49 protein-coding genes and 1 pseudogene (1 of these 50 running past the window's edge) are annotated in these 57671 nt (G+C 49.0%); 29 read left to right on the top strand and 21 right to left on the bottom strand.

Annotated features, from left to right (window positions below; translation table 11 throughout):
- From LSE01S_RS10790 to LSE01S_RS06360, 4 genes and pseudogenes are all read right to left on the bottom strand, one after another.
- Window positions 1–67: the 5' end (the start) of a hypothetical protein gene (locus LSE01S_RS10790; RefSeq protein WP_235808312.1), read on the bottom strand. The gene continues 326 nt to the left of window position 1, outside the view; 67 of the gene's 393 nt are visible here — the first part of the coding sequence; its start codon is at window positions 65–67; its stop codon lies beyond the left edge, outside the window.
- Window positions 68–145: 78 nt separating this feature from the next.
- Window positions 146–208, bottom strand: a pseudogene (locus LSE01S_RS11130) (helix-turn-helix domain-containing protein); the annotation flags it as partial.
- A 222-nt stretch (window positions 209–430) separates the two neighbouring features.
- Window positions 431–1873 (bottom strand): NADP-dependent phosphogluconate dehydrogenase, encoded by a 1443-nt coding sequence (gene gnd, locus LSE01S_RS06365; protein ID WP_061776795.1) that lies wholly within the window; start codon window positions 1871–1873, stop codon window positions 431–433.
- Window positions 1874–2034: 161 nt separating this feature from the next.
- Complete coding sequence (locus LSE01S_RS06360) at window positions 2035–2457, bottom strand: MarR family winged helix-turn-helix transcriptional regulator (RefSeq protein ID WP_061776794.1); 423 nt, start codon at window positions 2455–2457, stop codon at window positions 2035–2037.
- 80 nt (window positions 2458–2537) lie between these two features.
- Between LSE01S_RS06360 and LSE01S_RS06355 the strand changes: the two genes are divergently transcribed.
- Window positions 2538–2987, top strand: coding sequence for a GNAT family N-acetyltransferase (locus tag LSE01S_RS06355; RefSeq protein ID WP_235808310.1), 450 nt, complete (start codon window positions 2538–2540; stop codon window positions 2985–2987).
- A gap of 124 nt (window positions 2988–3111) precedes the next feature.
- On the opposite strand, the gene zwf is transcribed toward LSE01S_RS06355, so the two are convergent.
- On the bottom strand, window positions 3112–4599 hold the full coding sequence (gene zwf, locus LSE01S_RS06350; protein WP_061776793.1) for a glucose-6-phosphate dehydrogenase: 1488 nt from the start codon (window positions 4597–4599) through the stop codon (window positions 3112–3114).
- A gap of 588 nt (window positions 4600–5187) precedes the next feature.
- Here zwf and LSE01S_RS06345 point away from each other — a divergent pair.
- Entirely contained in the window at window positions 5188–5991 is an 804-nt protein-coding gene (locus LSE01S_RS06345; RefSeq protein WP_061776792.1) for an Ig-like domain-containing protein, read from the top strand.
- A gap of 130 nt (window positions 5992–6121) precedes the next feature.
- Here the strand turns inward: LSE01S_RS06345 and LSE01S_RS06340 are convergent, their stop codons facing one another.
- Window positions 6122–8023, bottom strand: coding sequence for a heavy metal translocating P-type ATPase (locus LSE01S_RS06340; protein ID WP_061776791.1), 1902 nt, complete (start codon window positions 8021–8023; stop codon window positions 6122–6124).
- A gap of 483 nt (window positions 8024–8506) precedes the next feature.
- On the opposite strand from LSE01S_RS06340, the gene LSE01S_RS06335 reads away from it, so the two are divergent.
- Both LSE01S_RS06335 and LSE01S_RS06330 read left to right on the top strand, forming a co-directional pair.
- Window positions 8507–10264 (top strand): glycoside hydrolase family 2 protein, encoded by a 1758-nt coding sequence (locus LSE01S_RS06335; RefSeq protein ID WP_061776802.1) that lies wholly within the window; start codon window positions 8507–8509, stop codon window positions 10262–10264.
- Between the two features lie 15 nt (window positions 10265–10279).
- Window positions 10280–11683: an MFS transporter gene (locus LSE01S_RS06330; protein WP_061776790.1), complete on the top strand. Its 1404-nt coding sequence runs from the start codon at window positions 10280–10282 to the stop codon at window positions 11681–11683.
- 75 nt (window positions 11684–11758) lie between these two features.
- Here LSE01S_RS06330 and LSE01S_RS06325 read toward each other — a convergent pair whose 3' ends face one another.
- The gene (locus LSE01S_RS06325; protein ID WP_061776789.1) at window positions 11759–12322 is read right to left on the bottom strand and encodes a Dps family protein; all 564 of its coding nucleotides are present in this window, start codon (window positions 12320–12322) and stop codon (window positions 11759–11761) included.
- Between the two features lie 28 nt (window positions 12323–12350).
- Window positions 12351–12578, bottom strand: coding sequence for a heavy-metal-associated domain-containing protein (locus LSE01S_RS06320; protein WP_061776788.1), 228 nt, complete (start codon window positions 12576–12578; stop codon window positions 12351–12353).
- Window positions 12579–12816: 238 nt separating this feature from the next.
- Here LSE01S_RS06320 and LSE01S_RS06315 point away from each other — a divergent pair, with 238 nt between their 5' ends.
- Complete coding sequence (locus LSE01S_RS06315; RefSeq protein ID WP_061776787.1) at window positions 12817–13983, top strand: MDR family MFS transporter; 1167 nt, start codon at window positions 12817–12819, stop codon at window positions 13981–13983.
- A gap of 114 nt (window positions 13984–14097) precedes the next feature.
- Here the strand turns inward: LSE01S_RS06315 and LSE01S_RS06310 are convergent, their stop codons facing one another.
- The gene (locus tag LSE01S_RS06310; RefSeq protein ID WP_061776786.1) at window positions 14098–14847 is read right to left on the bottom strand and encodes a nitroreductase family protein; all 750 of its coding nucleotides are present in this window, start codon (window positions 14845–14847) and stop codon (window positions 14098–14100) included.
- Window positions 14840–15313 (bottom strand): class Ib ribonucleoside-diphosphate reductase assembly flavoprotein NrdI, encoded by a 474-nt coding sequence (nrdI, locus tag LSE01S_RS06305; protein ID WP_061776785.1) that lies wholly within the window; start codon window positions 15311–15313, stop codon window positions 14840–14842. The genes LSE01S_RS06310 and nrdI overlap by 8 nt, the downstream gene beginning before the upstream one ends.
- 384 nt (window positions 15314–15697) lie before the next feature.
- Between nrdI and LSE01S_RS06300 the strand changes: the two genes are divergently transcribed.
- Window positions 15698–17212, top strand: a complete 1515-nt coding sequence (locus tag LSE01S_RS06300; RefSeq protein ID WP_061776784.1) for an ABC-F family ATP-binding cassette domain-containing protein — start codon at window positions 15698–15700, stop codon at window positions 17210–17212.
- Window positions 17213–17319: 107 nt separating this feature from the next.
- Window positions 17320–18753: a DHA2 family efflux MFS transporter permease subunit gene (locus LSE01S_RS06295; protein WP_061776783.1), complete on the top strand. Its 1434-nt coding sequence runs from the start codon at window positions 17320–17322 to the stop codon at window positions 18751–18753.
- A gap of 488 nt (window positions 18754–19241) precedes the next feature.
- Here the strand turns inward: LSE01S_RS06295 and LSE01S_RS06290 are convergent, their stop codons facing one another.
- Window positions 19242–20603, bottom strand: a complete 1362-nt coding sequence (locus LSE01S_RS06290) for a hemolysin family protein (protein WP_061776782.1) — start codon at window positions 20601–20603, stop codon at window positions 19242–19244.
- A gap of 210 nt (window positions 20604–20813) precedes the next feature.
- On the opposite strand from LSE01S_RS06290, the gene LSE01S_RS06285 reads away from it, so the two are divergent.
- Both LSE01S_RS06285 and LSE01S_RS06280 read left to right on the top strand, forming a co-directional pair.
- Window positions 20814–21176: a hypothetical protein gene (locus LSE01S_RS06285; RefSeq protein WP_061776781.1), complete on the top strand. Its 363-nt coding sequence runs from the start codon at window positions 20814–20816 to the stop codon at window positions 21174–21176.
- Between the two features lie 265 nt (window positions 21177–21441).
- Entirely contained in the window at window positions 21442–21867 is a 426-nt protein-coding gene (locus tag LSE01S_RS06280) for an Hsp20/alpha crystallin family protein (RefSeq protein WP_061776780.1), read from the top strand.
- Window positions 21868–21943: 76 nt separating this feature from the next.
- Here the strand turns inward: LSE01S_RS06280 and LSE01S_RS06275 are convergent, their stop codons facing one another.
- Entirely contained in the window at window positions 21944–22792 is an 849-nt protein-coding gene (locus LSE01S_RS06275) for an aldo/keto reductase (protein ID WP_061776779.1), read from the bottom strand.
- Window positions 22793–22865: 73 nt separating this feature from the next.
- A complete protein-coding gene (locus LSE01S_RS11055; RefSeq protein WP_169790366.1) occupies window positions 22866–23027 on the bottom strand; it encodes a hypothetical protein in 162 nt (53 codons plus the stop codon).
- A gap of 171 nt (window positions 23028–23198) precedes the next feature.
- Here LSE01S_RS11055 and LSE01S_RS06270 point away from each other — a divergent pair, with 171 nt between their 5' ends.
- Both LSE01S_RS06270 and LSE01S_RS06265 read left to right on the top strand, forming a co-directional pair.
- Window positions 23199–25544, top strand: a complete 2346-nt coding sequence (locus LSE01S_RS06270) for a cation-translocating P-type ATPase (protein ID WP_061776778.1) — start codon at window positions 23199–23201, stop codon at window positions 25542–25544.
- Between the two features lie 87 nt (window positions 25545–25631).
- Complete coding sequence (locus LSE01S_RS06265) at window positions 25632–26156, top strand: DUF1836 domain-containing protein (protein ID WP_061776777.1); 525 nt, start codon at window positions 25632–25634, stop codon at window positions 26154–26156.
- Window positions 26157–26276: 120 nt separating this feature from the next.
- Here LSE01S_RS06265 and LSE01S_RS06260 read toward each other — a convergent pair whose 3' ends face one another.
- Window positions 26277–28070 (bottom strand): glycerophosphoryl diester phosphodiesterase membrane domain-containing protein, encoded by a 1794-nt coding sequence (locus LSE01S_RS06260; protein WP_061776776.1) that lies wholly within the window; start codon window positions 28068–28070, stop codon window positions 26277–26279.
- A gap of 362 nt (window positions 28071–28432) precedes the next feature.
- Between LSE01S_RS06260 and adhE the strand changes: the two genes are divergently transcribed.
- From adhE to LSE01S_RS06235, 5 genes are all read left to right on the top strand, one after another.
- Window positions 28433–31051, top strand: a complete 2619-nt coding sequence (gene adhE, locus LSE01S_RS06255; RefSeq protein ID WP_061776775.1) for a bifunctional acetaldehyde-CoA/alcohol dehydrogenase — start codon at window positions 28433–28435, stop codon at window positions 31049–31051.
- A 226-nt stretch (window positions 31052–31277) separates the two neighbouring features.
- Window positions 31278–31508, top strand: coding sequence for a hypothetical protein (locus LSE01S_RS06250; RefSeq protein WP_061776774.1), 231 nt, complete (start codon window positions 31278–31280; stop codon window positions 31506–31508).
- 406 nt (window positions 31509–31914) lie between these two features.
- Window positions 31915–32487: an aggregation-promoting factor gene (apf, locus tag LSE01S_RS06245; protein ID WP_061776773.1), complete on the top strand. Its 573-nt coding sequence runs from the start codon at window positions 31915–31917 to the stop codon at window positions 32485–32487.
- Window positions 32488–33398: 911 nt separating this feature from the next.
- Complete coding sequence (apf, locus tag LSE01S_RS06240; RefSeq protein WP_061776772.1) at window positions 33399–34010, top strand: aggregation-promoting factor; 612 nt, start codon at window positions 33399–33401, stop codon at window positions 34008–34010.
- 272 nt (window positions 34011–34282) lie between these two features.
- Window positions 34283–34594 (top strand): aggregation-promoting factor C-terminal-like domain-containing protein, encoded by a 312-nt coding sequence (locus LSE01S_RS06235; RefSeq protein WP_420843295.1) that lies wholly within the window; start codon window positions 34283–34285, stop codon window positions 34592–34594.
- Window positions 34595–34673: 79 nt separating this feature from the next.
- Here LSE01S_RS06235 and LSE01S_RS06230 read toward each other — a convergent pair whose 3' ends face one another.
- Window positions 34674–36077 carry a YhgE/Pip family protein gene (locus tag LSE01S_RS06230; protein WP_061776770.1) on the bottom strand — a complete coding sequence of 468 codons (1404 nt, stop codon included), beginning with the start codon at window positions 36075–36077 and terminating at the stop codon, window positions 34674–34676.
- Window positions 36078–36334: 257 nt separating this feature from the next.
- Between LSE01S_RS06230 and LSE01S_RS06225 the strand changes: the two genes are divergently transcribed.
- Window positions 36335–36919, top strand: coding sequence for a TetR/AcrR family transcriptional regulator (locus LSE01S_RS06225; protein ID WP_061776769.1), 585 nt, complete (start codon window positions 36335–36337; stop codon window positions 36917–36919).
- Window positions 36920–37138: 219 nt separating this feature from the next.
- A complete protein-coding gene (locus LSE01S_RS06220) occupies window positions 37139–37594 on the top strand; it encodes a hypothetical protein (protein WP_061776768.1) in 456 nt (151 codons plus the stop codon).
- 238 nt (window positions 37595–37832) lie between these two features.
- Here the strand turns inward: LSE01S_RS06220 and LSE01S_RS06215 are convergent, their stop codons facing one another.
- Together LSE01S_RS06215 and LSE01S_RS06210 are read right to left on the bottom strand one after the other, a co-directional pair.
- Window positions 37833–39455 carry an ABC transporter permease gene (locus LSE01S_RS06215; protein WP_061776767.1) on the bottom strand — a complete coding sequence of 541 codons (1623 nt, stop codon included), beginning with the start codon at window positions 39453–39455 and terminating at the stop codon, window positions 37833–37835.
- 5 nt (window positions 39456–39460) lie between these two features.
- Window positions 39461–40357, bottom strand: a complete 897-nt coding sequence (locus LSE01S_RS06210; RefSeq protein WP_061776766.1) for an ABC transporter ATP-binding protein — start codon at window positions 40355–40357, stop codon at window positions 39461–39463.
- Between the two features lie 163 nt (window positions 40358–40520).
- Between LSE01S_RS06210 and LSE01S_RS06205 the strand changes: the two genes are divergently transcribed.
- The 4 genes from LSE01S_RS06205 (at window position 40521) to LSE01S_RS06190 (ending at window position 44282) form a co-directional block, all read left to right on the top strand.
- Window positions 40521–41150 (top strand): TetR/AcrR family transcriptional regulator, encoded by a 630-nt coding sequence (locus LSE01S_RS06205; protein ID WP_061776765.1) that lies wholly within the window; start codon window positions 40521–40523, stop codon window positions 41148–41150.
- A complete protein-coding gene (locus LSE01S_RS06200) occupies window positions 41147–41806 on the top strand; it encodes an HD domain-containing protein (RefSeq protein WP_061776764.1) in 660 nt (219 codons plus the stop codon). Before LSE01S_RS06205 ends, LSE01S_RS06200 begins: the two co-directional genes overlap by 4 nt.
- 187 nt (window positions 41807–41993) lie before the next feature.
- Window positions 41994–43328 (top strand): MFS transporter, encoded by a 1335-nt coding sequence (locus LSE01S_RS06195; RefSeq protein WP_082622358.1) that lies wholly within the window; start codon window positions 41994–41996, stop codon window positions 43326–43328.
- A 144-nt stretch (window positions 43329–43472) separates the two neighbouring features.
- On the top strand, window positions 43473–44282 hold the full coding sequence (locus LSE01S_RS06190; RefSeq protein WP_061776762.1) for a chitosanase: 810 nt from the start codon (window positions 43473–43475) through the stop codon (window positions 44280–44282).
- 190 nt (window positions 44283–44472) lie between these two features.
- Here LSE01S_RS06190 and LSE01S_RS06185 read toward each other — a convergent pair whose 3' ends face one another.
- Both LSE01S_RS06185 and ybaK read right to left on the bottom strand, forming a co-directional pair.
- Window positions 44473–45276, bottom strand: coding sequence for a hypothetical protein (locus LSE01S_RS06185; protein WP_061776761.1), 804 nt, complete (start codon window positions 45274–45276; stop codon window positions 44473–44475).
- Between the two features lie 4 nt (window positions 45277–45280).
- Window positions 45281–45784, bottom strand: coding sequence for a Cys-tRNA(Pro) deacylase (gene ybaK, locus LSE01S_RS06180; protein ID WP_061776760.1), 504 nt, complete (start codon window positions 45782–45784; stop codon window positions 45281–45283).
- A gap of 210 nt (window positions 45785–45994) precedes the next feature.
- Here ybaK and LSE01S_RS06175 point away from each other — a divergent pair, with 210 nt between their 5' ends.
- On the top strand, window positions 45995–46720 hold the full coding sequence (locus LSE01S_RS06175; RefSeq protein ID WP_061776759.1) for a GntR family transcriptional regulator: 726 nt from the start codon (window positions 45995–45997) through the stop codon (window positions 46718–46720).
- A gap of 378 nt (window positions 46721–47098) precedes the next feature.
- On the top strand, window positions 47099–49480 hold the full coding sequence (locus tag LSE01S_RS06170; protein ID WP_061776758.1) for a phosphoketolase family protein: 2382 nt from the start codon (window positions 47099–47101) through the stop codon (window positions 49478–49480).
- 430 nt (window positions 49481–49910) lie between these two features.
- On the opposite strand, the gene LSE01S_RS06165 is transcribed toward LSE01S_RS06170, so the two are convergent.
- Complete coding sequence (locus LSE01S_RS06165; RefSeq protein WP_082622357.1) at window positions 49911–51317, bottom strand: MDR family MFS transporter; 1407 nt, start codon at window positions 51315–51317, stop codon at window positions 49911–49913.
- A gap of 95 nt (window positions 51318–51412) precedes the next feature.
- Here LSE01S_RS06165 and LSE01S_RS06160 point away from each other — a divergent pair, with 95 nt between their 5' ends.
- On the top strand, window positions 51413–52000 hold the full coding sequence (locus LSE01S_RS06160; RefSeq protein WP_061776757.1) for a TetR/AcrR family transcriptional regulator: 588 nt from the start codon (window positions 51413–51415) through the stop codon (window positions 51998–52000).
- Between the two features lie 78 nt (window positions 52001–52078).
- Here LSE01S_RS06160 and greA read toward each other — a convergent pair whose 3' ends face one another.
- Window positions 52079–52567 carry a transcription elongation factor GreA gene (gene greA / locus LSE01S_RS06155; RefSeq protein WP_061776756.1) on the bottom strand — a complete coding sequence of 163 codons (489 nt, stop codon included), beginning with the start codon at window positions 52565–52567 and terminating at the stop codon, window positions 52079–52081.
- A gap of 74 nt (window positions 52568–52641) precedes the next feature.
- On the opposite strand from greA, the gene LSE01S_RS06150 reads away from it, so the two are divergent.
- The 4 genes from LSE01S_RS06150 to LSE01S_RS06135 all read left to right on the top strand — a co-directional run bounded on the left by LSE01S_RS06150 (window position 52642) and on the right by LSE01S_RS06135 (window position 56923).
- A complete protein-coding gene (locus LSE01S_RS06150; protein WP_061776755.1) occupies window positions 52642–53043 on the top strand; it encodes a hypothetical protein in 402 nt (133 codons plus the stop codon).
- Between the two features lie 465 nt (window positions 53044–53508).
- On the top strand, window positions 53509–54264 hold the full coding sequence (locus tag LSE01S_RS06145) for a response regulator transcription factor (protein ID WP_061776754.1): 756 nt from the start codon (window positions 53509–53511) through the stop codon (window positions 54262–54264).
- A gap of 9 nt (window positions 54265–54273) precedes the next feature.
- Window positions 54274–55590, top strand: coding sequence for a GHKL domain-containing protein (locus tag LSE01S_RS06140; RefSeq protein ID WP_061776800.1), 1317 nt, complete (start codon window positions 54274–54276; stop codon window positions 55588–55590).
- 4 nt (window positions 55591–55594) lie between these two features.
- Complete coding sequence (locus LSE01S_RS06135; RefSeq protein WP_061776753.1) at window positions 55595–56923, top strand: hypothetical protein; 1329 nt, start codon at window positions 55595–55597, stop codon at window positions 56921–56923.
- The last annotated feature ends 748 nt before the right edge of the window (window positions 56924–57671 follow it).

The following is a 57671-nucleotide window of genomic DNA, read 5'->3' as shown; positions in this document are numbered from 1 at the left end:
TGGTTAGGTTACGAATGGTCGGGTGTAGGGCATGCAGAACCGCGGGTTTCCGCAACGTGTCTGTCATGCTGCGGTCTTCTTTCAACAGGATGTCTAAGGACAAAGTGTATAGGTTACTGAGCTTAATGAGACTGTCGATGTCGGGGTAGCTATGCCCGGTTTCCCAACTGGAAATGGTTTGGCGCGAGACGTGTAAGGCGTCCGCCACCTGACTCTGAGTTAATTTTTTTGCTGACGGGTTTGTTGTAAAAGGCCCCCAAATTTCATGATGATTCCCCCTTAATGACTAACTTCACCATACCAAATATCGCCAAAATTGCCTAGCTAAGTTTCTAAGCATGCCTGTCATATCAAGGGATTCGGCATGCTAGGCCTAAAATTAAGCAGATAAAAAAGACGCCATAACGGCGTCTTTAATTTAAAATCGGTTTTATTGTTCTTCGTACCAAGTATAGTGGAAGTTCCCTTCGCGGTCGTTCCGTTCGTACGTGTGAGCACCGAAGTAGTCCCGTTGCGCTTGCAACAAGTTAGCAGGTAAAACTTCTGCCCGGAAACTATCATAGTAAGTGATAGCGGCGGATAAACTCGGAACGGGGATGCCGGCTTGAACAGCCATGGCAACCACGTCACGGATTGATTGTTGATACTTGCCAGCGATATCCTTGAAGTAGCTATCGAACAGTAGGTTAGACAACTTAGGATCTTTGTCGAAGGCTTCGGTAATGTTTTGGAGGAATTGGGCCCGGATGATGCAGCCACCCCGCCAGATTTGTGCTAATTCACCGAACTTCAAGTCCCAGTCGTTAGCTTCGGAAGCGAACCGGAGTTGTTCGAAGCCTTGAGCATAGCTCATCAGCTTACCAAAGAAGAGGGCTTGGCGAACTTCCTCGACGAACTTGTCCTTGTCAGGGATGTCAACGTTGCCTTGCTTTTCAGCAGCTGGCAATTCCTTCGAAGCCTTAACCCGTTCGTCCTTCAACATGGAAATGTAACGAGCGTAAACGGCTTCGGTAATTACTGATTGAGGAACTTGAACGTCCAGAGCATCTTCGGAACTCCACTTACCAGTCCCTTTGTTGTTCCCGCGGTCCTTGATGGCGTCGACGATTGGTAAGTTCTTGTCGTCGCCCAAGTCATCCTTACGAGTCAAGATGTCGGCAGTGATTTCAACTAAGTAACTGTCCAATTCACCCTTGTTCCAGTCTTTGAAGATGTCGGCCATCTCGTCAACTGAAATACCGGCAACGTTACGCATGATATTGTAGCTTTCGTCGATCAGCTCTTCATCACCATATTCGATCCCGTTGTGGACCATCTTAACGTAATGGCCAGCACCGTTAGGGCCGATGTAGGTTACACAAGGCTTGCCATCTTGGGGAGCCTTGGCAGCAATCTTGGTTAAGATTGGTTCAACCAAGTCGTAGGCTTCTTTTTGGCCACCGGGCATCAGTGAAGGCCCTTGTAAGGCCCCTAATTCACCACCGGAAACACCCATACCAATGAAGTTGATCCCGGACTTATCGAGTTCGGCGTTACGAGCCATCGTATCGTGGAAGTTCGTGTTCCCACCATCGATGAGGACGTCACCCTTGTCCAAGAGTGGTAATAGTTCGTGAATAACGGCATCGGTTGGCTTACCCGCCTTCACCATCATGAGAATCCGCCGAGGCGTTTCCAAAGACTTCACGAAGTCCTCAACGTTGTAACTTGGGACCAGCTTCTTTTCACTGTGGTCTTTCATAACTTGTTCGGTCTTGCTTGCGGAACGGTTGTAGATACCAACCGTGTAGCCGCGGCTTTCAATGTTCAGGGCTAAGTTCTTGCCCATGACCGCCATACCAACAACACCAATATTTGCTTTTTGATCTGCCATTAGTAACCTTCCTTTACGTTTGAAATTAAGAACGGTTTGTCCAACAGTTAGTGTAGCATTGAACAATTTAAAAGGAAAATGTTTTGTCTGATTTTTACTGAAAGATTGGGAAAGCTTTCACTGGTTATTAGAATAATGATAGCGAACGAGAATTTCCGTTTTTAAAGCTGGATGTGCTTGATATTGTTAGCTACTTTGCCCAATAATTCGCTCAGGAGGGCCTTTTCACCGGTTGACAGGCCTGCTGTACCCGCAGCAATGATCTGCCGCTCATAGCGTTCGAGGTCGGGATACACGGCTTGGCCTTTTTCCGTCGCCATGAGGGGCCGGCGCTTTTTATCCTGTTCATCCACGGTGCGGACCACGTACTCGCTGGTAATCAGCTTGCGGACGGTTCGTAGACAGGTGGAGGGGTCGACGTGAAGTTGAGCGGCGAGTTCTGTTTGGGTGATGCCGGGATTCTCGACGATCTGCATCAGATAGATGAATTGGTTGTGGTGCAGTTGATCGGGCTGGAAGCGTTGGTTACCAATGACGGCAGTTGCCCGGGCGATCAGACCGATACTGCGAAATGAATTAGGCATGTTTTCCTCCAGTAGTTGCATTTGCAATTAAACAGTGAGATACTCGTTAACAACATTATAACACAGGGAGAAGCGGTACTATGATTAACTGGCAGATTGAGTCCTTCGACGAATTGACAACTATTGATTTATATAAGATTGCATATGAACGTATCCGGACGTTTGTTATTGCCCAGCACCGGCCCTATCAGGAGATTGATCAGACGGATTTGATTGCGCGGCATATCGTCGGTTATCAGGATGGCCAGCTCGTGGCCTATGCCCGCGTCTTTACCGACGAGGCGAGCGTCACGTTCGGTCGAGTGCTGACGATCCCTGAGCGACGAGGTCAAGGGTTGGGCCGCCAATTGATGGAACAAATCGAGGGTGAGATTGCGCGTCACTTTGCCTATCGACCAATCTTTATTGAGGCACAGATTGACAAGCAACATTTTTATGAGAAGTTTGGGTACGTAGCCGAGGGCGCAGTCTTTGACTTTAATGGCTCACCGCATATTCGGATGACCAAGCCGGCTTTGGTTCAAGCTTAGATTAACTAAAAAGGCGCTGCAATCATTGATGACTGCAACGCCTTTATCTGTAGAAAACCAAGTTATGCCTTGGTCCTCACTAATCAATTTTAATTTCTCTAGCTGTCGACCAATGCCAGGACGACTAGTTGTTTAAACGGTAGACCCATTCGCGATGATCGCGTTGGATCAGTTCTTCAGCGGCTGCAGGCCCCATTGAATGTGGCGTGTAGTTAGGGAATTGTGGTTCTTGTAAGTCCCAAACCCGTCGAATTTGGTCCACGAACTTCCAAGCGTAGGAGACTTCTGGCCAGCTTGAGAAGTTGGTCCCGTCGCCCTTCAAAACGTCATGCAACAGACGTTCGTAAGGTTCTGGCGTTTCCTTAGACTTTTCAGCATCAACCAGGTAGTCCAACTTGATTGGTTCCGTTTGGAACAGAGCATCGTTGGTCTTTGCATTCAATTGTAAGGAGAACCCAGCGTGTGGCTCAACGAAGATCGTCAAGACGTTGGCGGCCAGAGGGGCGTTCGGTGCTTGTGGGAAGGCAAAGATATCAACCAATGGCTTCTTGAAGACGACATCCACTCGGGTAAATTTGTCGGCTAACATCTTCCCGGTTCGGATGTAGAATGGGGTGCCAGACCAACGGTAGTTATCGAACAAGAGCTTGCCGGCAACGAAGGTTTCCGTCGTTGAATCGTGAGGAACGTTGTCTTCATGACGATAGTCGGCTTGGTCGTTGATCGACCCATATTGGCCGCGGACGAAGTTGGTTGCAGCGTCAGCAACATTGTAGACCCGCAAGCTCCGTAAGGCTTTCACTTTTTCAGCTCGAATATCGGTATCCGTGAAGGCAACGGGTTGTTCCATGGCTAACAGGGAAACAATTTGCATGATGTGGTTTTGAACCATATCTCGCAGAGCCCCACTGTTATCATAGTAGGAAGCCCGTTCTTCAACCCCAAGCTTTTCGGACAGCGTGACCTGGATGTTATCGATGTAACGGTTGTTCCAAAGGGATTCAACCAGGGTGTTACCGAAGCGTAGGGCTTCGATGTTTTGAATCATTTCCTTACCCAGGTAGTGGTCAATTCGGAAGATTTGTTCTTCATCGAAGGACTTGCTGAGGGCATCGTTTAATTGTTTTGCAGAGTCAAAGTCGCGACCGAATGGCTTTTCGATTACCAAGCGGTTGAAGGCCTCTTCGGTATCAGACATTAAGCCTTGGGACCGCAAATCTTGAGCAATCGTGCCGAAGAATTGTGGGGCCATGGACAGGTAGAAGATCCGGTTACCTTGTAACTTGTACTTCTTGTCCAATTTGTCAGCCAATTCCTTTAAAACGGAATAGTGGGCTGTGTCCGTGACGTCATGTGCTTGATAGTAGAAATGGGAGATAAAGTCGCTGGCTTCTTTGGAGTCGGCGCGTTCGCCACTATCTGCCAATGATTTCTTGATGGCAGCGCGGAACTTTTCATCGTCTAACGTTTGCCGGGAAGTCCCGATAACAGCGAAATGGGACCGTAAGTTACCTTTGTGATATAAGTTAAACAGACTTGGGTAGAGCTTCCGGTAAGCTAAGTCACCAGTGCCTCCAAAGAACATGAATAATGCGGTACGTTCAGTTGCCACGGATTCGTCACTCCTTAAGTGTGAGTTTAATGAGGTTATTTAACAGGACTGAACCCACCCAGCCGAATGGGCCAAGCAGGTGTGGCCGACGAGTGTCTAGACCACTTCGAAGGTTCATTATACGCTACTTTCAAATGAAACGCGACAATTTTAAAGCAAGAAATTAAAATTAGGACAACCGGTTGCATTGGCTTAAAATCAACGCTTTCAGCCAAGTGCTGGTTTCATGAAAGCAAAACAGTTTTTGCCGTGGGGATATGAAAACGACTTGCTTCCGGTCACTGGTCGATCGACTAATCTGACGTTAGTCTAGCAAATCAGGTGGAAAAAGACACGTGATTGGTGTTGGACAATTGCAACAACCAACTTGGCCGACAAGGGGCTGTTGTGGCAGTCTTTGACAATGTGGGATGTAAACCATTCTCTTCTAAACTAAGTGGATGCTAAGCTAATTTTAAGCCTTATTAAAAAAGACTAAAAACCGCATGAAACCGGGTTCAATTAAGGTTGAAAGCTGTTATACTATGAGGCGGTTAGAAAATAAAGTGCCGGCACCGAACTGTCGGCCGATTAAGGGGTCAGGATATAATGAAGAAGTTTATGATTGCTTTGACCGGGTTGGTAACGTTGGCCACGGTAGGTGCAGTGGTACCAGCAACGGCCGTAACGTCAGCCACGACTGCTCACGCGGCAACTCACGTGGGGCCAAGCTTGAACGTTAAGACGATTCGTACGTCAACCACCAAAGTTTCGGGGACGGCAACGAAGGGCTCAAAGATTACGGTTAAAGCCACGAAGAAGGCTAAGAAGAACTTGGCTAGTGGTACTGCTTCTAAGAAGACGGGGAAGTTCTCGGTTAAGTTGTCCAAGAAGCTGAAGAAGAACGCTAACGTTTACGTTTATGCAACGAACCCTAAGACGAAGACGTCCTTCTACCGGATCATCCGCGTCGAAGCTGCCGCTGCTAAGAAGGCCGCAACCACGACCAAGAAGGCTACGAAAAAGACGACTAAGAAATCCACTAAGAAGGCCACGACTAAGAAGAGCACCGCTAAGTTCACGGTCAAAACGCCTACTGGGACTTGGAAGTCTAACAAGGCTAACAAGTACTCGCAAAAGTGGGTCTTCAGTCAAAAGTCTGGTCTGAACGAATATCTTTACAAGAACGGTAAAAAGGTTAAGACCTTAGTTTCTTACGCTAAGTACAGTGTTAGTGCTAAGACACCAACGTTCTGGAAGATTACGTATACCCCTAAGGGTTCTAAGGCTAAGAAGACCGTTTACCTGCGTTTCACTTCTGCTAAGAAGTTCAAGGTCGTTAACAGCAAGAACAAGGTCGTTGCCGTCAAGGCCGGTGTTGCCCCAGCTGCTAAGTGGACTTTTACGAAGTAGGCTCATTAATAAAATAGATTATTGTTAGTGGTATCCCCAATAGCGGGTGCCACTTTTTTTGTAATAGTCGTTCACGTAAAACGGCCCCCACCAAGTTTAGTGAGGGCCGTTTTTGATTTGCTAGGCTGAGTTAGTTTGTGACAAGTTGTTGAGTAACGGGCTTAGGTGCCTTGGCAACCCGTGGCCGGTAGCGGATGAGCCGCATAGCGTTGAAGATAACCACTAGGATGGAAGCTTCGTGGACAAACATCCCACTAGCCATGTAGATGTAGCCGTAAACCAAACCGATTAACAGGAAGGCCACGGTCAGAATGGCAATGGTGATATTTTCTTTAGTGTTAGCGGAAGTTTTTTTGGCTAGGCCAACGGCATGGTTCAGGGCCGTAAAGCTGGATTGCATCAGGACCACGTCGGCTGTTTCAATGGCGACGTCGGTCCCGCCCCCCATGGCGATACCAATGTTGGCGGTGGCTAAGGAAGGACTGTCGTTAATCCCATCACCAACGAAGGCGACGTGACGACCCATGTCTTGAAACTTCTTAACGAAGGTGACCTTATCGGATGGCAAGAGGTCGGCATGGACCTCGTCAATCCCTAGTGACTTGGCCACGGCTTGGGCGGTCGCTTGGTTGTCACCCGTTAACATAACCAAGTGCTTGATACCTTGGCGCTTTAGAGCGGCTAGGGCAGCGGGCACCTCATCACGAACCGTGTCAGCGACGCCTAAGATAAAGGCTAATTTGCCTTGGTAACCCACTAATACCGTGGATTGACCGTCGTCTTGCATGTCATGGAGGTCACTGAGTTGGTCGGCCGATAATGTGATGTCATGATCCTTGAGTAAGGCGGCATTCCCGACGTACAGGTCGTGGTCATGCCATTGGCCAATCATCCCACGGCCTTTAACGGTCTCGGTCTCAATGGTTTTAGCATCGGTGGCGACGTGATTGGCCAGATGAGCGGTGATGGCTTGCGCCAGGGGATGGTCGGAGGTTTGTTCAACTTGGGCCACGCCGGCTAATAATGATTGGTCATCGGTGTAGCTTTGAACACCAGCAACGGTCATCTTACCAGTGGTTAGGGTCCCGGTCTTGTCGAAGACTAAGGTATCGACCTTGGCCAGACTGTCAACGACGTCGCCCCCTTTGATTAGGATGCCGTTCTTAGCGCCGTTACCGATTCCGGCAACGTTGGAAACGGGGGCCCCGATAACTAGGGCGCCAGGGCAACCCAGAACCAGGACGGTGATCGCCAGCTTGAGGTCCCGTGAGAATACGAAGACCAAAATGGCAATGACCAGGACGGCTGGCGTGTAGTATTGGGCAAATTTATCAATAAACTTTTCGGCAGGTGACTTGGTATCTTGGGCTTCTTCGACCAGTTCAATAATCTTGGAGAAGGTGGTTTCGTCACCAACTTGGGTCGCCTTGACCTGAATTGTGCCACTTTCAACCATGGCGCCGGAGTAAACGCCGTCGCCGTTGCCCTTGTTAATAGGACGAGATTCACCGGTAATGGAGGCTTCGTTTACGTAGCCAGAACCATCGACGACCTGACCATCGACGGGGACTTGGCCCCCGGCTTTAACCAAGACAATGTTGCCTTCTTCCAGGTCATCCACGTCGACTTCTTCGGTCGTCCCATCGTTAGTGACCAGTTGGGCGGTTGTTGGGGCCATCTCCGTCAGTGATTGAATGGCGCCGCGGGTCTTGGCCAGCGTCTTTTGTTCTAGGTAGGAACCAAAGAGGAAGAGGAAGGTGACGATGGCGGATTCTTCAAATTCACCAATGGCAAAGGCCCCAATAACGGCGATACCGACCAAGAGTTCAATACTGAAGACCTTGGCCTTCAAGGCACTGATGGCTCGCAGGACGATCGGAGCTGCGGCAATGACGGAGGCAATGATCCAGGCCGTATCCGTGATATACGGGATTTTGGTGAACCAGGCGTTCAGGAAGCCGAAGATGATGAGGCCGGCCGACCAAAAGGTAATGGGATTAGTGTGGGAATAGATATAACGTTGAATAGCCATAAATAAACGATCCTTTCTGTGAAGTCGATTTTTTCAAGACTTGTTGTTCTTGTTGATGTTTCCATTATGCCGTGGATTCAAACAAATTAACTTGATGCGAATCAAGTCGGGACAAATAATTTGAGCTTTTTTGAAATAAATTGCCAATGAAAAGAGGTGCGGGCGAAAAATCGTTAATTGAATAATTGGTATACCGGAATTAAACGTTCGTTAAATTTACATTCTGATGGTGTGAAGGGCTGAGAATTATTGGGAAATCTGTTAGATTTTTAATAGATCACAAAGATAAAACGATTTAAAATGGCATTTTGACAACAAATAAGCCCGATCGTTACTGGTGGGGATGATTAACTCTGATGAACTGATTATGCCGAATGAAATAAAGGCGGGTGTGTTGGTTTGACAGGATGATCTAAAATTGGTACGCTTTTCTCTGGTGCTGAAACAGGTGGCACGTGCTGACAGTTAATGAGGTGATTAGTGTTGGATAGATTAGCATTTCCCAATCCCCAGCAGATCCGTCAAGAGTGGCTTGACCTGAACGGACAGTGGGATTGTTTATTGGTTGAAAATGAAAACGATTACATAATGCCGCCAACGGCGGATCAATTTGACCGGCAAATCCAAGTTCCTAGTAGTCCAACTTTTCCCGTTTCTGGGCTGGACCTCACGACATATTACCCGGTCATCTGGTATCGTCGGGAATTTGCGGCCGACTTACAGGATCAGCAGCGGGCGCTCTTAAACTTTGAAGCGGTCGATTACGAATGTGACATTTGGCTTAATGGCCAACATATCGGGCATCACCGGGGTGGTCATACGCCATTTACCCTCGACGTCACGAATTGGCTGATGGCTACGAATGAGTTGATCGTGAAGGTTGTTGACCATAATTTAACGACGCAGCCGATCGGCAAGCAGAGCTGGAAGGATCAAAACTTCTTGTGCTGGTACACGCGGACCATTGGCATTTGGCAAAATGTTTGGTTGGAATTTACCGGAGAACATTACGTGACGAGTTTTACCGCCTTGCCAGAAATTCACCGGGCATCCTTGAATCTGGACTTGGAGTTGGACGCGCCGGCGGCAGTCGAGGTTCGAGCGACGGCCCGCTATGCCGGTCAGCTGATCACGACGGCTACGGTTTCCGTCAAGAACGGTCGCGCCAAGTTTGCCTTGGATGTCAGCGATAACCAAGCGAACTTTCGACTTCATTATTGGACGCCAGAGACGCCGGACCTCTATGATCTATCATTGGAAGTCTTGGACCGTGGCCAAGTAACGGACCATATTGACAGTTACTTTGGGATGCGGGGAATTGAAACTCGCGGTCATGATATCTTGGTCAACGATCAGCGAATCTACCAGAAGTTAGTCTTGAATCAGGGGTACGACCGACACAATGGCCTCAGCGCCCCGGTTGCGGGTGATGCTGCCGACGTCGATAAGATTAAGGAAATGGGCTTTAACGGTCATCGACTGCATCAACACGTGGGTAGCCACCGGCTGCTCTATCTCTGTGACGCGAAAGGTCTATATACCTGGGCAGAAATGCCGAGTCCGTTTGAGTTTAGCCCAACGATGATGGCAAACTTTCAGGCAGAGTTGCCAGCCTTCATCGCCAAGCATATCAACCATCCAGCGGTGATCACCTATGTCTTAATGAATGAGTCCTGGGGGGTCAACGAAATCGCCCATCAACCGGCGGAACAGGCCTTTGTCGATGGCCTCGTCGACCTGACCAAGGCCTACGATCCAACGCGCCTGGTCATTGGTAACGATGGTTGGGAACAGGTAAAGACCGACGTCGCCACCGTTCATGATTACGACAACGATCCCGATCGCTTGACGGCCAGCTATCCAGACCTGAAAACGACCTATGAGGGGTCGCCATCACAAACCAGTGGTCGGCGGACCTTCTGCGATGGCTATCAGCAACAGGCGGTTCCCTTTATTCTCAGTGAGTATGGTGGGATTGCCTACGAAGAAAATGCGCAGGCCAACTCTTGGGGTTATGGTGACCGGATTCAGTCTAAAACGGACGTCGTTGCTAAGATCGAAGCGTTAACGCAGGCTGTGATGGCCATTCCTAATTGTGCCGGCTTCTGCTACACGCAGCTTTCCGATGTGGAACAGGAGGTTAATGGTTTATTGGACCATGACCATCGGTACAAGATTGATCCAGAACAAATTCACGCGATCTTTACGGCGGAGCACCAGACGGGCTTTGTCTTTGACTAGTGGGGGAATAAAACGATGAAGGAAAATGATTTAACGTTACCAAAGGACGATGACCAGAGCCAAACGGTCGCGCCGAGTGAGTATGCCGCCTACTTCTTATACGGCTTTGGCCAGTGTTTTAGTTTTGGGGTAGTCGGGAGCTTTATCCTGATTTTTTACACGGATATCGTGGGAATTTCATCCGTGATTGCCAGTGCGATCTTCATGATTGCCCGGCTGTGGGATGCGGTCTTCGATCCCGTTGTTTCCGGGTGGATTGATAAGCACAAGACGACCACGGGGAAGTTTCGGAAATACATGCGGATTGCCCCAATTTTTGTCGCCGTGTCGACGGTTACCTGTTTCATTAGCCCAGACATCAGTATGGGTGGAAAGATTATGTATGCCGGCGTGACCTACATCCTGTGGGGGACGCTGTACGCCTTTTCCGACATTCCTTTCTGGTCACTGTCAACCGTTATTTCTAAGAATGGTCAGGCTCGAACGAACCTGTTGACGACTGCCAACCTGGGTGTTTTCGGGGGTATCGGGATGGTTGGTTTGATCCTACCGATGATGCTGACCTATTTCAAACAGCATGGGTCACCAGCATCTAGCTACATGATTAGTGTGGCTATTCTGATGGTCGTTGGATTTGTGCTGATGGAGATTGGTTACAAGTTCACCAAAGAACGGGTTGTTAGCCCCAAGGCTGAGAAGCTCACAACCAAAGATATTGTGGATTCCGTGAAGGCGAACAAGTACATGCTCCGGATTCTCCTGTTGTTCTTCCTCAAGATCTTTATGGAAATGGTCAACAGTATTATCATTTACTTCTTTACCTACAACCTCCTAAATGCTAACTTGATGAGTGTCTTTGGGTTGATTGGGACGTTCAGTGCCCTCGGGTTCTTCCTGATTCCGCTGCTGACGAAACGCTTTAAGAAACTCCACATTCTTCGGGTGCTCTTGATTACCGACGTCATCGTGCGGGTGGCGTTCTTTGCCACTGGCTATCGGCATGTCGTGCCGGTCTTTATCTTTCTGGCGATTACGCAGACGCTTTATTCGGCAACTGGTCCGATTATTTCTGCCATGTTGGCCGAAACGGTGGAATACAGTGAAGTTAAAACCGGGAAGCGGTGTGAAGCCATCGTTTTTGGTGGTCAAACCTTTGCCAGCAAGGTGGCCATTGCTGCGGCTGGTGCCTTAACCGGGTTGCTATTGTCCGGGGTTGGTTATCAGGCCAACACCACACAATCCAGCACGACGCTCACGGGACTCTTCGTGATTATTTCGATTCTACCCGCGCTGGGGTCGTTACTTCGGCTCTGGGTACTTGCCAAGTATGATTACACGGAAGACGAGTTCCATGACTGCATGAAGATTATTGAAGAACGCCGGGTGAAAGCCGAAGCCGACGAATCATCACAAGCTTAATATTGAAGTGAACACTAAAGGCCCCGGTAACTCCTCACAGAGAGTTGCCGGGGCCTTTAACTTGGTTAGTAGCGGTTAGTCGTCATCATCGTCATCGTCTTCTTCATCGAGACCGTCGCGAGCATCTTTGCCCAGAAGGGCTTGGAGTTCTCGGATAATGTGGTTATTCGTGCCACGCAGGTCGGTTAGGAAACTTGCCAAAGCTGGGCGTTCTTCCTTCTCGGCGAGCTTGATGGCCCGGTCGATGAAGAGATTGTGGGTATCCGCGTCGTGGACCAGTTCGTCAATCTGGTCTTCAGCGGCGAAATATTTCTTGTCGCCGCCTTCCTGTAACATGTTGTAGTCGTGGAATTCCTTGGTTGTCGTGGAGACGATTTCGCCTTCATCTAAAAGCAATTCACCCAACGCATCGAATTGACGACGATAGGTTGCAATGTAGTCATTGAGCAGGGCCCGAACGCTGACGGCCAGGGGTCCCTTGACGGACCAACGAACTTGGTGGAATTTCACAATTGAAATGTGGAGGTTAGCTAAGATATGGTTGGTCATGGCCCCAGCGGTTGGGACGTGGTGGTCATGTTCGGTTTGTGCCTGTTCGGCAGCGTAACGGTCGGCAATCGTCATGGTGTTAGTAGTCATTGGATGAACTTCCTTTCAAATTTGGGTTTTAAAGAGCTTTAACTTTTGAACTTTGAACGGCATAGCCTAGGTCAGTTACGGTGGCTTCTAGGTCGTCGGCAGAGATAGCACTGTCATCGAATTCAGCCTTAACCTTGCTGGCGTTGAAGAGGACTTTCACGTTTTTCACGCCGTCTTTCTTACTAAGAGCGCCCTCGATTTTAGTCATGCAAGATGGGCAGGTCAGGTCGTCTAATTTCATGGTTACTTTACTCATATTGAAAACCTCCTTAGGTTTCGCTTGTCTTGATTACATAAATTAGTATACGGTCGACCGCGAGAAAAGAACTTGACTCAGATCAAGTTACCCAAAGTTTTTTGAAATTTACCGTAAAAATGAGCAACTTGCTCATAAAGCAGCGGTTTAATCGGGTTTATCGTGGGTAAGAGTTTCGGAATATTAGTAAATATGCGACAATATATAGCAGAAATAAAAAATAAGTGAGGGACGAACCATGTGGAAGAAGAAAAAAGAAGTGAGTATGGCGGGGGTTGTCACCGCAACATTACTCTTAAACGCTGCGGCCGCATGTATGTGGCCGTTGACGACCGTTTATATGCATAATCAACTCCATCAAACCCTGGCGTTGGCCGGGGTGGCGTTGCTGGGCATGTCACTATGCATGATTCTAGGAAACTGGCTGGGTGGCTGGTTATTCGATCACTGGTCGCCCTTTAAGAGTGGTGTGATCGGGACGCTGTGCTCGTTAATTCCCATGGTGGGGCTAATCTTCTTTCACGGCTGGCCGATTTTTGGTTTCATGCTTTTATTCATTGGGCTAGGCGATGGAATTGTGATGACAGTGGTGAACTCCTTTGCGGCGAACGTGAAGAGTGTGAATAGCCGGCGAGTCTTCAATTACCTCTATATCGGGATGAACCTAGGGGTCGTGCTGGGAACTTTGATGGTGGGTTATCTGATGGATCATGGGGTAACCCTGGTCTTCATCGTCGCTAGCTTCTGCTACGCGGCTCAGCTGATTATCTTCGTGTTGGACTTTCGAGTACCCATCGAGAAGAAGACCTACAGTCGTGACCAAAAGACCGTTAAACCAGTTCAAATAAAGCTGATCTGGCTGATTAGTTTCTTAGTCTTCTGTCTGTATTTGAGCTACTCCCTGTGGGAAAGTGTGATTTCGGTTCACATGACCAACTTGGGAATTTCCTTTGAAAAGTACAGTCTTCTCTGGACGTTGAATGGGATCCTGATTGTTTTCGGTCAACCGTTAGCGAATCGGATTGGGGCTAACTTTAAGTTGAGCTCGCAGATTTGGACCGGGACGGTCGTCTTCATCCTGTCCTTCTTACTCTTGGTCTTTGCGAAGAGTTACGCCACGTTTGTCTTCACGATGGTTATCCTGACATTGGGTGAAATGACGGGATTCCCAGGGATTCCCGCCTGGATTGATAATCTAGCGGGTGAGAATGATAAGGGCAAATATCAAGGGATTTATAATATGGCCATCTCATTTGGTCGGGCCATTGGACCCTTATATGGGGGCCTATTGATCGAATATGGGAGCTACCAATCCCTGTTCTGGTCGGTGACGGTGATTATGCTGCTAGTCTTAGGAGCCGTCATGTTCCGGAACCATCGCGACTTGTTGAAGTTAAAGGAATAGCTGGTGGCGCAGGCAGCTAGCCCGAGAGCATTAACGTTGTGAGCTACTTGACGTCACCATATAAGCGGTTAAAAAGCAGGCGTAACGACATCTGTCGTTACGCCTGCTTTAGGTTTAATTGGTTGAAAAACCTTGTTGATGTAGGGCAGTGAGGATGCCGGCTCGTTGCTGGGGATCACGACTCATCTCCGTCATAATGTGATGAGAGAAGGTTTCGTCTCGTTGATGCGAGTCGCGTTTATGGTAGTAGTCCGTGATGAGTTGGTCGTAAGCCGTGAGATGGTCATCGACCGGATTGAGCCGTTGATAGGTATTTTCGAAATGCATCAGGCCTTGTGGCAACCGTGGTTTCTGGTCGGGTTGATTAGCCGGATGACCAATGGCTAAGCCCAGCAATGGGAAGGTTAGCTGGGGTAGGTCGAACAGGTCAATCAGCCGGGGAACATCATTTAAAATACTACCCATGATGGTACTCCCTAAGCCCAAGCTCTCGCCAGCGGTGACCATGGCCTCCGTCATGATGGTCGCATCAAAGATACTTGCCAAAAGTTTGTCGGTACTGTGGAGGTTAGTCGTTGTGGTGGGATCGTTTGGCGTCAACTGTTCGTTCCGGAATTGGTCGGCGACCATCATGAAGTAGTGGCCAGCTTGTTGCAACCAGGGATGACCGGTGACCTCGGCGAGAACGGCCAGCTTGGTCGGGTCGGTCACACTAATGATGCTAGCCTGCTGCGAAAAGGTACTGGTAGGGGCATGTTGAGCTGCACTGACCAGGGTGGTGACCTCCGCTTCGGTCAACTTGGTGGTGGTGAAATGACGCACGCTACGGTGGGCCATTAACGTCTCCAAGGTGGGGTTAGTCATGAGACATCACCGCCTTTTGCCGAGCAACCAGGGCATCGTAGACCCGGGATTCATCGCGTGGAACCCCACGGAGTTCGTAGTTGGCAACGAAAGGGGCGTTAAATTTTTTAGCATAACGCTTGGCGGTTAGGCAATATTGTTCGTTAAAGTTCCGGTTCCCGCTACCCACGACACCGATGAGTTGGCTGGCGTTATCACCGTATTCGATATATTCACCCAAGACGTTGGTCATGAGTTCCTTAACGCCGTTGTCGACACCATTGCCCCCGTCGAGGTAGGTGGGTACGAAACAGAAATACGGGGTCGTTTCGGGGTTAAAGTCACTGGCCTCACTAATCTCCGTGGCCACAATCGTTGGTTGGCTGGCATCCGCCGTATGTTGCTTGGCGGCATAGGTCGTGAGATTCTTAACAAAATTGCGGGTGTTACCTTCGATAGAAATAAATAGGATTCGTAAGGGTTGCATAGGGATTCCTCCATTTTCTGTGCCAGTTAATCTCTATTTAGTGTACACGGATTTAGTTAAAATTGCTGGTAAGAAGGTAATCCAAACGATCGAAATTGTCCGGTCGCTTGTCAAGATTTGGCGGATATGCTATCCTGTGGGTACTTTAAGAAAGAACGAGGTATTCAGCCGATGCGTAACTAATCAATCAACCAATGTTAGTCAGCTTCACCCATATGAGGGGTGGAGTGGGCCTGCAAAGGGGATTGATGGGGACGCGCGTCTGAACTGCTAAGGCATTCAGTGGGCGCCATTTCCAGATGGGAAATGTGACCACTTTTTTTGTGTCATCGAAGTGGACAATGATCACCAGCAATCCCGGCTATTAAAGAGGGAGACGATTTTTTGACACAAATAACTTTAACAAATATCACAAAAATAGTGGCTGGTGAACCACTTTTCACGGCCCCCCATTTGACCGCCCAGACAGGGGATCGAATCGGGATTGTCGGCGCCAATGGTGGCGGTAAGACGACGCTGGCCCGACTCATCGCTGGTCAGGGGACCGACTTTACGGGTGAACGACATGTCGATCAGACCGTGACGTTGGTGCCGCAGATCGCGCCAACTGGGGATCGTTCGGGGGGTCAGAGCATGTTGGATCGAATTCGACGGGCACTGGCTCAGCGGCCGGCTGTGCTCATCTTGGATGAACCCTCCGCGAACCTGGATGATGACCACCAAACGTGGTTAGTTCATCAATTGTTGGGGTATCGGGGATTATTGCTGGTTATTTCGCATGACCGGGAATTATTGACCGCCGTTGCAACGGGTATTTGGTCGTTACGTGAAGGTGAGTTTCACCAGTATAACGCGGGCTTTGCGGCCTTCGAACAGCAGCAGACCGAGCACCGGCAGAATCGGTTGCAGGCGTACCAGCACGAACAACGGGAGAAACGGGAGGTCCAACAAGCCATTCAGGCTCGTCATGAGAAGGCCGCTCGGATTCGTAAGGGGAGTCGGCGAATGAGCGCCCAGGAACGGGCCAATTCGAAGTCGTTACGAGAGGATAACGCCGGAAAGATGGAGCGAAGCGCGCGAGCATTAAAAGACCGCGCTAACCGGGAAATGACCACAGAGAAGCCGCATGAGGTGGCTGCACTAAAGTTGTTGGCGACCGACCTGCCAACGGTCGTTGGGAAGCAGTTGGTCACGGTTAGCGATCTACATTTGAAGCGGGATCACCATGACCTGTTACACCACGTTAGCTTTCGGATTAAACCGCAGGAACGGGTAGCCATCAGTGGACCGAATGGGAGTGGAAAATCAACCCTGATTGATCAGATTCTAGCAGGGGTGCCGGGCACTCGTTTGGCTCCTAGCGCACGGGTCGGCTATTTCCATCAAGACATGACCCAGTTGCCATTGGATCGGACGGTTTGGGCGACCATTGCGGCCGCGACCACGTTGGATACCAACCGGACACGACAGATCATGGGGGCCTTCGGCTTGAGTGCCATCTTCTATGATCGACTGGTGGGTGATTTAAGTGGGGGTGAGCAGGTTAAGCTGCAACTCATGACTATTTTAGTTAGTGCCAGCAACCTGCTGATTCTCGATGAACCGACGAATTACCTGGATCTACCAGCGCTGCGGGCCTTAGAAGACTTCTTGATCGGCTATCCGGGCACGGTCCTATTCGTGGCTCACGATCAGACTTTTCGCGACCGAGTAGCCACACGAACGCTGGTCATACAGGATCGCCAATTGATTGATCCCGACCGAACAGCGGTGGGTGAGCCCGCTTCCGACTTACCACGGCTAAAATTCGAGTATGACCAGTTGATGATGGCGCCGAAGCTGGATACGAAGCGGCTTCAGGAACTTCGCGACCAGATCGAACGGCTACAACCGAAGTAACTAAATACCAGCTGTTTTCATGAAAATTTGGGTGAAATCCTTACGAAAAGAAATAATCTCTGCTACAGTAATCTATTGTGATTGCTATGAAAGAGAGTGTGAAAGTCATGGATTCAGTACAAAATAGTCGGCCTGAAGTTGTTAAACGGGCCCGGGTGCCAGTTGCGCATCCGTTACTGGCTATGATGGGGATGCTGATCGGGGGATTCGTCGGAATGTTTTCCGAGACCTCTTTGAATATCGCCCTACCACAACTAATGACGCGATTAAACGTTTCGACCGCGACTATTCAATGGTTGGTCACGGGTTATATGTTAATGGTGGGTGTTGTTCTGCCATTATCCAGTATTATTACCAAGTGGTTCACCACGCGACAAGTGATTCTATTTGCCCTGGTTGATTTTGCCATCGGGGCCGTCATTTCGGCCTCGGCCCCGGGATTTGGTGTTCTCCTTTTGGGGCGGATGATCCAAGGGATTGCCACCGGGCTAATTCTGCCGCTAATGTTTACGGTGGCGATGCAAATCTTCCCGCCGTATAAACTTGGTGCTGCCATGGGGATGGTGGGCCTAGTGATCATGTTTGCTCCAGCCGTCGGGCCAACCTTGGCCGGCCTAGTGTTAGGGATTGCTTCCTGGCGCTGGATCTTCTGGTTATTCGTGCCGTTCTTGGTGATTGCCTTTATTTTTGCCGTGACCTCATTGGCAAACATTGCGCCCGTGACCCGGCCCAAGGTTGATTTTCTGTCCATTATCCTTTCAACCCTAGGGTTCGGAAGCTTGGTCTTAGGTGTCAGCTTAGCCAGTGACCATGGCTGGGGGTCATTGCCCGTGATTGGCAGTTTAATCGTGGGTATCTTGATTCTAGCCTGGTATACGCATCGTCAGTTAACGATGCCGAAGCCTATTTTAAATTTACGGGCCTTCGCTATTCCGGGCTTTCGCATCGGGGCTAGCCTAGTCATGATTAACTTCGGTATTATTCTTTCAGCGATGTATCTACTGCCCATGTATATCCAGCGGGGATTGTTGATTCCGGTCGCCCTGACGGGGATTATCATGTTTCCTGGTGGTGTCATGAACGCGGTGGTATCGGCAATCTCTGGTCGGTTGTATGACCGGGTAGGAGCCCAGGGACCGGCTCGCTTGGGCTTTATTATCTCGATGGTTGGGGCACTGATGCTGGCGTTGACGTCGGCTCACAGTGTCATTGGGTATGTCATTATGGCCCACATCATCTTAATGATTGGGGCGCCACTGGCCATGTCGCCGTCACAGACTCATGGGTTAAATGCCTTAACGGGCCCGATTGCGGCCGATGGCAGTGCCATCATGAATACCTTACAACAGATTGTCGGAGCGATTGCGACGGCAATTGCCACGAGTTTATTGGGCATCGGGCAACTCGCTGCCAATAACTCTGGCTTGCATGGTGCGATGGCCTTTGTTCATGGGACCCATTATGGATTTTACTTCACATTTATTCTGGCACTGGTTGGGTTTTTATTAGCGCTGAGGCTTCCCAAGTCAGAGGCGAAATAAGTCAGAGAGCGGGACCAAAGGTGGATGCATTAAGACTGATAATCGAATGAGTCTGGTTTGAGGCTGGCTTGGTTATCAGTTTCAAACGAAATCTATGGCGTTTGAACGCCGGTTCGACCGGATAAAAAGCCCCCAATCAAAGAGCCTGGGTTGCCAGACACTTTGATTGGGAGCTTCAGTCGTTCATCAACTAATTTTAAGGGACACTTGAGACAACGTCACGGAGAAAACGGTGTCTAGTAGGTATAGTGATGGGGAATGGTTAATCAGTGGTTTTTCTATTTCAAGGATAACTTGTAAGCTAACATAACTAGCTCAGGGTTCATTTGCCTAAATAGTCATTGGACATGGTAGATTAGCGTCAGAGAGCGGACCGACAGCCGCACTCCACAATCCTACTTGATGAGTCAGCGGCTCAATGGTCTTCATTCACTGTTGGGTCTTACAGATACTAATAAAACGGTCTGGCATCTTGCCAGACCGTTTTATTAGTCATCGTTCTTTTCTGGATCGGTCATTTCAATCCGCTTCTGTGGTGGATTAACCGTAACCTCTAACCAATTGATAAAGGAGTTCTCGTAGTCGAGGACCTTTAAGTCAAAGTTTTCCAGGTGAATCACGTCGTTGACCTTGATGTTAGGGTAGTTATCAATGATAAACCCAGCCATCGTCACCGTTTCGGTGGATTCAAACCCCTTGATGTCCGTGTTGAAGTACCGTTCAAAGTCGTAAGTCGTCATCTTACCATTAACTTGGTAAGTGCCGTTAGGCTGTTTGAATATGTACTGATCATTGGCATCGTCGATTTCGTCGCGAACTGTTCCGAACAGCTCTTCGTAGATATCCTTATCCGTAATAATCCCAGAGGTCCCACCATATTCGTCGACAACGACAACGATTGGTGTTCGCTTCTTAATCATTTGTGAAAGGACCTGGGTAATTGGCGTCGTTTCCGGCGTCGTTGAGATATCCCGAATTAACTTGTCGACCCGGATGGAAGAATCCACCTGTTGCTGTCGAATCAAGTCATAGTTGTAGACATATCCGAGAATCTTATCTTTGTCGTTATCGGCAACCACTGGGAGCCGGCTAAAGCGTTCCTGTAAATAAACGTTCAGGGCATCCTTAACGGTGGAGGTAATATCGATAACTTCTAGCTGCGTCCGGTCAATCATGATATCCTTGGCAACCTTGTCATTCAATTCGAAAGCCCGTTGCATGTAAACCAGGTCGTTCTTTTCCAATTCTCCGCCTTCCACGGCACTCCGTGATAGGTTTAGGATTTCAGCTTGAGAGAAAACTTCATCACTTTCGTTTGCAACCTTGAGGCCCATGAGCTTAACGACTCCGGAGGCACTACTGTTGAGTAACCAAACGAACGGATAGAAGAGGACGTGGCAGTAATGCAGAGGCGTCACCACTAGCATTAAGACCTTCATTGGCATATCAATCGAGATGTTCTTAGGAACAATTTCGGTGAAGACCACTTCTAGGTAAGTCAATAAGAGTACCCCGACGATCACACTAATGGTGTGAGCCGTGGCCCCATTGAGGTGGGCAGGGGCTAGTCCGTCTAACAGAATGTCGACGAAGAAAGTTTCCCCGATCCACCCAAGGATGATCCCAGCGAGGGAAACCCCCACTTGAGTCGTTGATAAATATTCGTTTAAATTGGTAACCATTTTCATGGCCCGATTAAGCTTCACTGACGGCTTGTCTAGATCCTCGATTTTTTCTTCTAAGGCACTAGGCCGCGTCTGGACTAAAGCAAACTCGCAGGCAACAAAGAAAGCTGCAAATAAGAAGGTAATTAAAATAATAATTAGATTCACAACTATCTGACCGCTCACACATCATTCCTCATTTCATAAAGTTTCTATCCCTCTATTATAGCGCGTCTCAGCGCCTTTTCACAGGGGGTGAATTGAAGCAAATTTTACCCTTTATACGTTCGCTTAGCAACCGAACACGCGGAAAAAGTTAATTTCGAAATGGGATATTTAACGTTTTGACCAAAAAGGACTAAACTGAAATTAGTAACATCAAAGGAGATTTTGATTATGGCAGATACACCAAAGGAAAAAGTAGATACACCAACTGTTGATATTCCAAAAGAAGACGTGGAAAAGGCAGCGAAGTTGGTTCTGGATCCGGGTTATGTGACGAAGAAGGATTTACCAAAGATGGCAGATTTAGCCTGGGCGACCGCTTTATCTGATGCTGTGACAAAGCATTTCTTAAACAACGATGACGACCATGACCCTTACGTTTACTTCGAACAATTCGACTTCGATGGTGGCGATATTGATTCAATTATCTTCAATATGGATATCATCAAGACCCGTGAAGCAGCCTTGGACGACTTGGCCGATGCACTGGGTGAAAAGATTGTTAACCACGAGGTTGACCAAACGACTTACTAAAGCTGTGGTGATTGGCGAGGCTTCGGCAGGGATGCCGAGGCCTTTTTTATTGGGTAAAAGTTAGCAGAGATATTTGACCTTTTGACCAAATGGATCGTAAAAGTTTAAACTTAGACACTTGATATGCCTTCTTAGCGTTGATATGACGGTGCTTTTTAAATAAAATTAGCACTCACTTATGTCGAGCGCTAATTGCTTGCAATACTGACCAATACTGACTATTATAGATAATGTAAACAAGGAAGACAGAAAGGGGTTATTGATTATGGCTAATGAAATGATGAGCCGCAACTTTGACTTATTCGATCCAATGAACTTCTTTAATGAAGTGGGCAATTTGGGTCATGACATGTTTAATGGTGATAACATGATGAAGACGGATGTCGTCGAGCATGATCAAGACTACGTTGTCACTGCCGAAGTGCCCGGCTTCAAGAAAGACGACCTGCATATTGACTACCGTGATGAGACGTTACGGATCTCTGGTAAGAGTCATGTCAATGAAGAATCAAAGGACCAAGATGGCCGGATCTTACGGCAAGAACGGCGTAGCCAAGATGTTGCCCGTTCGTTCTACCTGCCCGACATTGACGTGAAGCAGGTTCAGGCAAAGTATGCCGACGGTATTTTGACGTTGACGTTGCCTAAGGAAACTAAGACGGATGATCATCACGAAATCAGCATCGACTAAGTCGACCGCGTTCGTGGTTAACCACAACAATGAAAAGGCAATCAATCGTAAATGGATTGATTGCCTTTTATTTTGTTTAGTATTGTTTGCCGGACTCATAAACGATCTCGGGGTCATTACCCGTACGGCGATTCTGATTAAGCAGGTCGATCATGGTCATCTCGTCTTGGTCGAGTTGGAAGTCAAAGATGTTGGCATTAGCCGCGATCCGATCGGGATGGGTCGACTTAGGAATAGGGACCACGCCGTGTTGTAGTTCCCACCGTAAGACAATTTGGGCCACGGACTTGTGATGATGTTTAGCAATTTTGGCTAGCATGGGATTGTCGAGTACCGCCCGGCGTCCCAGGGGACTCCACGCTTCCGTGACAATCTTTTGTGATTGATCGTAGTCTACTAGGCCCTGTTGGTTGAGGTAGGGGTGATATTCCACCTGGTTCACGACGGGCATTTCCTTGGCTTGGGTGGCTAGAAGTTCCAGGTGAGCGACGGAGTAGTTTGAAACGCCAATCGACTTCACCTGACCATTAGCCTTAAGTTGTTCCAAGGCCCGCCAGGTTTCGAAGAAGTGTTCACGGACGGGCCAATGGATTAATAGGAGATCAAGGTAGTCCGTTTGGAGTCGTTTTAGCGACCCCTCGACGGCCTTCATTGTTCGGTCGTACCCTTGAACCACTTCGGCGACCTTGCTGGTTAGGGTGAAGCCCTCGCGGGGAATCCCCAGTTGTTGAAAGGCCGGGCCCAGGATATCTTCGTTGCGGTAAAGCATCGCCGTATCAAAGAGCCGATAACCGGCGTCCCAAGCCGCCTGGATGCTGGTGTTCATGGTCGCTTGATCCTTAATTAGATAAGTGCCGAAACCCATGACCGGGATGGTTTTGCCATCGGCCAAGGAGATGGTGTCGCTTATTTTTGTTAATGCCATACAAGTACGGCCTCCTCACATTACTGTTGCGTCATGAATTCATCTTAAGCTAAAATGAAAGGAATGACAACGCTTACTGTGGCCGGTGAAACTGATCAAAGAGATTGATACTGGCTTCGATCAGCATTCCGCCAGTCATGATCCACATCGCCAACATGCTGTGATTCGTTAGCATGCAGCCCAACAAGATGAGGTAGAGAATAAATAAAATAATTGCGGATGATTTGTGATTCATAATGGTTCCTCCCTTGAACAACTAAGTCGATTATACCCACTGTTTGGTCAAAGTGTTAACTGCTAACGATTCGGTTAAATCCGGGAGAATTCTTACAAATCAACCGGAGGTCCCGGAGTGAAGCGAGTACAATGAAGATAAAGTAAGTGGACGGTAAAGGAGGTTTGCACGGTGAGACAAAGTGAATCCAAGCAGCCAGATTTAACGATTGGGCTCTCGGCGACCGAGGTTGCTGAACGTGAGGCGGCGGGCCAGAAGAACGACCCGTTACCGTCATTAACCCGTAGCGTTAAACAGATCTTCCGGGATAACATCGTGACCTTATTTAACTTGATTAACCTGGTCTTGGCCGGATTGGTCTTCTTCACGGGTAGTTATAAAAACATGTTGTTCCTGGGCGTGGTGGTCATCAATACGGGGATTGGAATCTTTCAAGAGATCCGGTCTAAACGGCAAGTCGATAAGTTAGCCTTGCTCTCGGAGAGTCAGGTTAAGATTTTACGGGCAGGTGCGATCGTTAATCGCCATCAAGACGCGATCGTTCAAGATGATCTCCTGATTCTGGGCCGGGGTGATCAGTTACCAGTTGACGGCCGAATTCGGCAAACCACCGGACTAGAGGTCGACGAGTCCCAGATTACCGGGGAAGCGACTCCCATTGTGAAGAGTATCGGGGATGAATTGGTTTCCGGGAGCGTGATCCTAGGTGGCAAGGCCATTGTGCAGGCCATGACGGTTGGTGACGACAGCTACGTGAAGCAGTTAGCCCATTCCGCGAAGCAGGAACATCGGACGCCGAGTGAACTCCTAACCATTATCAATCGGATTATTAAAGTGTTGACCTTCACCATTGTGCCCCTGGGCGCAGCCCTCTTTATTTCCTCACTCATGCGAGGTCAAGATCAGCGACGAGCCATTCTGGGGACCGTTGCCGCTATGGTGGGAATGATTCCGGAAGGTCTCGTGTTATTGACCTCTGTGGCGCTAGCTGTGGGGGCGTATAACCTGGGTCGGCGTAAGGTGTTGGTTCGAGAGTTGCCGGCGATTGAAGCGCTGGCGCGGGTCGATGTCCTTTGTCTGGATAAAACCGGGACCATTACCAGTGGTCATTTGAAATACGCACGGATCGACCCATTAACGGCGGTACCGGTGACCGAACTTGAAAGCACCCTTGCTCAGTTGGTGGCGGCGACGGGTGATGACAACGAAACGGCAACGGCGGTACGGGTCGCCTTGGGATCACCAGCGGTCACCGCGACCGAGATTCAGCCATTCTCTTCGGATCGTAAGTGGAGTGGGGCGACGATCGATGGCGAGTCGTTCGTCTTAGGTGCGCCCGAATTCATTTATGACCAGGTGCCCGTCGGTGTCCAGCAGCGAATTCAGACCTGGGCCCAGCGCGGTTACCGGGTACTGTTGTTAGCCAAGGTGACCGCCATGCCGGCGCCACACCCAACGGCGCCCGTGGCCTTGGGATTATTATTGATCACGGATGAATTACGACCACGGGCCAAGTCCACGTTTAGTTTCTTTGCGAAACAGGATGTGGCGCTTAAGGTCATCTCCGGCGATAACCCCGTGACAGTGGCCAGCATCGCCGAACGGGCGGAAATTGCCGGCGCCCAACAGCTGGTTGATATGAGCCAGGTGGGGCCTAAACCGGATTATAACCGGTTGGTTCAGGACTACAATGTCTTTGGTCGGGTAACCCCTCAACAAAAGGAAAGTCTCATCAAGGCCTATCAAGCCGCTGGTCACACGGTGGCGATGACGGGGGATGGGGTCAACGATCTGCTGGCGTTACGCCAATCCGATTGTAGCATTGCGATGGCGTCTGGAAGCGAGGCCACTAAGAGTTTGGCCGACTTTGTCCTAATTGAATCAAATTTCGATGCGATGGTCCACGTCTTAAATGAAGGCCGCCGGGTCATCAATAACATTGAACGAGTGGCCTCGCTTTACCTGATCAAGACGATGTACTCGGTTGTCTTAACCCTGATCTTTATCTTCATGAGTCGGAGTTATCCGTTTGAACCGATTCAACTTACCCCAATTTCCTCACTGATGGTGGGAATCCCCACCTTCTTCTTGGCACTACAGCCGAACCACGACCGGATTGCCGGACGCTTCATGCAACAGGTCATGGAGATTGCGGCACCCGCCGCGGTCTGTGTGGTGGGTTACATCCTGGTTATTCTAGGAATTGGGACCCAGTTCCACTTGAGCTTTGCCACGACGTCCACGCTGAGTGTGTTAATGACGGGACTTGTGGGTCTCAATGCCTTGGTTCTAGTGGCGCGGCCAATGAACCGGTTCAAGGTGGCCTTAGTTATCCTAATGGCGATCCTATTCGCCGGGGTCTTCTTGATTGCTGGCCCGATTTTCTCGCTGGTTAGTCTCCTTAACTGGCGGTTAGCCTTACTATACCTGCCGCTCATAGCCAGTATTTTTCCAGTGTTTATGCTGGTTCAGGATGGACTAGGCAAGCGAATTCTCAGCAAAATAAAATGGCGCTAGCTAAAAACAACCTTCGTTATGCTTAGCTAGTCATCAAGACTAGTTAGTATGATATAATAGGGATATTAACGGAAGGTAGGGATAGACATGGCAGACTTTAATCAATACACCCGGTGGGAACACCAGATGCATGGGGTACGGTTACCCCGGTGGGATGATCTTCCTAAGTTCGATTTATACATGGACCAGGTCACGGCACTGATTAACGATATTCTGGGGCCACTAGGGATTGATACCGTGACGCCGGCAATGATTAACAATTACGTGAAGCACAATATTATTATGGCGCCCGTCAAAAAGAAGTATCAGACCATGCAACTCACGGATATCTTGATGATTAGTCTGTTGAAACCCATGTTCCAGACCGATACGGTGCGTTCTGGTATCGACCAGATTACGGCCGGTGACTATCCCAAGCAAGCCTATGATAACTTCATTGGCCAACTGGAGGACCGGTTGCACCACCTCGGCGAGGATCACGTACAACCGGCCGCTCAGAACCTAAATGAGAAGCTGGTACAGGTTGCCATCGATGCCGTCGTCTCCCGGCTCCAATCCGAAAAGCTATTGCGATTGATCAAACGGCCATTGCGGAAGGTTACCAAGAAATAGGCTGCTTGTTGAGTTGGCATCTGACAGGATGGTTAGTCGGACGACAGCTGAAATTTTTAAAAATCTAAATTAGTTAAAGAGCGCTCAACCTAGCAAAAGACTAGGTTAAGCGCTCTTTTTTTATTGGGTCTGAGTTTCTAAGGACAGGTCATTCATGAACGCTAAGAGTAGGTTAGCGTAACTAGGATGATCCGTGTTGTCCTTGATTTCTTGTTGAATGGTGCTGAGATTATTGGTGATGACGCCGTTCACGCCCATAAACATCATCTGATCGAGACTGGTAATGTCGTCGATGTCCCAAGCGTAGACGCGCTTGTGCTCGCGGTTGGCCTGGTCGATGAAGTTATCGTTTAAGGTCGTTGATTCCATGGTGTAGGCGTTGGCCTTCGTTCGGGGGAAGGTCAGATTATACGGCATGATATAACTCACAAACAGTTGAGGATACTTGGTTTTTAAGGTGTTCATGATGCCGTAACTCAGCGTGTGAATCTGTTCGTGATTCGTCAGGATTCGTTGGCCAAATTGTCGGTAGAAGCGCTCGGGTAGGTCTCTCGTATCACGCGAACTTGTCTTGATTTCGATGAGTAGTTTTTGGTGATGACGAATGGCAGCGTTGAGATAGTCGTTAAAGCTAGGGATTTTGGCTTGGTAGCCATTTTCTGTGAGCGTGACCTTGGTGAGTTGTTTCAAGGTCATCTTGGACACCGTGCGATTTAGTCCAGCTAAATTTTTGAGGTTGGCATCGTGCATGACTACAAATTGATGGTCCTTGGTTTCGCGGATATCCATTTCGACGTAGTCGGGTTTTTCTTTACTGGTCTTGACCATTGCTGGAATGGTATTTTGGACGCCATTCCCGTTATCCACGCCGCGGTGAGCAATGGTGAGTGGAGTCGACATGGCGAGGCCGTTTAGATAGACCAGGTTAAAACCAACTAATGAGGCACTGATAGCCACCAGTCCGATGATAATCAGTAATCGGGTCCGTAGCTTGGTTCGAGCGGGTTCGTGGAAATTCAGGAGCATGGTGGGTGTCGGTTGGTTGGCCGAATGACTGCTGAGAATGACCATCATGAACAGAATAGTCGCGTAACAGATGATGAATTCGGTAATGACTTCCATCAAGAAGAGATTGGCCGTTGCTCCGGCTAGCCCAAAGGGGGTCTTATCAAAACCGAGTTGCCCAACGTAAAGGATGGCGTAAATGACGGCGACCCCGATACTGACCATGATGAAGGTGATCACTAACTTAGAAAAGTAGGTCCAGAACCGCCCCCGCGTACGCTGCCAGCTCAAGCGAATGGCGTCGTGACTATGGTAGTGGTCGATAATCATGAGTGGCAGCACCCCAATTAGACGGGTGCCAACATAGGCGGCCACAAGATAGAATAATCCGAGACAGACAGCCCAGACGGGATTGGCCATAAGGTAGCTGGTAATGAAGGCGGGAATCTTCGCCTTATTGAGCAGTGGCGTGGTAAAGAGTTCACTTCCGAAAGGAATAATCACAATAAAGTAACCAATAAAGAAGAAAAACGTGCTGGGGGAGGCGCCAGCAATACTGCGGAAGGTGTCGTACAACACGCTGCGGGTCGTCTGTGGCCGGCCGCGGCGAATGTTGGTTACGCCTAGGAGTAGGTAGGCAAATTGCCAATAGATTAGCGTGATGATGGTTAAGAGAATGAGCAGCAGGCCCAGAATCGCTAAGGGGTGGTGGATGGTCATCGACCATAGATTGGTGTAAGACACATAGGGAATGTCTTGCCAACGCATGAGTTGTGCCACGAGCCAGGTGAAGATGGGTACCGCGATATAGCTAATGAGCAGGTTGGTGAGAAAGACTAGGGTGACGTAGCTGCCCCAGTGCTGGAAGAAGTGTCGGGTGGCATCCTTCCAAAAGGTCCACGCTTGCATACGCCGCAACTCCTTTCGGGATAAATGGTTAACCTAACTTTAGCATAAAATCGGGAAGTTGCTGGGGGGAATCGTTTGGTTACCGCTATTCAATGGAAAAAAGCGGATTGGACCCGATTTGCTGAAAATGTTTTAGTTTGTTAGTGAAACCATTCACACAAAAGCGAATCGATATTTTTGTTAATTCTTATGTATGCGCTTACATTCAAGCTGGCCAAAGAACGCGCTATATAGGCGTTCTTGTAGATGTTGATTATTTGTGATCTTTTTAACATAAAGTGCTTGCACCACGAAAAATCTGTGATATGATAATACTCGTGAATAAGTTAACAAGGATTTTTTAAATAAATGGAGGCATAACCATGTTGAAAAATGTGAAAGAGACCACTCCTACCACAGATAATAATAATGATGAAACCGTTGCGGAAATGATGACCCGCTTAACGAGTAAGGCACACGATGCTCTATGTGCCATGGATGACTTTACCCAAGAACAAGTGGACCACATTGTTCACCAGATGGCCATCGCCGGCTTAGACCACCACATGGAATTAGCCAAGGCGGCCTTTGAAGAAACTGGCCGTGGTGTTATGGAAGATAAGGCTGTCAAGAACATGTTTGCAACCGAAGAAATCTGGCACTCAATCAAGAACAACAAGACCGTTGGGATCATCAAGGATGATCACGAACGGCAATTGATTACCGTCGCCGAACCACTCGGGATCTTGGCGGGGGTTACCCCGGTAACGAACCCGACGTCAACGACACTCTTCAAGTCTCTAATCGCCGTTAAGACGCGGAACCCAATCATCTTTGCCTTTCACCCACAAGCTCAAAAGTCTTCCGTCATGGCCGCTAAGGTTGTTCGGGATGCTGCGATTGCTGCCGGTGCGCCTGAAGGTGTTATCCAGTGGATCGACAAGCCTAGTCTTGAAGCAACGACGGCTTTGATGAACCACCCCATGATTGCCAGTGTCTTGGCAACCGGTGGCCCTGGCATGGTTAAGGCGGCTTACTCCACCGGTAAACCAGCTTTAGGAGTTGGTCCTGGTAACGGCCCAGCTTATATTGAAAAGTCGGCCAACATCAAGCGCGCCGTCTATGACATTGTCTTATCCAAGACGTTTGATAACGGGATGGTCTGTGCTTCCGAAAACAGTGCCGTTATCGATGCCGCCATTTACGATGACGTTAAGCAAGAAATGCAAGACCGTGGCGTCTTCTTCATTAAGAAGAGTGACCACAAGGCTTTGGCCGACGCGATGTTCCGGCCAGCGGGTGGCGTTAAGGGTCCAATCGCTGGGATGGCTGCCACAAAGATTGCTGATTTAGCGGGGATCAAGGTTCCTGCTAACACCAAGGTCTTAGCTGCCGAAATCTCCGGTGTTGGTCCAGATGCACCGCTGTCGCAAGAAAAGTTATCGCCAGTTATCTCCGTTTTCAAGGCGAAGAGTAAGGACGATGCCTTCAAGTTATGTGACGAACTTCTCCACTTCGGTGGGCTGGGGCACACGGCGGACATTCACACCATGAACGATGACTTGGCGACCGAATTTGGGATTAAGATGAAGGCTAGCCGGGTCTTGGTCAACACGCCTTCCGCCATCGGTGGGATTGGGAACCTTTACAACGAAATGGTGCCATCACTGACTTTAGGTACGGGTTCATGGGGTAAGAACTCCGTGTCTCACAACGTTTCTGCCTTTGACCTCTTGAACATCAAAACTATTGCAAAGCGGCGAAATAACATGCAGTGGATTAAACTTCCTCGAGTTTACTTTGAAAAGACGTCCGTGCGTTACCTGAACGATATGCCGGGTGTTAAGCGGGTCTTCTTGGTTACCGACCCCGCCATGGTTGAATTGGGTTACATCGACACGGTCTTGAATGAATTGAAGCGTCAACCAAACGGGATTGAATACTCCCTATTCAGTGACGTTGAACCAGATCCAACCACGGACACCGTTAACCGTGGGGTGACGCAAATGCGGATGTTCAAGCCAGACACCATTGTTGCCTTAGGTGGGGGTTCAGCGATGGATGCCGCTAAGAACATGTGGCTCTTCTACGAAGACCCAGACGCTAGCTTCTTCGGTGCCAAGCAAAAGTTCTTAGACATCCGGAAGCGGACTTACAAGTTTAACAAGCCTCACAAGGCTCAATTCGTGGCTATTCCAACGACTTCCGGGACTGGTTCCGAAGTCACACCGTTTGCCGTGATTACCGACTCCGAGACGCACGTGAAGTACCCCTTGGCCGACTATGCCTTGACACCAGACGTTGCGATTGTGGATTCACAATTCATCGAAACGGTGCCCAAGAAGACGGTTGCTTACTCTGGTCTAGACGTGTTGACCCACGCCATCGAATCCTATGTTTCCAACATGGCCTCCGATTACACGCGGCCATGGTCATTGCAAGCCATCAAGTTGGTTATGGATAACCTGACCGCCTCATACAATGGAGATATCACGGCCCGTGAAGAGATGCATAACGCCTCAACCTTAGCCGGGATGGCCTTTGCCAATGCCTTCTTGGGGGTTGACCACTCGATTGCCCACAAACTGGGTGGTGAGTTCGGCTTGCCTCATGGTTTAGCCATTGCTATCACGTTGCCCCACGTTATTCGTTACAACTTCAAGGAACCAACGAAGTTGTCCATGTGGCCTAAGTACGACTACTTCAGAGCTGACGAAGACTACGCCCAAATCGCCCGCTTCTTAGGCCTTGAAGGTAGCACGAGAGAAGAACTGAAGGAAGCTTTGGTCCACAAGGTGATTGATTTGGCGCATTCCGTTGGCGTCACGTTAAGTCTGAAGGCTAACGGTGTCGACAAGGCTCACTTCGACCGGACGGTTGACCATTTAGCCGAGTTGGCCTTCCAGGACCAATGTACGACTGCCAACCCTAAGGAACCCTTAGTTGCTGAACTAAAGCAAATTATGTTAGATGAATATGACGGCAAAAATGTTGAAAAGTAATATTTAGTTGGAAGAGAACCGGTCCTAGTGGCCGGTTTTTTGTTGGGTTTCTTCTATAATATTAATACAGGGTTTGCTTATCATGGGATGAATGAATGACCGGTCAGTTAAATTTGGGGATAAGTGGCCCGTTTTTCCGTGAGATATGCTAAAATTGGTTTTGTGATGGCCGGTGATGCGGTTACATTGCTGGCTGGTAGTCTTGTGTCGTTAGGGAGGAATTAGCTTGCTGCAATCGGAGATTGAAAAGCTGCATCCGGACTGGCACGTGATCTTCTACGGAGAAAACGTGGACGAAGTTATCAATTGTGCTAGCTGCGGGAAAAAAGTGAAGTATGGAGAAACCTATACCTCACTGGAACAATTCATTGATGACGGTAGTTTTGGATTATCCGTCTGTGCGGATTGCTATGCCAAGGAATACGCGCGGATGAAAGCCAAAGAAGCCAAAGAATAACGTTAAATTTTTTGCGGTAGGAGCCTTTGCTCCCGCCGCTTTTTTTGTGAGATTAGATAATTGGTGCCGAATTTTCCTAAAATAATCCGTAGTTATCCGGGAAAATGCGGGGTGCTTTCACTAATTTTCGTTAATCCTACGATTTATCATCAAATTTTCATCAAAAAGCGGGAATTTTTCATAAAAATCAGTGCAAAAATCACCGGAAATTTCGTTGGATTTTCGCTAAAAAGGCTAAAAATGGGCTAATTAAAGCGTTTTATGTTACAGGGAGGTAACGAATATTACGGATTGTCACATAGTAATATTTTTCTTAACACTGGCGTAACCTTAGCCCAATCTGATTGACATACCCATCGGTTATTCTAATAGCCGTTAAGCAAACAAAGGAGGACATTCATTTCTTATGGATATCAAAAAAGCTTTAGTTACGACTCTTGGGACGGCAGCCGTTGTTGGTGCTGGTCTCTTCGCTACTAACGAAACGGCTAACGCCGACGTTAAGGTTACGGTCAAGCAGGGGGATTCTGTTTGGTCATTGGCTGATAAGTACGATTCATCCGTTAGTGCTATTGAAAAGGCGAACAGCTTAAGCAACAGTAGCTTAATCATGGTTGGTCAGAAGTTAAACGTGCCAAATGACACGAAGACGAAGACCACGACGGCTAGCGTTGCTAGCCACAAGACTTACACTAGCCAAGCAACCACGAAGCCAACGACTAGCAGCAACACGACTGCTTCTACGGGCGTTTCCGGTTCAGAAGCTACTGCCAAGGCTTGGATTGCGGGTAAGGAATCCGGTGGGTCATACACTGCCCGGAACGGCCAATACGTTGGGAAGTACCAATTAAGTTCTTCATACTTAAATGGTGATTACTCAGCTGCGAACCAAGAAAAGGTTGCTAACGCTTATGTTAGTTCCCGTTACGGTTCATGGACGGCCGCACAAGCCTTCTGGCAAGCCAACGGCTGGTACTAAACCAAGTTTAGTAAAGTCAATTCACGTTTAAATCAAGTAGTCCCTCCAGATGCAGGTCTGGAGGGACTTTTTTTAGATCAGATCGAGAGCCGGGCGTTTAGACCCTGAGCCTTAATGTCACTAAGTGCCCAACCGGGGGACCCGGACCGGTGCTTAGCGAGGTTAAGTGGAGGGGACTGCCCCGGCGGCCACAGATACCGGGGATAGAAACTCGGCGCCGGCCTAGATATTAGGCCAAGCAATTATAAGTCATAGGAACTAGAAAAATCAGCACCGCTTAAAATAAACAAGCTAGCCGATCCCAACTCAGATAACCGTTCTAAATCGCTAGGTCAACTGAAATGAACCATCGATCAGCGTGTGGTCGAACGGTTAGGTCTTTTGGAAATACCACCGCCGTTTCAACATAGTCGGCTGTCCCCCAAAATATAATGTCACTATTATAGTAGAAACGACCAATAACGCCTTTCCGAATTCGGCCTATACGCCTGAGCCCAGATTACTCGCTGTCATTTTCATGAAGGATGATCGGTAACAATGAAGGTGATGTCGAGAAAACAACTGGGGAATATCTCCGCTAGACAGGGTAAATTTCTGTAAATCACGGAAAAGCCACCAAATATCTGGCAAAATTCAGAAAAAATCACCGTTTTCTGCCAATAAATTTGGTGGGCTTCTTTAGAAAAACGCTAGTATTCTGCGGTTTTCGTCACACTAGCGCAACGTAAGGCCGAGAAAACCGCTTAATATTGCAAGGTTATTAACCACATTACGCTTTGTCATTTAAGCTGGTTTTTCTTAATGTGGGCGTAACTCCGCAACAATCCCGGTGTAACGTCCACAGGTTATGATAGGTCTCGTTAAGTAATTGATAGACAGATTTACTAATCAAAAGGAGGACATTCATTTTTATGAATATCAAAAAAGTTTTAGTTTCTACATTAGGAACCGCAGCAGTGTTAGGTGCCGGTTTATTCGCAAGCACCACTTCCGCAAACGCCGACGTCCGGGTATCGGTTAAGTCGGGAGACACGGTTGCTAAGATTGCAAACCAATACAACTCCAGCATTTCCGCAATTGAAAGTGCCAACAGCATGAAGAACGTTAACTTAATCTACGTTGGCGAATCCTTGGTCGTTCCTAGCTCAGCTAGCTCGACTGCAAGCACGACTACGACGGCCACGCAATCCACGACGCCTAGTCAATCAACTCAAACGACTTCTAACTACAGCTCAAACAATACGAGCGCTAACTACAATGCCCAATCAACTGGGACGACGTCTTCAGCAGCGACGAGTTCTAACTCATCCTCTGCTAAAGCTTGGATTGCCAACAAGGAATCCGGTGGCTCATACTCTGCCCGTAATGGCCAATATGTTGGGAAGTACCAACTGAGTGCCTCTTACTTGCATGGTGACTACTCAGCTGCTAACCAGGAGAAGGTTGCCAACTCATACGTAAGTTCTCGTTACGGTTCATGGTCGGCTGCCAAGTCTTTCTGGCAAGCCAACGGCTGGTACTAAGCCGAAATAGTTCAGTGAAATAAGTAACTAAAGCGGAAACGACGGTCAAGTCCTGGGGACTTACCGTCGTTTTTTTTAGCTCAAAGGCCTACTTGGCAGGATTTATACCGGGGTTTAGTGACCAGTTGGCCGGAATTGGGGTCGTCTGTTACAATTTTGTAACATTCGGACAACCTGACTGTAACTTCAAAACGTTATGCTGATCCTAACAAATTCGCTAGGAGGGGAAACTTTTGAAGTTTAAGTCATTATGCATGGTGATCGTTACTTTAATGGCGCTTGCCCTACCTAGCATCACGGCGATCGCTGGTCCGGCAACCACGGCCGAAGCCAGCACCACCTACGTCTGTAAGTTATCTAACAAGGAAAAGAAGGCCAAGGCCTGGATTGCTAAACGCGAATCCGGCGGTAACTATCGGGCCCGCAATGGGCGGTACTACGGCAAGTACCAGCTGACCATTTCCATGTTAAAGGGTGACTACAGTAAGGCGAATCAAGAAAAGACGGCTGATCGCTATGCCCATACCCGTTACGGGTCATGGACGAAGGCCAAGGTCCACTGGCGGGGTTACCATTGGTTCTAACTAAAATTTAAATGAACAAGGCGCGTTAGTCGATGAGGACTAACGCGTCTTTTTTGATCAATGAGGAAGGGGGATCGGGCTATAAGGTCTGATCGGTCAGGGGATGACGCTTCAAGACTAGGTGGAATTTGAGAATAATGAGTAGATTAAAACCAATGGTCATGGCAATCGTCATGATCCAAGCACCGGGCAGGTTAAGGTTCGTTGAAATTGCCGACCGTAGGAGTTGGATCAGGTAAGTCATGGGTAACCAGGGATTGAGGAACTTGGCGACGGGACTGATGAGTGGCAGCGGGTAGAGGCCACCAGAGCTGGCGAGTTGAGCAACCAGCACGATGGAGATGAGCCAGGTACCAAAACCGCCAAGCAGGAGGCGAAGGCAGAAGATGAGTGATAGAAATAGCAGCGATCCGATGAGAATGGTGGCAAATAGTCCAAGCCGTGACCGTACGGTAAGGCCATTCATTTGTCGGAGCGTACCGTAGAGTAGAAGGCTTTGAATCACCGCGACACCGCCGATGACGGCCGCCTTACTTCCCCACCAGGTGATGGCCAGCGTGGGTTGGCGATAAGTGCGACGACCATCATACATTGTCCCAAGGGCAATTCCGCCGACGTATAGGCCAATTGCAATGGCAAAGGGCGCCATACCAGTGCCGTTGTTGGGAACGCTGGCGATATCGTGGGTGTCAGCGGTCACCGGCTTTGCAATCGCGGCGGCGTTGGCGGATTGGGTGTGAATGGCTTGAAGTTGGTGGCTTCCTTGGGCAAGGGATCGCTGAGAAGCTTCAGCGCCAATGGTTAAACGGCTCAGACCGGATTGGATCGCCGTGACGCCGGTGGTTAGTGCGGTATTATTGGCTGAAGCTATGGCCTGTTGCAGTTTTGATGTACCGGCCGTCAATGCGGTGCCACCCAGGGCCAATTGTTGACTACCGTCGGCAGCGGTTTGCATGCCACTGGCCGTCTTATGCAGGGTGTTGAGCAGAACCTGGGTATCCGTTTGGGTTACGGCCCGGTTGATCTTGGCGGTAATGGAAGTCGTCATACCCGTAGTGATCTTTGAAACAATAAAGTTAGTGCCGGAGTTCAGGTCGTAGTGTAGTCGCAAAGTTTGTGGCCGTCGAGTTAAGAGTGTGGCGGCGTTCTTAGAGAAGTCTTTCGGAATGGTTAGAACCATGTAGAGTTGACCACGCTTTAGCCGCCGATGAGCCGTGGTTTCGCTAAGTGCTTTGAAATCCAGGCTAGCAGAATGGGTCAGCTGGTGCGTGAGCGTTTGACCTAGGGTGAGTCGACGGCCGTTGGTTGTGACCGGCCGATCGTGATTGACCACCGCAACGGGAATATTGTCGACGTGGCCGTACGTATTCCACATCGAGGAGAGATAGAGATAACAGTAAATTGCCGGGATGATGGCAATCATCAGTAGGACGACAACCATCATTTTGTGTTGGCGGAGGAACCGCCATTCGCTAGCTAGCATGTTTAAAACCACCTTTCGAATGAACAACCTGTTGATTGAACGTCTACAGAATACCGAGTCTTATTGGTTGGGACAATCAACAACTTGCCGGATTTTGTGGTTCATAAGACGGCGAAAATTTTGTGACGAAGAGGGGTATCAGGCTTTAGGTAGCTGATATTACTAGCGACAATTCCGGAAGAAGCGTTGATTGTGTTTGACGAGAAAAAGTTATTAAATGGCCAGTAAATCAACAAACTGTTCAGGGAGGTAAAATAATGGAAGCCAATCGAAAACGTCTAGACACCGAGGTTAAGATTCAGCGGGCCTTTATTCAGTTAATCAATGCAGAAGGGTTTGAACGTCTGACCGTTCAACAACTAACCCATCTGGCGGGTATCAATCGGGGCACCTTCTACTTACATTATTTGGATAAATTTGATCTGCTGACCCACTACGAAGATGGCATGTTAGGTGAGATTGCCGGAATTTTTCAGCATTACCCTAAACCCACGGTGGATGACTCGCCGGAACACAATGCTTTCTGGGAACTTTTTCACGTCTTGTACCGGGAACGCGATTTAGCGGTTGCCTTGTTAAAGAGTGCTGACTCGTCCCTGGACGCGCGGGTTAAAGCCCTGATTGTCCAGGTTATTGGCCGGCCAATAACGACCGCGGTCCCGGCAGCGTATGCGCAAGAGATTGTGGCTCAGGGGATCTTGGATTTCTTTAACTACTGGCTGACCCGAACGCCGGTTGATTTGCCGGAACGGGCCTATCAGATTTTTTGTGTCAGCCGGTCGTTGGCCCCCGAGCAATTGGTCTTAAGTGACGTCAAGGGGCGGACAACCAAAGATGGTTAGCCTTGTATGTCAAACCGCTGGGAATAAGGGCGTACGGCGATGGTTAACGTTAATTTGAGCTTGAGGTTAAGCTTTCCGGAAGTTCTGTGTCGATTCGGTAAAGACCGTGACAGTTTGTCATGAACTTTACTTGAGTTTAACGCAGCAGTAACGCTGATCACATCGAATTGAGACATGGCGGCGGTAAGCTATGGTCAATTCGAAAGGGAGGAACCATTGATGATTAAGAAAATTATTATCACTACGTTAAGTACCGCTGCCATTTTATTGGTAGGCAGCGGCGCCTCCAGCGTGACTGCTAGTGCCAGTACTTATCGCGGGCTAGCATCACGGCATGATCACTATCAACCACAAACCTCAATTTACCGTCAATCATCCGCAGCCAGTTCGACCAATAGTAGCAGCCAAGCGACTGGCGCTACCATCAGCGTGGCGCAATTTGAATTTCAAGGTGTCGTATACCTGAATGGCAATAAGTGGACCTACTATTCCGGTAGTGTCACGGCCGACGGAACCTCTATTACCGTTAGCGGGTTAGACCCCAATGGTTATCGCGTCGTCGCCGCACCGGCCAATATCCCCTTTGGCACTAAGATCATGACGCCGCTGGGGATGGGGGTCGTGCATGACCGCGGGACGGCGATCGGCGGTAGTCATTACGATGTCGTCATCTAACCACGAGCGTCAATGTCCCCCTCACTTCAAATAAAAGCCACCCGTTTAACCGGCAAGTCCGGCAGAACGGGTGGCTTTTTGTGTTCGTGTTAGTAGGCTGGGGGAGCCAACATGGTTAGCATACCCGAGCCACGATTGAAATGCGAGAATTATTAAGCTGTACTAATTCGTCTGGAAATTATCGACCAACCCGATTGCTTAATCGGATCGGAAACTAGGTGGGTTAGTGGTTTTGTGGTTAGCGCATTTGTAAATCACGTCGACGATACCCGATCCAACCGATAACGACCAGTCCGATGGCCAGGCCGGTCATCCAACTAAAGGTCGTCCAGTTCATATCATGAAGCGGAACCCGTGGCATCCAGCCGGCCGGGGTAAGCTGTTTGACCCAATCGGGTAGCTTCAATAGACTACCCATGTAGACGCCAATGAAACCCAGGGCCAAGTAGGCCCAACTGAGGGTCTTCAAACGTGGCCAGCAGCCAACTAATAGGGTGCTGAGGGCGAGAAAGACCCAGATTTCTGGTAGCTGGGCCGCTACCCCGTGCCAGAATTCTGTCGCACTAATCCCATCTTGAACGTGGGTTAGGCTGGCGTCACCCATGACAACAATCCCACCCAAGCCGCCAATGTAAGCCAGGGTGGACGTGATGAATGCCATCCCCACGTGACTAAAGAGCAAGGTCGTCCGACTCAGCGGCCGAGCGTAGAGAGCTTCCAGCCACCCACGAGTCTCATCGGTGTGGAGCTTTAGGATGAGTTGAATGCCAGGGATGGTGGCCACGGCGGCCATCACAATTGCCAGTAAAGACGTAAAGCTCAAGAGGACTTGATGATTGGCCTCATGTACCATGGTCGACCCGAAGACTTGCTGCATCGTGGGGTTGGTTTTGAGAATATCACCAATGGTGTTGAAGACGGTCCCATAGGCGATGCCAAAGATGATGACGGCCAATATCCAGGCGATGATGACGTTGCGTTCGCGTCGCCAGAGTAGCGAGATTGGCCCCCGAAGCAAGGCGGAAGCCGTGCGGCGACCGGGCCGAGTTGTGATCGCACCGGCTCCGAGGTCTCGGCGATCATTAAGGAAAAAGGCCAGGTTCAATAAGATCAGGCCAGTTAACAGGCTGAGCCAGACGGGGGTCCAATTGGCGGCGTTATAGGGGGCTAATTTTTCTACCCAGCCCATCGGTGACCACCAGGTGAGCTTGGGGTGCTGCACGTCCGTGATCATACGGGCGAGATAACTGATTCCGAACAAGGTGTAGGCCAGCCCGGTCGCGCTGGCCGAATGATCGGCGAGCTGGGCCGTCAGTAGGCCGAGCAAACCAAATAGCAGGCCCGTGGTGGCGAGCCCAATCCCAATGAGCCAATTGCCTTCGGTCGTCGCTCCAGGCATGTTGGCCGCCGTTAGGCCAATGCTGTAGAGCATCCCTAGTAGTCCATTGACGATGACCAGTTCGAGAGCGGCGGCGCCCAAGGGTGCCAAGGTACCCACAGCGTGCGACCGCACCAGCTCGGTAATCCCCAGGTCCTCATCGCCACGAGTAGCGTGCACGCTAAGGGCTAGGTTCATGACGACCTGAATCAATCCCATAAACAGTAACATTTCGTTGGCAAAAATTTCGGCGGTGGTGACTTTTCCCTTGAAAGAGAAGGCGCCAAACATGGCAACGATGCCGGGACTGGCGAGGGTACTCTTGATGGCCGCAATTTCGGATTGGGTCCCATAGATATCTTCAAATTTCCAGGCGACACTGGCCATAAGTGCAGCTAAGATGATGAGCCACGTGAGAATGCGGAAGCGATCCCGCCGAAAGTTGAGGCGGGTTAACTGCCCCAAGCGTCCAAAACGAGTCATGGCGCTCACTCCTTTCCCGTGTAGTAGTGCATGAAGAGGTCTTCCAACGTGGGTGGCGTGCTTTGTAGGGCTTCAACCTGGTGTTGGGCCAATGTGGTCATAACCTGGCTGAGTTCTTTGTCTTCCACGGCAAATTGCCATTCGTTGGGGTGTTGTCCCGCGGTAACTTCGTGCACACCAGTAAGATCAGTGACGTCGAAATTGTCACCGAGGGTCACCGTTACCATGGTACGGGTTAGGTGGCGCATTTCGGCTAAACTGCCGGTTTCAATGATTTGGCCTTCACGAATAATGCCGATCCGGTCACACATCCGTTCGACTTCGGACAGGATATGGCTGGATAACAGAACGGCCTTGCCGTGTTGCTTGAGATCGAGGACGGCTTCCTGAAAGATTCGCTCGTTCAGAGGGTCCAAGCCGGATGTGGGCTCGTCAAAAATGTAGAAATCGGCATCTTGGGAGAAGGCGGCGATGAGGGCCACCTTCTGCCGGTTACCTTTGGAATAGGTGCGGGCCTTCTTGGTCGGATCCAAGCCGAATCGTTGGATGAGATCGTCGGTCTTAACCGTGTGGGCCGATCCGTTTAGTTTGAGCAGGAGATCGATGATTTCACCACCGGTCAAGTTGGGCCACAGGTAGACGTCACCGGGCACATAGGCCAGTCGTTGATGAATGGCGACGCTGTCGGACCAAACATCCTGACCAAAAATTTGGGCGTGACCGCCGCTGGCCCGAATAATACCTAGTAGAATCCGGATGGTGGTCGACTTCCCGGCACCGTTTGGCCCGATGAAACCAAACACCTCACCGGGCTGGACGGTGAAGGTAATATCCTTTAGAGCCTGTAGATGGCCAAATTTCTTTTGTAAATGATTAATTTCTAGTACAGGGTTGATCGTCATTAAAATCCCCTCCTCACAAGTTTAAAATCGCTATCATCGTAAGCCCGAGGATCGACAAAGTCAATAGAAAAGTGAACTTTATTTACGAAATAGTTCACTAAAATTAAAAACGCGGGATGTTTGCGGTATGCTAAAATAAAGACTGGTAAAGGCGGTGGAAGGAATGGCAACGAATCAAGAACGGAAACGGCGGCAACGTCAAGGGATTATGACCGCCGCCCAGACCTTGTTTGTCCGGGACGGGTTCAAGGCAACTCATATCACGACGGTTGCGGCTGCGGCGGACGTGTCGCAGGTGACGTTATATAAATACTTTGATAGTAAGTTGGACCTGGGCCGGGCGGTGGTCGTCAAGATGATTGAGGATGGTTACCGGGACTTTCAGCAGATGGTCGATGACTCTGACCAGAGTTTTCCGGACCTCATTCGGCTGATGATGCGGACCAAGGTTAGCCTGAGTGATCACATGAGTGGTGACTTTTATCAATTTGTCATTGATGAAATGGGCAGTAAGACCGGGAGCCGCGTGGTTAAGGACGCCTATGAGGCTGGAAAACGTGACTTTTGGGGTGACTTCGTTGCCCGGGGTCGCGCCGCCGGGATGATTAACCCAGATATCTCGAATGAAGCACTGCTTCATTTTTTGTCGATGTATGTGGAGTATTTCAGTACCGCTAACATACCATCCGGTGAGTATCAAACCATCGTTGACCAGCTGATGCATCTGTTCTTCTACGGATTCATTGGCGCCCCCCATGCGCCTTACCAATCGACTGAGGAGGATGACAAATGACAGCATCAGCAGTATTAGCAAAGGTTCGCGCTTTTTCCCAAGCCAAAATGGGGAATGACGAAACTGGTCATGGATTCGATCATATTCAACGGGTGGTCGGATTAGCCGATCACATCAGTCAGTCTTATCCGAAGGCGGACTACGTGCTCACCATCACGGCCGCCTACCTCCACGATGTCATCGACGAAAAATTAGTTGCAGATACGGTCGCAGCCAGCGCCGAGGTTCGCCAGTTTCTGAGTGACCAGGGTCTGACCATCCCCCAGATTGACACGGTCTTCCTTATCATGGATAACATGTCTTACCACAAGACGTTGGACGGGACGGCTAAGCCCTTGCCACTCGAGGGCCAGATTGTTCAAGATGCCGATCGCCTCGATGCCATTGGGGCGATTGGAATTTCGCGAGCCATTTACTTTGGGGGTCACTTCGGCGAAAAGATTTACGATCCGGCGGTGAAGCCCCGGACGGAAATGACGCACGCCGAGTACCGGAACCTGGATAACGAGACCATTATTAATCACTTCTATGAAAAACTATTAACACTGAAGGACCTGATGAATACCGAGGCGGCCAAGCGGTTGGCCGAACACCGGCAACAGGTGATGTTAGACTTTCTAGCCGAATATAAGGCCGAATGGAACGCGGAAGCTTAGGCGCCGCGTTTTTATTTTGTCCGGTAACCAGTTTAATCATAAATAACCGATGCATTTTGCTCGTAATGTCGGTATGATAGTCAGTAATGAACTTTTTTGAAAGCGAGATGTAAATTTGAATCAAACGAATCCGGTCCCTGATAAGGTCCCGGGGAAGAATTTGGTGGCCATCGTTGCCGTAGCGTTAATGGCATTCCTGGGGATTTTGGTAGAAACCTCGATGAATGTAACCTTCCCAACACTTATGAAAACGATGCATGTTTCACTGAGTACGGTGCAGTGGATCACCACGGGTTACCTGTTGATGGTGGCCTTATTGATGATTACCTCGGCCTTTTTGAAGCAGCGGTTCACCAATCGCCAGCTCTTTGTTGCCGGTGCATTGGTATTTATTTTAGGTGATCTGATTTGTGCGCTCGCACCCAATTTCTGGGTACTCTTATTCGGTCGGCTGATCCAGGCCGGCTGTGCCGGCCTGGCGATTCCGCTGATGTTTAACGTGGTGATGGAGAGTGTTCCGCGTTCTCGCCTCGGTTTTTATATGGGGATGGCAGGATTAATCCTGATGATTGCCCCGGCTAGTGGACCTACCTTTGGTGGGATCATGGTGTCGTTGGCCGATTGGCGGCTGATTTTCTGGTCAACGCTACCGGTCGAAATGATCATCCTCGTCTTCGGGGTCTTGACGATTCAACAGTTCGATCCCGTGGAAAAAATTCGCTTTGATTGGCTGCAGTTTGGCCTACTTGCGGTGGCTTTTATCAGCTTCACACTAGGGGTCAATAGCCTAAGCACAGCGGGCCTTCTGAGTTGGCAATTTCTTGGCGGCATCGTGCTGGCATTGGTGGCGATCAGGCTGTATATCCGCGTGTCGAAGCGTAGTGGCCGTCCGTTACTGCGGCTAGAAATTTTTAAGAATCGGGTGTTCACATTTAGCTTCTTTGCGTATGTGGTCCTCCAATTCTGTAATATCGGGATTAACTTTGCCTTACCGAACTATGCCCAGATTGTGGTTGGTGCGACCTCACTTATCGGAGGAATGATGCTACTGCCAGGGAGTCTGATTACAGCGGTTCTGCAGCCTTGGTTCGGACATTTACTGGACGCCCATGGGGCTCGGCTACCGATTTTATTTGGGAGTAGTCTCTTTCTGTTGGCTGCGGCCGGCTTTATGATTCTGGGTCAACATTTAACGGTGCTCGTGATTGCGATACTCTATATTCTGTTTAGTATTGGTCGGTCGATGGCCTTTAGCAATACGTTAACTAATGGGCTGAAGGAAGTTGATATACGCCAACGGGCGGATGCCAATGCCATCTACAATACCGGTCAGCAGTTTGCCGGGTCTTTGGGAACCACGGTCTTAGCTGCCTTGATGTCCGCCGTCAAAATTCATGGCATGAGCTATGCTCACGAGACTGCCGTGGGGAGTCAATTGGCCTTTGGGTTAATCTTTGCGCTTAGCGCCCTGAACTTTGTTTTCTACCGCGTAGCCTTTAAGCATCAACAAGCTGACAAATAATGAAACCGGTAGCCGTGACCTTGCGCATGACGACCTGTTTTTAAATTCTAGCTAAGTTGGTCGAAAGTGTGATCCGGTTGGATGGTGGATTGTTACACTGGATGAAGGGTCAATCAGTCGAGTCATTCGGGGGGATGAGTACTTATGATTGGAAAACGCGTCACGGGACTCATTTGTCTGGTATTAATGCTAGGTGGTTTGGCCGCCTGTGCTGCTCAGACGAAGGTTCCAGGATATCGTACCGGGCGGACGATCGCGACGGGCCGGTTACGAGATACCACTTTTTCACTGGTTGCCAGCGCGGAGAATTCGACGACTGATTACCAACGCCAGTATGGCTATATTGAAGATATTGGGGATGGCCGCGGTTACACGGCCGGTATTATTGGGTTTACCTCTGGAACGGGGGACCTGGCCCAAGTCGTTGCGACGTATGTGAAATTGAAACCAAAGAATAATGGTTTACGGCAATATTTACCGGCACTGAAGCGGGTCAATGGCACGGCAAGTCATCGGGGGTTGGGTCCTGGCTTCGTCCGGGCTTGGCAGCAGGCTGGTCACGACCGGCAGCTGGTCGTGGCGGAGAATCAGGAGCTAGACCGATTGTATCTACGACCAGTATTACGAGCGGCCCAGCAAGATGATCTCAGTCCCTTAGGTCAATACATTTATTACGATGCGATCGTGGTCCATGGACCTGGTAAGGATACTAGTAGCTTCGGTGGGATTCGCCGACGCGCCAAGCAATTGGCGCGAACACCAGCTCAGGGTGGCGATCAGGCGCATTACCTGCGCGTCTTTCTGCGGGAACGAACCAAGGTGATGAAGCAGGAGGCTGCCCACAAGGATCTGTCACGGTTGACGACGCAACGTCAGTTCATCCACGATGGCCGCTACGATCTGCGGCGACCTTTGAGGTGGCAAATGTATGGTGATCGCTATCAGTTAAGGTAACTAAAAACCGTTTCGACTATCTGAGAAAATCAGACAGTCGAAACGGTTTTATTTTCGAATAAATATTTTGGTTTAGTCGATGATTAAATTAATTACCAATGTAACCAGAGGGAGCTAGAAATACTACCAGCAGCGGTGGTGTTTCTGGCTCTGGTAGGTGACCAATCGACCACCATTTTTGACGATTTGGTTAATGGTACTTGATCTGCAGCCCCAGTCGAACGAACAGGTTTGTAACCAATGAGACCAGTAATGAGTAACTGAGGATCACGGCTAGCAGAATGATACCGGCCGTGATCACGGTCAGAAAACCACTCGCCAGGTTAAAGAGCGATAACAGAACGGTTATTACCACGTTAATGGCGATGAAACCGATCAGACCAATGCGAGAGTTAGCAAAGTCGGCGGTGCTGAGATCGAAGCCACCGATACTGATGTTTAAGGATAAGAGGAGCATGATCCCCCAGCGAATCCAAGGATGACGGTCGTTACCAATGGTCTGAAAAAAACCGGGCCAATCTAAGCTAAAGGGATTGGCGATGAGCGTTATCATGCCATCGAACAGGCTAGGGATCAGAATCGCCGTTAAGGCCAATAACAGTAAGGCGCAGCCGAAAATCGGCGCAATGCCGATGAAGAGATTGCCGATGACCTGATACCAGTTGCGTTGATTCCAGGTGTGATTCACGTAACCTAAGGCTAGGTCCGGTTGACCATCCGCACCGATACGCTCGGGATGTGGCCGCCGTAACAGGCTAATCCGATCAATCCGATGGCCAAAGAGGATTGCTGTGAGTAGGTGACTGAGTTCATGGCAAAAGATGCCGATGAACCCCAAATAAAATTCACTGTTGACCCCAAAGCCGTTGGCCAGGATTTTCTTGGTATCCCGGTTTAAATACGTTAATAACGTCACAAAGACGAAGGGAATGACCAGTAGATCTAACCCAACGATTCCCAAATTTTTAAAAATTAGACTGAGGTCGGTGTTCATCCAGCTACTCCAACAGGTCGGCAAATGTGCCGTGGACTAACGTTGCCAGATCCGTGGCATCGATCTCGACCGACCGGCCAATCTGACCGGAAGAGACCAGGATTTGCCCCTGTTCTTGAGCGGTTTGGTCGAAATATATTGGGAACTGATTCTTTTCCCAAATACCAACGGGTGTATTGGCCCCGTGTTCGTAACCGGTGGTCTTGACCAGATTCTTCAGGGGAACCATGTTGACCTTTTTGTTACCCGAAACCTTGGCCAGCTTTTTTTCATCTAAATGCTCATCAATGGGCAAGACACCCACCACGGGACCGGTGGTATTGCCACTGAGTACCAGTGTTTTATAGATGTGATGTTCATCGACCGCGTCGTGGTCGACCTCCATTTGAGCCACGTCACCCTCGGTGTGGGTAGCGAATTCAAATTGCTTGTAGGCAATCTTGTGCTTATCTAGGATTTGTTCGACCAAGGTCTTATGGAGACGTTTGCCTTTTTTCTTTTTTGCCATGTGACTCACCTTTCAAAGTAAATTTATGGGATTAACGGTGATTCGTAGCCGACGGGGATACATGAGTCGGTAATTAAGTCGCCAGTTAAATTGGATCGGTCTTAAAAATTAAATGGAACGGTTGTTTGCTCAGAAAAGCAGACACCACTGAGAAAACCTGTTATACTCTATCACAGTGCAAGTCTAGTTGAAGAGTTATGAGGAGATATCATGGCAGATTTAGTCTATCGAAAAGTGATGCGGGACTTAAAACAACGGATCCATCAGAATGAGTTCCCCAATAAACGTCTCCCCGATGAGCGGAGCCTGAGTGAAGCTTACGACGTTAGTCGCAGCTCAGTTAAGCGCGCCCTCAATGTCTTGGCTAACCAAGGCATTATTTTTAAAAAGCGGGGGTCGGGGACCTTCATTAACCCATTATATATGAAAAACCAAACAATTTTTCAATATGAGGGGTCTAATTTAGGAATTACTGACAGTATGAAATCTGCCGGCAATACGCCGGGGATTCGGTTGCTGAAGTTTGATGTGGTTCCTGCTAGCAAGGAAATCCAGCAAGATCTCTTTCTATCGGAGGGGGACTTTGTCTATGAAATCAAGCGGTTGCGGCTGTTTGATGACAAGCCCTTCATGATCGAAACTGGCTATATTCCGATCAAGATTGCGCCGAACCTTTCACAAAAGATTGTGACCGATTCGATCTTTAACTATTTAGAAACTCAGGGAAAGGTCGTTACCAAGTCCTTCATGTCGATCCAGGCCCAGCCTTCCACTGCCGAGGATCAGGAACTCTTGAATCTGAAGCCAGTTGAGCCGGTTGGGATTATGGAAGGTGTCTTCTTCCTGGACGATGGGACGCCGTTTGAGGTTTCTAACATGCGGCTACATTATCAATATTTGAACTATAACACCTTTGTTTCACTTGATGAAGAATAGTTAACCAGCAGTGATTACCGCGCGGTAGTCACTTTTTTATTGGTCTAGAATCGGTATAACAATGGCAATGGACCCTGATGGACCATTTGGAATATTGGTCTAATTTTACTTGTTATGAATAAAGAAAAAAATAGGAAAAACAACGCTGTTTAGTCGCAATTGTCCGTTAAGTTTGGCATAATGCAAGGTGTAGATGACGTGTGGTCACTCAATTCAAAAATTGATACGATCCAATTTTCAAAAAGGTTGACTTTTTGTGAAAACACGTTATGATAGGGACAGTAAAAAACAACTCGGTAGTCATTACGAGATAAATTTTACCAATTTTCTATCAACTAGATTATGCAGTTATGATTTCAAAGAAGGAGTGTTAATTACATGGCAGCAAATGCAAACTTCGACTCCAAGGAATACTTGGAAGGCGTTGACAAGTACTTTCGGGCCGCTAACTACCTGTCTGTAGGTCAGTTATACTTGCGTGACAACCCGCTGTTAAAGCGTGACCTGACTTCAGACGATGTTAAGGTTAAGCCGATTGGTCACTGGGGAACGATCGTTTCTCAAAACTTTATCTATGCTCATTTAAACCGGGCCATCTTAAAGTACGATTTGAACATGTTCTATATTGAAGGTTCAGGTCACGGTGGCCAAGTGATGGTTTCTAACTCATATCTTGATGGTAGCTACAGTGAAATTTATCCTAACATCTCTCAAGATGAAGAAGGTATGAAGCGCTTATTCAAGCAATTCTCCTTCCCAGGTGGCGTTGCATCCCATGCCGCACCTGAAACACCAGGTTCGATCCACGAAGGTGGGGAACTTGGTTACAGTCTTTCCCACGGTACTGGTGCTATCTTAGATAACCCAGACGTGATCGCCGCTGTTGAAATCGGTGATGGGGAAGCTGAAACCGGCCCATTGGCTGCTTCATGGTTCTCAGACAAGTTTATCAACCCAATCACTGATGGTGCCGTATTACCTATCATCAACATGAACGGGTTCAAGATTTCTAACCCAACGATCCTTTCACGGATGAGCGACGAAGAACTGACGAAGTACTTCGAAGGTATGGGTTGGGAACCTCACTTCGTTGAAACCGAAGGCCTTTCACACATGGAAGCTCACGCTAACATGGCAAAGGTTATGGACGAAACGGTTGAAAAGATCAAGGCTATTCAAAAGAATGCCCGCGACAACAACGATGACTCCTTACCAGTATGGCCAATGATTATCGTTCGTTCACCTAAGGGCTGGACTGGTCCTAAGAACGACTTGGACGGTAACCCAATCGAAGGGTCATTCCGTGCTCACCAAATTCCAATTCCAGTAGACGCAAACGACATGGAACATGTTGACTTGTTAGTTGACTGGTTGAAGTCTTACAAGCCAGAAGAACTCTTCACTGAAGATGGCAAGGTTAAGCCAGAAATCCGCGAATTTGCCCCTAAGGGTAACCAACGGATGGCAATGAACCCCGTTACTAACGGTGGGATCAAGCCAGAACCATTGAAGTTGCCTGACTACAAGGACTACGCTTTGGATAACACCGAACATGGGAAGACCATCGCGCAAGACATGTTAGTTTGGTCAGATTACCTGGCTGACACGATGAAGTTGAACCCAGAAACTTTCCGTGCCTTTGGTCCTGACGAATCCAAGTCTAACCGTCTTTACAGCATGTTAGACTATGGTAAGCGTCAATGGATGGAAGACATCCACGAACCTTACGACGAAGACATGTCCAGAACTGGTCGGGTCATCGACTCACAACTTTCAGAACACCAAGCTGAAGGTTGGTTAGAAGGTTACGTCTTGACTGGTCGTCATGGTTTCTTCGCGACCTACGAATCATTCGGTCGAGTAGTGGACTCCATGCTTACACAACACTTCAAGTGGTTACGTAAGGCCGCTGAACAAGAATGGCGTCATGATTACCCATCCTTGAACTTTGTTGATACGTCAACTGTATTCCAACAAGACCACAACGGTTACACCCACCAAGACCCAGGTATGTTAACTCACTTGGCAGAAAAGAAGCCTGAATTCGTTCGCGAATACTTGCCTGCTGATGCCAACACCTTGTTAGCTGTTGGGGACGTTGCTTTCCGGAGTCGTGAAAAGATTAACCTGATCATTACTTCCAAGCACCCACGTCCACAATGGTTCTCCATTGATGAAGCCACTAATCTGGTTAACAATGGTCTGGGCTACATCGACTGGGCATCGACTGACCAAGGTCAAGAACCGGACATCGTCTTTGCCGCTGCCGGTACTGAACCTACTTGGGAATCATTAGCCGCAATTTCATTATTGCACGACGAATTCCCAGAAATGAAGATCCGCTTCATCAACGTTGTTGACTTGTTGAAGTTACGTTCTCCTAAGATTGACCCTCGTGGGATTTCTGATGAAGAATTCGATCGTCTGTTCACGACCGACAAGCCAGTTATCTTTGCCTTCCATGGCTTTGAAGACTTGGTTAAGGATCTCTTCTTCGACCGTCACAACCACAATTTACACGTGCATGGTTACCGTGAAAACGGTGATATCACGACGCCATTCGACATGCGTGTCCTGAACCAATTGGACCGCTTCGACTTGGCTAAGGAAGCTGTCAGTGACATCGACGCCTACGCTGTTAAGGGTGCCTACTTCATTCAACGGATGAACGACATGGTTGCTAAGCACAATGCCTACATTCGCGAAGTTGGGACTGACTTGCCAGAGGTTGATGCATGGCAATGGAAGCCACTTAAGTAGTCTTCGGATTACCTGGGCTTAAAAACTAGTCATTAAATAAGCCACCACTTACTAACCTTCGGGTTGGCAAGTGGTGGCTTTTCGTTTGGATAAATATTTGATGGTTGCGGGAAAATTTGGCCGGAAATTATTGGCTCATCCTTGGATAAACTGCCGGATAACAGTAAGTATGAAGAGCCCGTGGCTTAATGCTGGGTACGATGCGGCCCTTGGGTTCGCAACTTAGTGGGTCATTGGTTTGAACGGTTCTAGCCGAGAGGACGGTTCCAGAAACGCTCAGTGGTGAAATTTGCGTTAACCGAGGGGGTTGCTCGGTTTAGGCAAAGGTGGCGCTTTAAGACTGGGGTTTGCAGGCTTAAAGGCCACCCACCACGTTCCAGCGTTTCTGGGGCCAACCGGCAGGCGACAATGAACGCCAGTTGCGGCCAGGCTATTCAGCTTTTTCGCTCGCTGAAATTGAAACTGGCTTGCGATGACTGAGGAACCAAGCTGGCACAGCCGTGATGGCAATGAAGCCGACGGACCACATGAAGGCGGTTTGGTAGGCCGCGTTCATGCCGGTGCTGGGTAACTCATGTTGGATAACGGTGGCGAGGATGGCCGTCCCGACGGCGCCGCCAATATTTTGCAGCATCCGCGTGGCAGTGGTTGCTTCGGCAACGAGTTCCTTAGGTACCCCCGTGTAACTGTCGGCCATAACGGGAATGGTCAAGCCCCCTTGGCCAATGCCGCGAACGAAGAGCGCCAGTAGGACGAGCCAGGTGCTGGTGTGGGCGGTAAAGAAGACGAAGGGAAGTGTCCCGGCAATTGCGATGACAATGGCTACTAAGACAACCCAACGGGCGCCGATCGCATCCGTTAATTTACCGATTTCACCCCGGGCCACGAGTAACCCGACTCCTTGAGCAATGAGGTAGGCCCCGGACCAAATAACAGTGAGGCCACGGCTGTTTTGTAAATAGAGTGGTAGGAGGAACATGGCACCATTAACGGCAATGCCCGATAACATGAGGATAATGGCCGAGGCATCAAACGTGGGTGACTTGAAGAGCTTGAGGCTGACTAGAGCCTGCTTAGGCCGTAAGCTAGCGTAGACAACGTAACCAATCAAAAAGGTGATGGCTAGTAAAATTGGGGTGAGCACCTTGGCCGAGAAAAAGTGGTCGCCGGTGCTGAAGCGGGTGATGCCAATGATGGCACTCGTGAAGAGGCCAGCTAGTGTGATTAAGCTGGGGAAATCGAGATGTTTACCGGTCCTGGGAGCCGGAAAGGCGGGTAATTTCCAACTTAGAAGGACCCAGGCAATGATGACCAAGGGCACGTTAACTAAGAAGATCCAGTGCCAGCTGAGTGTATCAATCAGGAATCCTCCAATGGACGGACCCAGAATTGGAATCAAGACGACGGGGAGGCCGACGACTGCCATGATCTTACCTAACCCGGTTCCACCGGAGGCTTGGACGACCAAGGTGGTAATCAGGGGAACGATAATGCCGGCACCGGCGCCTTGAATAATTCGGCCGATAATCAGGATGGGGAGGGTGGTGGAGAAACTGGAGACCAAGCTACCGATTAAGAAGACGATCAAGGCCCACAGATAAATCCGCTTGCCATCAAACCAATTGGTAGCCCAACCGGCGATGGGCACGGCAATCCCTAAGGCTAATACGTAACTAGTCGTGACCCATTGAACATCGTTGACGGAAACGGCCATCGACTTCATAATAGTGTCTAAGGCCACGTTGGTCATCGTTGTATCCAGAAGAGGCGCAATCGCCCCGATGACCAGGAACAGGGCAATTTGCAGCATGTGACGGGTGTTCATTTGAGTTTTCATAAAATCACCTGAATTCATTAATTAGATACGGCCGTATCTTATGTTCGAAGATACTACACCCCTCCAAAGGGAAATACAAGGGAGAGCCCTAGTTTATGTCAGAGAAGAAAACACGTCGGCGAGGAGCCGCCCTAGAAGCGGCCATCTTGAAGGTGGCCTGGGACCAATTACAAGCTCAGGGCTATCAAGCGCTAACCATTGAGGGCGTAGCCGCGGGAGCCGCTACAACTAAGACCGTTTTGTATCGACGGTGGCCCGATAAGGCCCACTTAGTGATTGCGACGATTCGTAAGTTTGGTAACCTGGTGAGCTATCAGGTACCGGATACGGGAACCTTTCGGGGAGATCTATTAGATCTCTTTGGCCAATTGGCCAGTGTCTTGGATACTCTCAAAGGGGAGACCTTCCGTGGCCTGCTGAGCGATCGACTAAAGCAAGTCAAGTTCGATCAAATCTTGGACCGGCTGAATAATGACAATGCACTTGCCAGTTATGTGCAGCCGATTCTGGACCACGCCGCGGCGCGCGGCGAAATTAGTCAGGCAAGGTGGCCGGAACGGGTCGTTAACCTACCGGGAATTCTTCTATTAAATGAAATTTTTAGTCGGCGGGAACTGACCCTAGCGGCACAAACCGCCATGGTCGATGAAATCTTGTTACCGGTTTTCTCGGTTAAGCAGTAGAAATTAAAAAATCCGATCAAACGTGGTGGTTCACAGCGTTTGGTCGGGTTTTTAATTTTAGTTCTCGGTATACTGAAATTAGTTGTGGGGGGATGTTAGTGCGACTGCGATTATTTCAACGTCATAACTGGCGTTGGGGGCCACGATCGTGACGTGATCGTTAGGCCGATGCCCCATTAGGGCTTTGCCTAAAGGCGACACGCGGGTAATTTTCCCCGCGTCCAGATCGGCCTCCGCGGTCCCCACGAGTTGATACGTTGCCGTGTCATTGTCGTCTAGAAAGCGTACGGTGACCCATTTGCCGAGCTCAACGGTGGTATCCGCTTTAGGATTAACGACCTTGGCATACTGGAGTTGTTTGTTGAAGAATCGGAGTTGGCTTTCCAAGTGGCGTAGATCTCGTTTGGCTGCCGAATATTCGGCATTCTCCGAGAGGTCGCCGTGGGCTCTGGCCTCCGCCAGAATAGCGATCTTTTCGGGTCGGTCGGCTTCTAACACAGCAATTTTGGTTTCCAAATCGTGATATCCCGCTGCAGTAATGGGATTGAAGTCCCGTGAGTCTGCCATAATTCCACCTCGCTTACACATCATTAATAACTTCATTTTACACAGTCAGCCGTTGAGATCAAGGAGGGATCGCTATGCACATGACGTTTGCTTATTGGCGTCACCAAGTTGTGATTGGCTTGTTCTGGGTGGCCATGTTGTCGCTACTGGGCCATTTGGATTATGGCCGGTGGGTCCTGGTGACCGGGTTTACGATGGCAGATGGGTATTTTATCCTCAGTTGGTTGGCCTTTCCGTTTGCGAAATGGGCCGTCTTGGTGGATGGCCGTCAGGTGCAGGCGCCAACCATTCGCCGGCGGCGGAAGGCGGTTGCCCCCAGTGGTTTGAACGAGCAGATGTTGAGGCCCAAACGGGTCCAAGCGGCCGCCAAGACGCCACTTAAGTGGTACTGGCGAGGCGTGGTTGACCTTGGTCTGGTATTCTTGGGTCCACTGGTTTTGGGTGGGTATCTGACTTATTCGTTACGGCACAATTAAATTGTGCTGTTTTTTTATGCATTAACGTGCAAATACTGACGTTTTTGCCACTTACCGAGCGATAAGGGGATTTCATGGTAAAGTAATAACAGTTGGAAGGGGTCAGTTTTACGGCAACTGATTTTGCTACTCAATGAGTCACTGTATCGGTCGACCTTTGAGTTGGCGTCCCACGTTTTTTAATGAATAGTTGGCCTGACAGTGTGTCAGTGTTCGTCCTTCTTAGGTTTGAATCGTTCGTAGCCAGTGAGCTGAAGAGTAAGTGATTGTTGTTGGAAGACCTAAGGGATAACGACTAGTTTGGGGCTTGGGGGAGTGCTAAATAGCCAGCAGTAGTAATTAAATAATCCACGTGAGAAAGGACCATTTGCGGATGGCTCTTTTTTATTGCAACCAAACAAAATTCAGGTTACATTAGTGGGTGAATAGATTTAATGATAAATTTGTTAAAGGGGTGTGATGTCGGTGCTGGCCGTTTATTTATGTGAAGATAACGTTGAACAGCTTACCCATTATCGTGACGTGATCGAGCGCTACATTATGATTAACGATTATGATATGCAGGTGCGATTGGCCACACCGAGTCCACGGGAACTTTTGGACCACTTGGAAGAAGCAATACCGGAGTACGCGCTATTTTTCCTCGACATCGAGTTTCCTGGGGAGCAGACGACAGGGTTGGAGACGGCGATAAAGATTCGGCAACACCTCGGGTTTGCGGAGATTGTCTTCGTGACGACTCACTCGGAAATGGCGCTACTGACGTTTGAGCGCAAGGTGGAACCCATGGACTTTGTCGTCAAGGACTTGGGACGGGCCCAGATTGACCAAAAGCTGCGAGAAAATGTCGACTATGGCTATCAACGGTATACCAATTACTTAGGCAATACGGAAAATCTTTTCAGTTATACGATCGGCGGCCGTAAGTTCAGCCTGCCGATGGGAGATGTTTACTTCGTGGCGACGGCTGAGTCCCCCCATAAAGTGACTGTTCATGCGGTCAATCAATTAGTGGAGTTTCCTGGTTTTCTGAAGGATATCGCTGACCAGTATCCCGAGCTGTATCGTACGGATAAGAGTTTCTTGGTGAACCTTAACAATGTCAGTGGGATCGATGCGACGACTCGCCGTCTGGTCTTTCCGAATGGTGACGAAACGGACGTAGCCACCCGCCGGTTTCATGAGGTGAAAACGTTGGTACAGAAGCATTTGAAGGGCTAGGTGATCCGCATGCATTTCTTAGATTACCGTTTCTGGGTTAATTTGGTGCTGGCGGTCACGATGCAGTGGTTTATTACCTTGTGGGTGGGGGTTATTCGTCCACAGAACTGGAAGCTACCGTTGAAGTGGATTGGCTGGGGCTTAATTCCAGCGCTACTCGGCCAACCATGGACGCTGATTTTTCCACCACTCAGTGCCTTGGTTTATTTGATTCGGCATCGTCCTAAGCTGAGTCTGATCTTCGTGAACGCGACCATTGTGATATATCTAGTGGTGGTGTTGGTTAATGATGTGGTCCGTCAAGTGATTGTCGAACTGATTGGGGTTGCCGGGAGTGAGCAACCATTAGTTGTCGCAGGCCGGTTAATCTTTCAGTTATTGATTTATTCGCTCATCTCGTTGGCGGTGTCCGGGATGCGGATCCAACCCGGGAATCTGGAACGACTGTCGTTTAGTCGGAAGGAACAGTGGACCGTGATGGCACTGCTGACGAGTCTAGTCATCCTTGCACAAGTATCATCGATGATGATTCACCGATTAAAGATTACCCATGCCATGTTGACCTTTGCTCTAAGTATTGAATTAGTCATGGTGTTACTGATTAGTGCAAGTCTGTTTTTCTTCCTACAGAGCTTCTTTGATCGGCAACACGTGCGGGCCAAGTTTCAGGAGAATCTGCTGCAAACCCGGTATGACCGGCGAATTTCGAACCAGGTTCGCGCCATTCGAGAGTTCAAGCAGACGTATCAAAAACAAATGCTCAAGTTGGGCGACTATCTGGATGCCGAAGACTATGACGGCTTGGCGGCTTATTACGAAACGTTAAATTCGCGGTGGCAAGCGACGAGCCTGCGGGCCGGGATTGAAGCGGATGGGTTGCACCAGTTGAGTGATCCGGCGCTGAAGAGTCTGTTATTTCAGAAGATGTTGGCGGCGCAGAACCATGGGATTGCTTTTAGACTGGAGGTTCCCGATAAAGTTGCGGTGCTGCCGATGGAAAGTGTGCGCTTGCTGCGAATCGTGGGGGTCCTGTTGGACAATGCGATTGAAGCTTGTGTGGGTCAGTCTCAACCGGAAATCTATTGTGCGGTTCTGGACTATTCCGGCGCCGTTGAACTGGCGGTGGCTAATCCGGTGCCGGCCGATACGCCCCGTAAGATGAGTCACTTCATGGAAGCCGGATACACCACCAAGGGTGGCGGTCATGGTTTAGGATTGAGCTCCGTCCATGAAATTATTGATCAAACCGATAACGCCTCGCTGCAGGTGGTCTATAAGCGGGGGATGCTTTACTTTACAGTTATTTTGACCAAACCAGGCAGGTGATAACGTGATTACAGTCAGTCCCATCAGTTTTTATATCTCGGACTTCTTCCTGGTCTTTTGGTTTGTCTATTTTCAATATTACTGGTTTCCTCAGATCCGGCCACAAAAACACTTTTTACTCTATTGTGCCTTGCTGGCCGGGATTTTCACGTTTGTTGATATCGTGAATCCCTTTACGAAAAGTGCCGTTCTTGGGGCGTTTTCGATCATTGTCCTGCTCGGTATCGAGTTGGGGTGGTTGGGTGGTCATCATCGGTGGCAATACATTCCATCCTTTATTGACGTGTCGATTTTGGCCTATCTATTGACGGAATTCATTGATATGGTGATTCTGGCGGGGATGATTCACCTAACGGGTCCGGTTTTTGCAGCCAGTCTAACGGGCACAATTATTGAAATGATATTGGACACGGCGGTCTTTAGTTTGCTGGCGGTGGGTATTTGGCTGACGCGAGCACCAATGGAAAACTTAATCCAAGATATCTTAGGCAGTTCCATGGAATTCCTATTCTTGGGATTCATGTCCATCCTGGCGGTGGTTTACATTCTCTTTGAATACTCGCTACAGAGCCTGGCAAATTCGGAGCAGTATCTGTTCTTTTTGGCCGGAATCGCAGGTATCTTGTTAATTGGTTTATCGTTGAGTACCTATATGTTAATGCAGACCCATTTGCAACAGGAACATACCTTACTTCAAGGACAGCAACAGGCCTTTCGGGAGCAATACACCAATGAACTTAACCGGCAGGTACAGGCCATTCGCAAATTTAATCATGACTATCAGAATATGCTGTTGGGACTAGGGGGTTACCTGGAGGATGAAGATTACGCGGGTTTTCGACAACTCTACATCGACATTCGGTCGGGCTGGACTACCAGTAATGCTGCAGAGTTAACCCTCGAAGACTTGGCCAATATTCCTGGGACCCGATTAAAGTTTCAGCTCTATCATAATTATCTTTTGGCTCGGGAACAGGGGGTCCAACTGTTCATTCAGGTTCCAGAGCCCCTCACGGCGACGGTGGCGGCCTTAAAACAGATTAGCCAGGTTGTTGATCAGGTTTTGCCGGGAATGGTCCCAGCCCTCAGTAAGATGGATCCTGCGGTGGTTACATTAAGTCTCAAGGAATCGGCCAAACAGATTCAGCTACAGTTGACGTTTTCAGTATCTAAGGATGCTAAAATCGATGGCCACCATCGAGTGGTGACGGACGTTGGTGTCATGAGTTTTGCCAACGTCCGCGCTAGCTTGCCGCAGTCGGCGACCAGCTCATTACAATTAAAGCTACATTGGGGCCAATTGCTGGTCGCAATTCCCAAGGGTGTGGGATAGGCTGGATCATTCACAAAGTCGACTGTCTAGATTGTTGACATAAAACTGACAGTTTAGGTGGTGAAAGATTCTGAAACCGCTTGCAAATCGGTGGCCGTCTGATATACTAATATTTGTAATACCAATCAATCCTTCTTGGGAGCCGGAGAATTAAAGCAATTTTACGGGTTCTAGACTTTGTGAAGAAACATCTATTTAGACGGTAGGTGTTTCGTCCACGTTGCGAAAAGTCTTTGCCGAGGCTTTTCACAATTCTACATTCCTGATTCGATCTAATTGGGAATATAGTTGATTTGAGTAAACAGCGTTTTCTTGATTACAGTCTATAATGTTGGATAATCTCAAAGAAACTATTAAGAGCCGGTGCTGAAAAGCAGCGGTTTTTTTGTGATCAGAATGGTCTCAAGGGCGCTAAGCTGGCGAGCATTAACGTCACTAAGAAGAAAACCCGGACCTGGATTATTTTCTTGGTGGAGTTAGGCGGAACCGGCTGCCCTCGGGACCACGTTTCGGCAATGGAGGCCAAGGGGCCAGCAAGTAATGATAATGACGCAGTGTTGATCCGGGCACGTAACAACGAAAAGAGGTTGAGTCAGTCAAGGCAGTCAATTAAGGGCTGGCTCTTCAAGCGGTCGACGTTCACGACCATTTTGTTAACCTTTCGGTGTGGCAAGTTAGTCCCCAACAGAAATCAAGCCAATTTAAAAACGAGCTGAGAATGCCCCTTCCCAACTCGTTTTTTATTGGC

Source organism: Levilactobacillus senmaizukei DSM 21775 = NBRC 103853, from assembly GCF_001592085.1.
Classification (GTDB): domain Bacteria; phylum Bacillota; class Bacilli; order Lactobacillales; family Lactobacillaceae; genus Levilactobacillus; species Levilactobacillus senmaizukei.
The sequence above is the reverse complement of the archived record's forward strand: the minus strand, read 5'-3'. Positions and strand labels throughout refer to the sequence as shown.

Bases quoted from the DNA above. Each gene is read 5' to 3' on its own strand.
- LSE01S_RS06320 (WP_061776788.1), bottom strand. From the start codon at position 12,578: ATGAGTAAAGTAACCATGAAATTAGACGACCTGACCTGCCCATCTTGC.
- LSE01S_RS06215 (WP_061776767.1), bottom strand. From the start codon at position 39,455: ATGACTCGTTTTGGACGCTTGGGGCAGTTAACCCGCCTCAACTTTCGG.
- LSE01S_RS06325 (WP_061776789.1), bottom strand. From the start codon at position 12,322: ATGACTACTAACACCATGACGATTGCCGACCGTTACGCTGCCGAACAG.
- LSE01S_RS06295 (WP_061776783.1), top strand. From the start codon at position 17,320: ATGGATTCAGTACAAAATAGTCGGCCTGAAGTTGTTAAACGGGCCCGG.
- LSE01S_RS06230 (WP_061776770.1), bottom strand. From the start codon at position 36,077: ATGCTAGCTAGCGAATGGCGGTTCCTCCGCCAACACAAAATGATGGTT.
- LSE01S_RS06355 (WP_235808310.1), top strand. From the start codon at position 2,538: ATGATTAACTGGCAGATTGAGTCCTTCGACGAATTGACAACTATTGAT.
- LSE01S_RS06260 (WP_061776776.1), bottom strand. From the start codon at position 28,070: ATGCAAGCGTGGACCTTTTGGAAGGATGCCACCCGACACTTCTTCCAG.
- LSE01S_RS06275 (WP_061776779.1), bottom strand. From the start codon at position 22,792: ATGGCATTAACAAAAATAAGCGACACCATCTCCTTGGCCGATGGCAAA.
- greA (WP_061776756.1), bottom strand. From the start codon at position 52,567: ATGGCAGACTCACGGGACTTCAATCCCATTACTGCAGCGGGATATCAC.
- LSE01S_RS11055 (WP_169790366.1), bottom strand. From the start codon at position 23,027: ATGAATCACAAATCATCCGCAATTATTTTATTTATTCTCTACCTCATC.
- LSE01S_RS06280 (WP_061776780.1), top strand. From the start codon at position 21,442: ATGGCTAATGAAATGATGAGCCGCAACTTTGACTTATTCGATCCAATG.
- LSE01S_RS06210 (WP_061776766.1), bottom strand. From the start codon at position 40,357: ATGACGATCAACCCTGTACTAGAAATTAATCATTTACAAAAGAAATTT.
- nrdI (WP_061776785.1), bottom strand. From the start codon at position 15,313: ATGCAACCCTTACGAATCCTATTTATTTCTATCGAAGGTAACACCCGC.
- LSE01S_RS06310 (WP_061776786.1), bottom strand. From the start codon at position 14,847: ATGACTAACCCCACCTTGGAGACGTTAATGGCCCACCGTAGCGTGCGT.
- LSE01S_RS06330 (WP_061776790.1), top strand. From the start codon at position 10,280: ATGAAGGAAAATGATTTAACGTTACCAAAGGACGATGACCAGAGCCAA.
- LSE01S_RS06340 (WP_061776791.1), bottom strand. From the start codon at position 8,023: ATGGCTATTCAACGTTATATCTATTCCCACACTAATCCCATTACCTTT.
- gnd (WP_061776795.1), bottom strand. From the start codon at position 1,873: ATGGCAGATCAAAAAGCAAATATTGGTGTTGTTGGTATGGCGGTCATG.
- LSE01S_RS06205 (WP_061776765.1), top strand. From the start codon at position 40,521: ATGGCAACGAATCAAGAACGGAAACGGCGGCAACGTCAAGGGATTATG.
- LSE01S_RS06265 (WP_061776777.1), top strand. From the start codon at position 25,632: ATGGCAGACTTTAATCAATACACCCGGTGGGAACACCAGATGCATGGG.
- LSE01S_RS06140 (WP_061776800.1), top strand. From the start codon at position 54,274: ATGCATTTCTTAGATTACCGTTTCTGGGTTAATTTGGTGCTGGCGGTC.
- adhE (WP_061776775.1), top strand. From the start codon at position 28,433: ATGTTGAAAAATGTGAAAGAGACCACTCCTACCACAGATAATAATAAT.
- LSE01S_RS06315 (WP_061776787.1), top strand. From the start codon at position 12,817: ATGTGGAAGAAGAAAAAAGAAGTGAGTATGGCGGGGGTTGTCACCGCA.
- LSE01S_RS06235 (WP_420843295.1), top strand. From the start codon at position 34,283: ATGGCGCTTGCCCTACCTAGCATCACGGCGATCGCTGGTCCGGCAACC.
- apf (WP_061776772.1), top strand. From the start codon at position 33,399: ATGAATATCAAAAAAGTTTTAGTTTCTACATTAGGAACCGCAGCAGTG.
- LSE01S_RS06160 (WP_061776757.1), top strand. From the start codon at position 51,413: ATGTCAGAGAAGAAAACACGTCGGCGAGGAGCCGCCCTAGAAGCGGCC.
- LSE01S_RS06285 (WP_061776781.1), top strand. From the start codon at position 20,814: ATGGCAGATACACCAAAGGAAAAAGTAGATACACCAACTGTTGATATT.
- LSE01S_RS06190 (WP_061776762.1), top strand. From the start codon at position 43,473: ATGATTGGAAAACGCGTCACGGGACTCATTTGTCTGGTATTAATGCTA.
- LSE01S_RS06220 (WP_061776768.1), top strand. From the start codon at position 37,139: ATGATTAAGAAAATTATTATCACTACGTTAAGTACCGCTGCCATTTTA.
- LSE01S_RS06165 (WP_082622357.1), bottom strand. From the start codon at position 51,317: ATGAAAACTCAAATGAACACCCGTCACATGCTGCAAATTGCCCTGTTC.
- LSE01S_RS06150 (WP_061776755.1), top strand. From the start codon at position 52,642: ATGCACATGACGTTTGCTTATTGGCGTCACCAAGTTGTGATTGGCTTG.
- LSE01S_RS06185 (WP_061776761.1), bottom strand. From the start codon at position 45,276: ATGAACACCGACCTCAGTCTAATTTTTAAAAATTTGGGAATCGTTGGG.
- LSE01S_RS06200 (WP_061776764.1), top strand. From the start codon at position 41,147: ATGACAGCATCAGCAGTATTAGCAAAGGTTCGCGCTTTTTCCCAAGCC.
- LSE01S_RS06175 (WP_061776759.1), top strand. From the start codon at position 45,995: ATGGCAGATTTAGTCTATCGAAAAGTGATGCGGGACTTAAAACAACGG.
- LSE01S_RS06225 (WP_061776769.1), top strand. From the start codon at position 36,335: ATGGAAGCCAATCGAAAACGTCTAGACACCGAGGTTAAGATTCAGCGG.
- LSE01S_RS06360 (WP_061776794.1), bottom strand. From the start codon at position 2,457: ATGCCTAATTCATTTCGCAGTATCGGTCTGATCGCCCGGGCAACTGCC.
- LSE01S_RS06195 (WP_082622358.1), top strand. From the start codon at position 41,994: ATGGCATTCCTGGGGATTTTGGTAGAAACCTCGATGAATGTAACCTTC.
- apf (WP_061776773.1), top strand. From the start codon at position 31,915: ATGGATATCAAAAAAGCTTTAGTTACGACTCTTGGGACGGCAGCCGTT.
- LSE01S_RS06345 (WP_061776792.1), top strand. From the start codon at position 5,188: ATGAAGAAGTTTATGATTGCTTTGACCGGGTTGGTAACGTTGGCCACG.
- ybaK (WP_061776760.1), bottom strand. From the start codon at position 45,784: ATGGCAAAAAAGAAAAAAGGCAAACGTCTCCATAAGACCTTGGTCGAA.
- LSE01S_RS06170 (WP_061776758.1), top strand. From the start codon at position 47,099: ATGGCAGCAAATGCAAACTTCGACTCCAAGGAATACTTGGAAGGCGTT.